Below are 56,536 nucleotides of genomic sequence, written 5' to 3'. Positions count from 1 at the left end.
AGACCTTCTGAAGCACCGCCAGCGAGGCGAGCAACTCCGCGGGTTCATACGCGGCGAGCACGTCCGCTACCGGCTTTTGCAATGCCTTGAGGTCGGCCCGCAGGATCTCCTGCTTGACCACGAGCAACTGGCTTGGGTGCATCGAAAACTCGGTGAGGCCCATGCCGAGCAACAAGCGCGTCACGGAAGGATCACCGGCCATTTCACCGCATACGGAAACAGGGACGCCTGCGGCTTTCGCTTCGCGCAACGTGAACGCGATCAAGTGCAAAACCGCGGGATGCAACGGGTCATAAAGATGCGCGACGGCGTTATCCGCGCGATCGATTGCAAGCGTGTACTGGATCAGGTCGTTGGTCCCGATCGACAGGAAATCCAGCCGCTTCAGGAACAGCCGCACGGCAATCGCCGCCGCCGGAATCTCGATCATCGCGCCGACCTGAATGTTGCGATCGTAGTCAATACCCGCGTCGTCAAGCTGACGCTTCGCTTCGTGGATCAGGTCGAGCGTCTGGTCAATTTCTTGCGCATGCGCGAGCATGGGAATCAGGATCTTCGCGCGGCCGAACGCCGATGCCCGCAAGATAGCCCGCAATTGCGTCATGAACATCTGCGGCTCGGACAGGCTCCAGCGGATCGCCCGCAGACCCAGCGCCGGGTTCTGCGCCGTCTCGTAACCGTCGCCGCTGCTCATGGACTCAAGCGGCTTGTCCGCACCCACGTCGATCGTGCGAATAGTGACCGGCCGGCCCTTCATCAGCTCGATCGCGCGCCGGTAGGCCTCGAATTGTTCTTCCTCTTCCGGCAGTTCGTCCTTGTGATTCATGAACAGGAACTCGCTGCGAAACAGGCCCACGCCCATTGCGCCGGCGTCGAGCGCCGTCTTGGCGTCGTCGGGTAATTCGATGTTCGCGCACAAGTCGATCTTGGTGCCGTCCAACGTTTGCGTCGGCGAGAACTTGAGGCGCTGCAGCTTGCGCTGCTCAAGCACCTTTTCGCTCTGCCGATACGAATATTCTTCCAGCACGATCGGCGCCGGATCGACGATCACAATGCCGTGATCTCCATCGACGATGATCAGGTCGTTCTGCCGGATCAGCGCACTCGCCTGCTGCACACCGACCGATGCGGGAATGCCGAGGCTACGCGCCACGATAGCCGTATGCGACGTACGGCCACCGAGATCCGTCACGAAACCCTTGAACGCCTGGGTCTTGAACTGCAGCATGTCGGCGGGCGCGATGTCGTGGGCGACCACGATCATGTCGTTGTGGCCGTTGGTCGCCGCGCCATCCACGACGAGCGTAGCGGTGGACGGTGCACCGGCCAGCGCCTTCAGCACGCGCTCAACGACTTGCTGGATATCGGCCTTGCGCTCGCGCAAATATTCGTCTTCGATATCGTCAAAATGGCGGCTCAGGATTTCAAGCTGCTCGGTCAGCGCCCACTCCACGTTATAGCGGCGCGTTCGGACGAGATCGATGGTTTCGTGAACGAGCATGGCGTCGTTCAGGATCATGGAGTGGACGTTGATAAACGCGCCCATCTCGCTGGGGGCATCCGCAGCCAGATCGTCGCGCAATGCATCCAGCTCCGCATGCACCTGCGCTTGCGCTGCGTGAAAGCGTTCAATTTCACTGTCGATGCGATCCGGTTCGACCAGATAGTGATCGACATCGAGTGCAGCCGCCGCGATCAGATACGCGCGGCCGATGGCGATACCGCGCGAAACGGGAATTCCATGCAGCGTGAACGACACGCGCACCTCTCTCTAGTTATGGGTGGCTCACGGTTTTGTCGACCACCGGCTGGCGATGCGAGTCCGCGCACCATTATAAATTCGAACGCGATTCGGCACTCTTTGCAGTGCAGCAAGTTTCTGTCACAAAATGACGCAGGTTATTGCACTGTGTGTCAGTCCACGGACACAAAAAAGCCGCGTCAATGCGCGGCTTCTTCTCAGTCATGCAGGCAGGACAACGTCATTGTCCTTCGCCAAATTTATCTGCGATAAGCGCGAGGATGCCCTTCATCGCTTCGGCTTCGTCGGAGCCTTCGGTTTCGATCGTCACCGTGCTGCCGATTCCCGCCGCGAGCATCATCACGCCCATGATACTTTTCGCATTGATCCGACGGCCGTTGCGGCTCATCCAGATCTCGCATTGAAAGTTTCCCGCCAGTTGTGTGAGCTTGGCCGAGGCACGCGCGTGCAGCCCCAGTTTGTTCACGATAGTTGTTTCCTGTTGCAGCATGATGCTCCGGGCGCTAGATGAGAGGGCTGACGCGATGCAGCTGATTCAATGCTTTTTAACGGTCTTCTTAACGTGCAGCCAGCCTGCTTCCAGCGGTGCAACTCAACCCAAGCGCAACTCAGTGACTTGCCACTTTGGCGGGCATGCAACTGGTTGCGGCGGCGCCGACAGCGCAATTAGCTGCGGCTGCCGCTGCGGCAGTGGCCATTGCGCAAGGATTGGCAGGCGTCGAGGCATCGAGTTCCTGAATGCCCTTCGATCCGCCCTGCAGCGACTTTTCAGCCAGCGTGTCCAGCGGCGTGGTCCTGTAGCAGACTGCGCGCACGAGCATAGGCAGATTGACGCCGGCGAGCACGCGAACGCTGCTGCTTGCCAGGCTCTGCGCGATATTCGCAGGCGTTGCGCCGAACACGTCCGTGAGGACGATCGCACCGTTTTCTTCCTTCAGACGGTCGATTTCGGAGCGCGCAAACGCTCGGACTTCCACGGGATCGCAATCCGGCTTCACATCGATCACACCAATGCGAGCGGGCAAACCGCCGTAAATGTGGGTAATGCACTCACGTAACGCCGAAGCGAACGGAGCGTGCGCAATAATTAGAATGCCAGCCATGTCAGAGTGTGCTGCCCCAAAACGACGAGATGCGTCGGAAATTGTGGGAACTTGCTGTTATATATGCCAATTGCGTGCTGCAAAATTGCGAAACATTGCGAAACGCGAATGCAACATCGATCCGGGTGCAGAAACGTCAACAAGCCCAATACCTAAGCTTAGTCGGATTTCGCACGCTATGCGCAGCGTAATGCGCTGCAGCAAGTTTCCACTTTCAATTTCGGGGCCGGATCGCGCCACGAAACGAATCTTATGAGGGGGAGATTGTAACAGTCTGGGAGAAATCAACGGGCCGACCGCCTTGTTCGACAGCCCCCTCTAATTTCTCGCTTCCTGTTCGTCGCCAAATTGATTGCTAAGCTGCTTGCTAAGCTGCTTGCTAAGCTGATTTCTAAGCTGCGGCCGCTCGTTCCAATGCATCGATAAACATGCCGGCTACATCGAACCCTGTCTGGTCCATGATTTCGCGGAAGCACGTCGGGCTAGTCACATTCACTTCGGTCAGATAGTCGCCGATGGCATCGAGTCCGACCAGCAGCAAGCCACGTGCGAAGAGCGTCTGTCCCAGCGTTTCCGCGATTCGGCGATCGTTTTCCGTGAGCGGTTGCGCAACGCCCAATCCGCCCGCAGCCAGATTGCCGCGCACTTCGTTGCCTTGTGGAATCCGTGCAAGCGAATACGGTACCGGTTGTCCGCCGATCAGCAAGATACGTTTGTCGCCATCGACAATTTGCGGGATGAACTTCTGCGCCATGACGCTACGCGCGCCGTTATCGCTGAGCATTTCCACAATCGTGCCGAGGTTCATGCCGTCAGCTTTTACGCGAAACACGCCCATGCCGCCCATGCCATCAAGAGGCTTGAGGATCACGTCACCGTGTTCAGCATGGAATGCACGCAGACGCGCGGCATCGCGGGTCACCAGCGTGGGCACGACAAACTCCGGCCACTCGCCAATCGCCAGTTTCTCGGAGTGATCGCGAATAGAACTCGGCTTGTTGAAGACGCGCGCGCCGGTCCGTTCGGCCATTTCCAGGAGCCACGTGGACGTAACATATTCCATGTCGAACGGCGGGTCTTTGCGCATCAGGACCGCGCCGAAATGCTTGAGATCGAGTAGTTCCGGTGCGGCGGCTTCGTACCATGGCAAGCGCGCGGAATCCGCTTCGTCGCCGACGATGGTCACGCGCTGGACCGTCCCTTCCACCTTCGTGCCGACCCAGGCCAGATGCTGCGGCTCGCACGCGTAGATTGTGTGTCCGCGACGCGCGGCTTCGGCCATCATCGCGTAGGTCGTGTCTTTGTAGATCTTGAAATGATCAAGCGGATCGGCGATAAAAAGGATGTCCATAAGCGTCCAGAGCGGCCGTTCGGCCTTGATTTGATCAGTGTGAATGCGCGTTGCTGCCAGTCGGGCAATACGCGATTTTTAACACGTCGCGCGGCTTCGCGCCTGAAGTGCAAAACGGCCGCAACTTTGTGCGGCCGTCGTGATGGGGTGAAGCTTAGACCTGAATGGCTTCGGGATCGGTTTTTTCCAGTTCCACCGATGCCGCGAGCAACCCCAGCCGCGCCACCACGCCATACATATAGAAGCGGTTCGGCGGCGCGGCACCGGGCTTCGCATGAGCGTCCGGCAAAGCCGTGTGTTCGAAGCCGAGCGGCACGAAATGCATGCCCGGCGCGTTGAGGTTCTGGTCGCGGTCACGAGAATCATGCACACGATAAAACCCGCCCACCACATACCGGTCGATCATGTAGACCACCGGCTCGGCGACCGCATTTTCCACGCGCTCGAACGTATGCACGCCCTCCTGCACGATCACGTCGTGGACTTCGAGCCCCTCCTTCGCGTCGTTCATCTTCACGCGCTCGCGTTTGGTCAGCGCGGCGACTTCCGACGCGTCGTGCACCGTCATGACGCCTTTGCCGTAAGTGCCGGCATCGGCTTTGATCACGACGTACGGTTTCTCGCTGATTCCATACTCGCGATACTTCTTCGCAATCTTCTTCAACACGCCGTCGATGGCATCCGCCAGCGCTTCCTCACCGGTACGCGCCTCGTAATCCACGCCTTCCACATGCGCGAAATACGGGTTGATCATCCACGGATCGATCTCGACGAGCTTCGAAAACTTCTTCGCAACATCGTCATAACAGGAGAAGTGATTCGACTTGCGGCGCACCGCCCAGCCCGCGTGCAGCGGCGGCAGAAGATATTGCTCGTGCAGGTTTTCCAGCACGGGCGGAATGCCACCGGACAGGTCGTTGTTCAACAGGATCGAGCAGGGATCGAAGTTTTTCAGGCCCAGCCGGCGCGGCGTGCGTTCAAGCGGTTCCAGGACGATCTTCTGTCCGTCGGCGAGCGCGATGGTGACCGGTCCGTGAATGTTTTCGTCGAGCGTGCCGAAGCGGATATTCAGCCCGGCCTGACGCATGATGGTCGCGAGCCGCGCGACGTTCTCGAGATAAAACGCGTTGCGTGTATGGCGCTCGGGGATCACGAGCAGGTTCTTCGCGTCCGGGCAGATCTTTTCGATCGACGCCATCGCGGCTTGGACGGCAAGCGGCAACACTTCGACCGGCAGGTTGTTGAAGCCGCCGGGGAACAGGTTGGTATCGACCGGGGCGAGCTTGAAACCAGCGTTGCGCAGGTCGACCGAGCAATAGAACGGCGGGGTGTGTTCTTGCCACTCCAGCCGAAACCAGCGTTCGATGGACGGCGTCGCGTCGAGTATCTTCCGCTCGAGATCGAGCAAAGGGCCGTTTAAAGCCGTAACGAGGTGCGGAACCATTGATGACTCGCGGACTTAAGAGGAAAGATTGTAGAACAAACGCCTCACGTATTTGGGTATGAACTCCCTTTTCCCAAGCCTATTCGCACGGTTCGTGCCGCTGTTTGCACCAATCTCGCCAGCCAGAAACCGTTCCCTCGCACAAAAACGGGACAAAACACGGACAAAAACCCCAGGCAAAAAAATACCCGCCGTTAAGGGGCGGGCAAAACGCTGCGCTTGTCTCGGAGCCGTACTGCACTAAATTGCGCTCGACTATGGGGATGATGCCGCGGCCTCTCGCGCCGGGCATCGCCCCAAACGGAAAAACTTCTTATTCGACGTGTTCGCCATGCAACGTCACGTCGAGGCCTTCACGTTCCTCTTCTTCCGTGACACGCAGACCCATGACCATGTCGATAACCTTCAGCAAGATGAAGCTGACCACGCCGCTGTAGACCAGCGTGGTGAGTACGCCCTTGGCTTGCAGCAAGATGCTGCCGTCCGCGCCGCCAATATCCTTGACCGCGAAGATGCCAGTCAGGAGCGCGCCGAGAATACCGCCTACGCCGTGAACGCCGAATGCGTCGAGCGAATCGTCGTAGCCGAGCTTCGTCTTGAGCCACGTTGCCGACCAGAAGCAGACCACGCCAGCCGCAATACCGATCACGATTGCACCGGTCACGCCGACATAACCCGAAGCCGGCGTAATGGCCACCAGACCTGCCACCGCGCCCGAGATAATGCCGAGCACCGAAGGCTTACCCTTGGCCAGCCATTCAGCAAACATCCAGCCGAACGCGGCAAATGCGGTAGCGATTTGCGTCGTGAGCATCGCGAAACCGGCACGGCCATCAGCCGCCACTGCCGAACCCGCGTTGAAGCCGAACCAGCCGACCCACAGCATGGAAGCACCGATCAGCGAAAGCACGAGGTTGTGGGGCGCCATGACTTCGCGGCCATAACCGACCCGCTTGCCCAGCACCAGACAGCACACCAGACCTGCGATACCGGCGTTGATGTGAACCACCGTGCCGCCTGCGAAGTCCAGGATGCCGGCAGCCGACAACCAGCCAGTCGGTTCCCAGACCATGTGCGCGATCGGCGAGTAGACGATGATCGTCCACAGTCCCATGAAGACCAGCATCGCGGAGAACTTCATCCGGTCAGCGAACGCACCGGCGATGAGCGCCGGGGTGATGATCGCGAACGTCATCTGGTAGACGAAGTAGACCGATTCCGGAATCGTCGGAGCCAGATGGCTGACGGTCAGGGTGGTCGCCTTGTCGCCGTGGATGTAGTTCATGCCGTGCAGGAACACCCGCGAGAAGCCGCCGATGAACGCGTTACCCGGCGTGAACGCAAGGCTGTAGCCCACCACGGTCCAGAGGATCGTAACCAGGCAGCAGATAGCGAAGCTCTGCATCACGGTCGCGAGCACGTTCTTCTTGCGGACCATGCCCGCGTAGAAAAGCGCGAGGCCCGGGATCGTCATGAACAGCACGAGGGCGGTCGAAGTCAGCATCCAGGCGGTATCGCCGGAATTGATCTTCGATGAATCAACAGAGAACGGTTCCGTCGGTGCGGCGGGTGCGGCTGCGGCGTCGGATGCGCCCGAAGCCGGTGCGGCCGCCGATGCTGCCTCAGCGCCCGAAGCCAGGGCGGTGTTCGCGCTGACTGGGGAGGCTGCATCGGGGGCGCTGGCAGGTGCTGCCGCGGTGTCTGAAGCTGCGGCGGATGCAGCCGCTGGCGCGGATGCATCCTGCGCCATCACGGTGCCGGCGCTGACTCCCAGCAGCGACCCCGCCATCAACAAGGACATCAATAATTTACGCATTCTTCTGTTTCCTCTTATCGCCGTGTCTTTTTTTAGAGAGCGTCCGCGCCGGTTTCACCGGTACGAATACGAATGACTTGTTCAATCGGGGTGACGAAGATCTTGCCGTCGCCGATCTTGCCTGTGCGGGCCGCACGCTCGACCGCTTCGATCGCCTGGTCGACGATGTCGTCGGAGACCGCCGCTTCGATCTTCACTTTCGGCAGGAAATCGACCACGTATTCGGCGCCGCGATACAGCTCCGTGTGGCCCTTCTGGCGGCCGAAGCCTTTTACCTCGGTCACGGTGATGCCCGAGACGCCAATAGCCGACAACGCTTCGCGTGCTTCGTCGAGCTTGAACGGCTTGATGATTGCGGTAATGAGCTTCATTTATCCCTCGCTGTGTGTCGAACAGAGTTGGCGCTTGAGCGCTTTAATCTGGTCCCGTGCCTGATCCCTCGTTTGTCTCATGTCCGCCGCGAGCGGCGTCCGTTGCGCCACGCCGCATTGCCAACCGCCCGGAAAAGCGCGCACGGACAAGGCCCGGGGCACATATGCAACTCGTATGCCATGCGCGTGTCGATGACCTGTCGAACCGGCTCGAATGGCATGTGATGCGTGGGGTAGACCGGATGGCCAGCATCGCCTGCGTTCGCTGGCGCGCACCGTAGATCGTTGCTAGAGTGCTCGCAAGGTTCAGGCAAGCAGGTGTGTTCCAAAGCGCAGGATCGTGCCGCGCGGGAGTGTTGCGGTGCTCGCGGTCCGCTGGAGCACGCACCAAAATGGATCATCCGGTTTGCCGGAGCACTGAGCTAACAATGAATGCACTTTTATGGTGCGCAAGAGGAAAAACGTATGAAACAACCGAACGACGTATTCAATGACTTCCAGGCCAAGATGAGCGAACTGCTGAAGAATTCGCCGGCAAAGGACATTGAACGGAACATGAAAGCCATGCTGTCCCAGGGTTTTTCGAAGCTGGATCTGGTGACGCGTGAAGAATTCGATACCCAAACGCAAGTGCTCGTGCGAACGCGCGCCCGGCTCGAGGAACTGGAGCAACGCGTCGCGAAACTGGAAGCGAAACTGGGCGGCGGACCGGCCTCGAGTTCGTCCACTGTCCAGGACTGACGTCCAGATGTTCTAAAGCGTGTCATCGGCTAAGCGAGCCGTGATGTTGGGTCATTAAGCCGGCGCCTCGAATTAGCGGGGTAACGGCAGCGGGGAAAAAATCATGTCGCTTGCCGTGGTGCGCAGCCGCGCGCCCGCCCCTGGGCGCGCGCCCGAGGTGACCGTCGAGGTTCATCTCGCCAATGGATTGCCTTCTTTTTCAATCGTCGGCTTGCCCGATCTCGAAGTACGTGAAAGCCGCGAGCGGGTGCGCGCCGCACTCCAGAACTGCGGTTTCGATTTCCCCGTTCGCCGTATCACCGTCAATCTCGCGCCCGCCGACCTCCCGAAGGAATCCGGCCGCTTCGACCTGCCAATTGCATTGGGCATTCTTGCGGCGAGCGGCCAGATTCCAGCCGAGGCGCTGCTGCATCGCGAGTTCGCAGGGGAGTTGTCGCTTACCGGTGCGCTCCGGCCGATGCGCGGCGCGTTCGCCATGGCCTGCGGCGCTGCACGGCAATATGCGCGCGCCGGATCGGCGCTCGACGGCGTGTCCATGCGCGAGTCCGATCCCCGCATGCCGGAAATCTATCTGCCTCTGGGGAGTGCTGCGGAAGCGGCGCTATTGCCGGGTATCGACGTATTCGGTGCGGCTGATCTGCCCGCTTTGTGTGCACACCTCAGTGGTTCGGTCGATGGCCGTCTTACACCGGTCCGCGGCGCGGCGCCCGATTCCCCGCTGCGCAGGCGCGCGCCGTTGCCCGATCTTGTCGATGTGATCGGCCATCCCGGCGCACGCCGCGCGCTCGAAGTGGCGGCAGCGGGTGGGCATCATCTGCTGATGGTCGGGCCGCCCGGCGCGGGTAAGTCAATGCTCGCCGCCCGGCTGCCCAGCCTTCTTCCGCCCATGACCGATGACGAAGCGTTGTCGTCGGCGGCCATTCTCTCGGCCAGCATGCTCGGATTTTCGCCCTCGCAATGGCGCCAGCGACCGTTTCGCGCGCCGCATCATTCGTCGAGTTCCGTTGCGCTGGTCGGTGGGCGCAATCCGCCGCAACCCGGCGAAATCACGCTGGCGCATCTCGGCGTGCTGTTCCTCGATGAACTGCCCGAATTCGACCGGAAAGTACTTGAGACGCTGCGCGAACCGCTAGAGGCCGGGCGCATCACCATTTCGCGCGCCGCGCATCAGGCCGATTTTCCGGCGGCGTGTCAATTGGTCGCAGCCATGAATCCCTGCCCGTGCGGTTGGCGTGGCGACCCGAACGGCCGCTGCCGGTGCACGCCCGACGTTGCCACGCGTTATCTGCGTAAATTATCCGGGCCGCTGCTCGATCGCATCGATATACAGATCGAATTGCCCGCCTTGTCGCCAGCGGAATTGTCCGGGAGGAGCGCATCCGTTGGTGAGACCAGCGCGATCGTTGCACGCCGTGTGGCCGACGCGCGCGACCGGCAACTCGACCGCCAGGGAAAGACGAACCGCGAGCTGGACGGACGCGAAGTGGACGCCGTCTGCCAGCTCGATGCCACCGGAGAGGGCCTGCTCAGGGAAGCCGGTGAACGTTTCGGCTGGTCGGCACGGGCGTATTACCGCGTTTTGAAAGTGACGCGTACGATCGCCGACCTCGCGGCGGCCGATTCGCCCACCGTGACTCACCTCGCGGAAGCCATTCAGTATCGACGGGCATTTACGACCTCATAGACCACCACCGGAATCGCGACCGTCCATAAAAAGAAAAATCGGCTGTCAAGACTTGACTTATGCACATTGCATCGTTCTTTGTTTCTCTAACATCTGATCAAACACTCATTTTGGCAATGATCGTCAGACCTTTGATTTTATTGGCTATTTTCGACTGCACTGAATCAAGGCAAAGTAAGGAAAGCCGCGACGGGCGGGCACTTTGGGACGCCGCCGCGATGTTTTCCACAAAGTTATCCACAGCCTCTGTGGATAGTTCAAAAAACTGAGATAAATCCTAGTTTTAGCGGTAAATGCTTGTGCGATTTCTCAGGCTTGAAACGTTTGCTGCGCGTCGATCATTTTGAGAAATATCGGCGAACGAATGGATGCGCTTGGGGTAAATGCTTAAAAAAGTTTGAACGAGGAAAAAAACTGGTCGGTTTGATCGGGCGGCGGAGCCTTGGTTGAGACGATTGCGACCTGGTAAGCGTGCATCCCTTTGGCAATGAAACGCGCCCGGATCTGGCGCGTCTCGCTCTTCTGGCCATTCGTGGCCGCCTCGCTCGCGTTGCTCGTCCCGCTGACGGTGATTTCCGTGCCGGACAACCGCCCGCCTGCCGCAACATCGATATCAACCGGGTGCACAGCGGGCGCGGCGTTGAGATTGCGCGCCAATCCTTGCTGAAGAAAATCAAGCGCAGCGCGCTGGGTCGCGGGGTCGGCGTCAGGCAAGTCAACCGTACCGACGGCGAATACCGCGTCGGCCGCCTCGGCCATCTGCATCTTCATGTGCATCGGCTTGCCGGCGACGTCGATATCGCGGGCGTCGGAGCGCGGCTTCGCGGGGAAGGTAACTTCGTACGCGTCGTCGTTGTTCTGGATCGTGCGCCAGTCGTAGGCCGGTGTGCAGGCCAGCAGCGAAGCGGCGATGAACAAAAGCGTGGTGGTTGAAGCGGCTGATTTGAACAACGTGCGCCGGGACGCCACGGCAATATGGGGAAAAGCGCGTTTCGAAGCGAGTGGGAAAGATCGGATCATGAGAAAAGCTGCAAGGAAAAACGCGATTATCCGCTGCGGGTGCAGAAACCGTTGACAGCACGTTTCGCACCAGAGTGCGCGGCCCCCACAGCAAACGGCCCGCGGCACACCTCACGCAGAACGCCTTTTCAAGATTAGGGCTAAAATGCGGACCATCCAGTCACGCTGGCGTTGTGGCGAATTAGCCAAGCACGAACCGAGTACAAACCGAGCGCGCTCGAGGTTTCCATGTCAGAGAATTCACAGGTTTCGCCGGGGCGAAGCAAGAGCCCGCTGCGCTATATCTTGATGGCGGTTGTCGCCGGCGTGATTGCGTGCACCGGCTATTTCGCGTTCGGCGGTCAGCAACGTGTTCCGGACGCCACGTTCACGCTGTTGTCGGGCCAGAAGATTTCGACATCGACGGATCTCAAGGGCAAGGTCTACCTGATCAACTTCTGGGCGACCGATTGCGAAACTTGCATGAAAGAGATGCCGGCCATGGTCGACACCTATAACCGCTTCAAGGGCCGCGGCCTGGAATTCGTCGCGGTGGCAATGAAATACGACGCCCCGATGTACGTGACCAACTACGCGCAAACGCGCAACCTGCCGTTCAAGGTTGCAATGGACGACGGCAGCGCCGCCAAGCAGTTCGGCAATGTGCAATTGACGCCGACTACGTTTGTCGTGGATAAAGACGGCAAGATCTTGAAGCGTTACGTCGGCGAGCCGACGTTCGCGGAACTCGATGCGCTTCTCGACAAAGCACTGAACGCAGCCTAAGCCGGTTCGGCTTGACGCGTTACTCCATTCAAAAGCAAAACGCCCGCCGATTCATTCGGCGGGCGTTTTGCTTTTTGGGAGGGAAATACGCAGAACACCACGCCTTGCCTACCGCTCAACCTCGCCCTTAGCCGCCAGTCCATAACGCTTGATCTTTTCGTAGAGCGTGGCCTTGCCGAGTTGCAGCCGGTCGGCCGCCGCGGCCACCACGCCGCCGCACTGCTCCAGCGCTTCCCCGATCACCGCGCGTTCAAACTGCTCCGTGCGCTCTTTCAGCGATTGCGTCGCGGCATCGAGCGGGACACCGGTTTCATCGATGATACCCAGCACCATCCGGTCCGCCGCGTTGCGCAGTTCGCGCACATTGCCCGGCCAGTCGCGCTGCATCAACTCTGCTCGCTGGCGATCGTTGAGCAACGGCGCGGGGCGTTCGTATCGCACGGCGGCATCGAGCAAAAAATGCTCGAACAACGGCACCACGTCTTCGCGGCGTTCAGCAAGCGGTGGCAGCGTGATCGTCACCACGTTTAGCCGATACATCAGGTCGCGCCGAAACGTACCTGCCGCGACATGCTCCGTCATGTCGCCCTTCACGGCCGCGATCACGCGGCAATTCGCGCGGATCGGCTGATTCGAACCCAGCCGCTCCAGCACGCCGTCCTGCAGCACACGAAGCAATTTCACTTGCAGCGCGAGCGGCATGCTTTCGATTTCATCGAGGAACAGCGTGCCGCCCGACGCATGTTCGAGCTTCCCGATGCGGCGTTTCTGCGCGCCAGTAAACGCGCCGGCCTCGTAACCGAACATCTCCGACTCGAACATTTGCTCAGGCAACGCACCGCAATTCACTGCGATAAACGGTTTATCCCGGCGCGGCGACAAGTCGTGCAGGCTGCGCGCGATCAGTTCCTTGCCGGCGCCGGTGTCGCCGTTAATCAGCACGGAGGCATCGGTGGGCGCCACGTTGGCGATCAGCTTGCGCACCTGTTCAATCGCCGGGCTGCGTCCGATGATCTTTGGCGCCACGCTGCTCTGGCCCGCAAGCTCACGCCGTAGCGCGCGGTTTTCCAGCACGAGTGTGCGACGTTCCAGCGCGCGGCGAACCGCTTCAATCAAGCGCTCCGACGCGAAGGGTTTTTCGATGAAATCGTAGGCGCCGTCGCGCATGGCCTGGACGGCCATTGAGATATCGCCGTGGCCTGTCACGAGGATGACCGGTACTTCGGGCGCCCGTTCGTGGCATTGAGCGAGAAGATCGAGGCCGCTCGCGCCCGGCAGCCGGATGTCGCTCACGATCACGCCGGGGAAACTGGCATCGATCAGCCGCGATGCGCCCTCTACACTCCCGAATGCGGTTACGTCGAAGCCCGCGAGCTGGAGGCTTTGCACGCTTGCGCGGCGTACCAGTTCATCGTCTTCGATGAAGATCACCTGAAGGCCTGTGGTCATGGGTTTCTACTCCTGCGGGGTGTTGCTTCGTGTTGCGGTTTTCAGCGCGAACCGCTGTGGTTCGCTGTGGTTCGCTGTGGTTCGCTGTGGTTCGCTGTGGTTCGTTACGTATCCGCGCATTTTCTCAGCATGGAGCGCGTGCTGCTGCACCGGTCACGCCCGATGCAGCGTAATCACGAATTCCGCCCCGTGCGAGCGATCCGCGTCGGTCTGCGTGCCGCCCTCCGGCCCATCCACTTCCACTTGCGGGATCAGATTGCGTGCGACCAGCGTACCGCCGTAATCCCGCGCGATAGCCGACGATATCGCCAACCCCAGACCCAATCCGTGACCCATTTCCTTCGTCGTGAAAAACGGCTCGAAAAGACGCGGCAGGACATCCGGTGGAATGCCCGGCCCGTTGTCGCGCACCACGATATCGACCGTTGTTTCGTGCCTCACCAACTCAATCTCGATACGAGGAACATCGCACGCGACCACCGCGTCCAGCGCGTTGCCAATCAGGTTGATCAGGATTTGCTCGAGCCGCAGATCCTCGCAGCGCACATAGAGCGGCGGGCTGGAATCGGCGCGTTCGTTGGCATCGAAGGCGAGCACTACGTTTTTCAAACGCGGCTGCAACATGGCGAGCACGTTGCGCAATGCGCGGCCAACATCGGTACGTGCGTTTTTCGGACGGGCCTTGGCCACGAACAACTTCAGCTGATTCGTGATCTTTCCCATGCGCTCGGTCAGCGCGGCAATCGCTTCAAGATTTTCATGCGCCGCGACGTGATCGCCGCGCTCGATCAGCACGCGGGTGTTGTCGGAGAAACTGCGCAATGCGGCGAGCGGCTGGTTCAACTCATGCGTAATGCCCGCCGCCATCTGCCCCAGCGCGGCCAGTTTGCTCGCCTGGATCAGCTCGTCGTGCGCCGCCCGCAAGTCCTGTTCGGCGCGCGTGCGCTCGCTCACCTCCTTGGTCAGCATCACGTTCGCCTCCGATAAATCCGCCGTGCGCTCCGCGACGCGTTCATTCAGTTCGGCATAGGCGGTCTGCAACAGCGCGCGGCTGCGGATCATTTCCCGCACACGCACACGCCGCATGCGCCAGTAGAACGCGAGCAAACATAGCGAAATGAATACCAGCGCCGTCACCACCGTCGCGCTCCACGCGGCATCGACCGCCGGATCGAGCGACACCATCGTCATCAAGTGCCAATCGGGTTCGCCGAGCGCGCGCTGCGTGGCGAGGAAACTCGGTGCGTCGCGCCCGCCTCCCACGCGCACGATCTGCGCGCCGCCTTCGAGCGTGCGCACGATGGTCATCGGCAGCGCGGTGATCGGATGCTGCGCGTACTGCCGCGCGGAATACACCGACGCTTCGATGTCCTTCGGCAACGGCCGCAGCGTGTGATATTTCCACGCCGGCACGGAAGACAGGAAGATCACGCCGTGGTCATCGGTGACGAGCAGCGGCTCGGAGGCATCGGCGCCCTGCAGCCATTCCAGGTTCAGCTTGACCACAGCCACGCCGATAATGTCCCGCGTGCCCTCTTTGAATACCGGCTGCGAGATGAAATAACCCGGCTCGCGCGAGATCGTGCCGAGCCCGAAAAATCGGCCGGTTCCGCCTTTGACGGCATCGACGAAATACGGCCGGAAGAGGTATTCCGCCCCCACGAAACTATCCGGGCCATCCCAGTTGCTCGCCGCCACGCAGCGCCCGTTCGACTGGATGATGTAGGTCGCCGTGGCACGCGCGTGCGTGTTCAGGTCGGCGAGATAACGGTCCGCGCGTGCGGCGAATTGCGGGTTCGGATCGGCGAGAACTTCCTGCACGAACGGATGGCGCGAAAGCAGATAAGGCAGATATTCGTAACGGTCGAGCGTGCTTTTCAATTCGGCTGTTGTGCGGTCGACACGCGCCGCCGCGTTTTGACGCAACGTGTCCAGGCCACGCTGCCACGCGATACTCCACGTGAGCGCGCACACGCCGGCAAGTGCCGCGAGAAGAATCAGGAAAACGATCAAACGCCGCGTCACGTGAACGGATTCCAGACGGTGGAGACCCCCGATTGTGGCACGCGCCGCTTCGAACGCGGTTCCGGCCGACGCCCGCGCCGATGCCTGCACCGATTCCTCCGCCGTCCCCTTCGTAAACGGACGCGGCGAAGCATCCGCCACCGAATGCTTCGCCGCTTTCATTGCTGTTGATTCCCTTTCGCGTGAATGCCAGGTAAGCAGCGCTTGACCCGCCGCTGCTTCACCCGATCAGGACACGGTTTCGGCTTCGGTATCCACCGCGCCGTGCTTGAGCTGATCGCGCAACTTGTTGCGGTCCAGTTCGTTTTCCCATGCCGACACAACCACCGTCGCCACGCCGTTACCTACGATGTTCGTCAGCGCGCGGCACTCGCTCATGAAGCGGTCGATGCCAAGAATCAGCACCATGCCCGACAGCGGAATGGTCGGCACGACAGCGAGCGTGGCAGCCAGCGTGATAAACCCTGCGCCGGTCACGCCGCTTGCGCCCTTCGACGTCAGCATGGTGACCGCGAGCAGCGTCAGTTGCTGCGTCCAGCTCAGGTCCGTGTTCGTGGCCTGCGCGATGAACAGCACGGCCATCGTCATGTAGATGTTGGTGCCGTCGAGGTTGAACGAATAACCAGTCGGCACCACGAGGCCGACGACCGAACGCGAGCAGCCGAGCTTTTCGAGCTTGAGCATCAGTTGCGGCAATGCTGCTTCCGACGAGCTCGTACCCAGCACGATCAGCATTTCTTCCTTGATGTACGCGACGAAGCGGAAGATGTTGAAGCCCACCATTTTCGCGATCGCGCCGAGCACGACGACCACGAACACGATCGACGTCAGATAGAACGTGCCGATCAGCTTGAGCATGGGCACCAGCGAGCCGATGCCGTACTTGCCGATGGTGAACGCCATTGCGCCGAACGCGCCGATCGGGGCCAGCTTCGTGATGATGCGCACGATGCCGAACAGGATGTGCGACAAGCCTTCGATAAAGCTCGTTACCACGCGGCCCTTCTCACCGGCGGTAGCCAGCACGGCACCGAACAACAGCGCGACCAGCAGGATCTGCAGGATTTCGCCTTGCGCGAACGCGGACGAGATCGTGTCCGGAATGATATGCATCAGGAAGTCGGTGGTCGTCTGGCCATGCGCCTTCGCGGCGTACGAGGCAACCGCCTTGGCGTCCAGCGTAGCCGGATCGATATTGAAGCCCACGCCCGGTTTCAGCAGGTGGGTCGCGGCGAGGCCGAGCACAAGCGCGAAGCTGGAGACGACTTCGAAGTACAGAAGCGCCTTGCCGCCCACGCGCCCGACCTTCTTCATGTCTTCCATGCCGGCAATCCCGGTCACGACCGTACAGAAGATGATTGGGCCGATCACCATCTTGATGAGCTTGATGAACCCATCGCCGAGCGGTTTCATCTCGGTGGCGAGCGCAGGATAAAAATGCCCAAGCGCAATGCCGATGGCAATCGCCAACAGCACTTGCACATACAGGACTTTATAAAAAGGTTTCTTCACGGTTGTCACAGTTGTTCCGGGCATGGTCGGCGTATAGCAAAAGGGTGAGACAAAAACGCGCCGGCGCTAGGCTGCGGCGATGCGCGTCTGGCGTCGGCAAAATCAGGTCAAGCTGAATGGGATGGGTTGCATCGAATCGTCTCCCTGTCTTGTTTTATGGCCTGTCTGGCCAGCCCTTCATATTGCAAGGTCGATGCCAGTTTTTGACTCGTGTTTAGCGTTGATTCTTAAGGGTTTTTTGTTGACACGGAGCAGCGAAAATCCGTGTTTCCGGAATTCGGGAATTGGACCGTCCGACCATCCGGACGGCATTCGGGTTATCCCTGAGACGCTTTATCTACGGGCTTTCCCGCGGTTTTGGGGGGCTTTGGAGGGAGCTAGCGAGGTCACGCGTTCCGGGGAACTGGAGCAGTCTTCAACCGGGATAGGGACGATGGTAGCGATCGCGTGCCTCCACACGACTATTAGAGCTTTGAGGCTTCTACCCACCCTGATTGACGACGCCTTATCTTCCGTGCTTGGTCATCAGCTCGCAATTTCGCTCGACGCTTCCCTCCCGCGGCCGCTCACCTTCACGCAGTTGCGCTTCGCTCGCTGTGATTGACGTGCTGTGAGACTTGCATCAGCAAGAGTGCGCCCGTGCTGGGCGCAAAAAACAGTGCTGCACTAGGGCAGGGCTCAAACGAGTACCGCTGCGACCGCGCTCTTATTCGCGTGAGCGATGCAGCCGATGTGCTCCGTTCCATCCATGAAGTCTCTCTCAGATAAATCCCAATCTTCCGCCGTTCGCCTCTCTCGGCTTGCGCTCTTGTCAAACGTTAGTCGATGATTCACGACCGAGTCTTATCTTTGTAACGATAAGAACGATTGTTCCAATAAAGAGCCGTCAGACATTGAAGAGCCATCAAACATTTGGCCACGGTTTAACTGAGAGATTGGGACTACGAAATGAGAAGTACAGATCAACAACGAGCCGAAACGCACCGTTCGGCCGGGGGGCTCATCACGGGCCGGCAGGCGTATTACGTCGACGTGCCGAGCGCGGCGAACTCGAAGGACTTATCCGTGGTGTCGTACCACGCTCACGAACGCATGAGCGAGCCCTACGATATCGTGGTCGAATTGACGCATCCCGAGCAGCTCACTCGCGCTGACTTCCTGGGCCGCGATGCACATTTCACGATCACCGCCGAGGACAGCTCGGAGCCGCGCACATACACCGGCATCCTCGTCAGCTTAATACGGACCAAGACGACGAAGGACGCATTTCACTACACCTTCGTCATTAAGTCGCAGATAGCGCGTTTGGGCCTCGTGCATGCAAGCCGCGTGTTTCAGCACCAAAGCGGGCCGCAGGCCATCGAAGCAATCCTGCTGCGCGATAAGTTCATGGACCACCAGTTTGTCTTCAGGCTGCGTCGTGACTATCCCATCCATGATTTCCGGCTGCAGTACCAGATGTCGGACCTTGATTACATTCGTTTGGTATGCGAGCAAGAAGGAATTTTCTTCTATACCGAACAAGGGAAGCACGGTGACGTGATCGTGTTCTGTGACGATATCGATCACTACATCTATACGCCCGAACTGAAGGTGCCGTATCGGGAGAACGCGGGGCTTGAGGCGGGAATTGAAGCGGTGTACGCGCTGGAGACGCACGCCGAGGTGGTGCCGCAGTCCGTGATAGTCGCCGACTATAACCCGCTAGTCTCTTGGGAACGTTTTAGGGACGAGGTTAACGTCGCAATTAACGACACGACGACTTACGGCACGCCGTATATCTACGGCACGAATCATCTGAGTCAGGCTGGCGCGCAGTGGGAAGCACAGTTGCGTCACGAAGCGGCGATTGCTTGGCAGGTGGTTTATCACGGCCAGAGCAATGTGCTGGAGTTGCGACCAGGCCGCATTCTACGCATTGATGAAGCGTTGCCCGATGCGCCGAGTGGGCAGGTGATTATTGAGGTGACGCACTCCGGAGGCCGGGGCAAAGCGTACACCAATTCGTATAAAGCGATCCCGTCGGACCGCCGATTCAGGCAAAAAATAGACGAAAAAAAGTGGCCCAAAATTTCTGGGGCATTAAGCGGGCGTGTCACGTCGCCGAACAAATACCCTTACCCGTACGTCACGAAATTCGGTCACTACGTAGTTCGGCTTGACCTCGATTTCGATACGTGGAATCCGGGTGGTGAAAGCGTGCCGCTGCGGCTCGCGAAGCCCTTTGCAGGTGCACTCCAAACGGGGTTCCACTTCCCCGTGCTTGATGGCACGGAAGCGGTCATCATGGCCCGCGACGGCGACCCCAATAAGCTTTTCATTTCGCAATTCCATCACACGAGTCTGCAGACCGATCTGATTACCAATCAGGACCGGTGGATGTCTCGTCATGCGATCCGCACTCAAAGCGATAACAAGTTTGAAATTGAAGATTGGAAGGGCGAAGAGCACGTCAAGCTGTCTACTCCGCACTCTGGCAAAAGCCAGTTGATCCTGGGGCACATCGTCAACGGAAAACGCGAGCATCGCGGAAGCGGTTTCGATCTGCGTACCGATGCCCGAGGTGCCGTGCGAGCCGGAGGTGGGCTGATTCTTTCGAGCGATATCCAGCGACAGGCAGACGGAAAACACACCGACATTGCCCCGGCAATGGGGCAATTGCAGATCTCTAATGCTCAGGCACAAGGACTGGCAGATGCTGCGGCGGTTGCGAAGGCTGAGATTGCTGCGTTGCAGGCTGAAAGCCAGTGGCTGAAGGAAAGCGTTGCCGAATTGAAGCAGGCTGTCATGGTGCTGTCCGCGCCTGCGGGAATTGCCGTGGCGACGCCCGATCGGATCTCGGTTGCCGCTGGGAAAGACGTGACGGTGACCACCAGCGCCGGCGTCGGCATGAGTGCGCTGCGCAATGTAGCGATCGCGGCCGGTGATGTGCTGTCTCTCTTTGCGCACAAGCTTGGGATCAAGTTGTTCGCGGCACGCGGAAAGGTGCTGATTCAGGCCCAGTCAGACGCGATTGAAATGGTGGCGGCTAAAGACATGCAACTGACCAGCGCCGAAGGCACGCTGACCGCGAACGCGGCCAATGGCGTGGTCATTAGCGGTGGCGGAACGGCATATATCAAGGTCGTCGGCGACAACGTTGAGATTGGTGGAGCTGGCAATCTGATTCTTAAGATTATCGAAGTGACGAAGCAAGGTCCCGGCTCGCTCAAGTTGCCGTTACCAAAATTCGATCAGGTCAGTGTTGGGAGTGACGAAAAGTTCGTGCTTACCGACACCCTCACAGGGCGTCCCCTCGCCAGAAAAGCCTACAGGATCACATTGGCCGATGGTCAGATTGTTGAAGGAATCACGGGACAGGATGGCCGGACGTCGGTATCCAAAACAGACATCGCGCAGGGCCTGAAGCTGCTGTTGCCTAAAGCGAAGGGAACGTAAGTACATGACAGATGAAGTGAACAACGTAGACGGCACCAAGCCTGCCGTAGAGACGCCGCAGCGCTATAAGCTTGATGAAGCGACGCGTGTGGTGCCGATGCAGACGAACGAATTCGGACAACCCTTTTGGGAGTCGTTTCACACGCCAGAGAGTTTTCAGGTGTCTGCCGAAGCGCAGGTGCCTCCGCATTTGCCGGGTGTGATTATTTTTGTGCATGGCGTGAACTCGGAGGGGGAATGGTACGAGTTTGCTGAACAGGGGTTGTGTGATGGACTGAATGAACGGCTCGGATTAACTGGCAGTGCAAAGCTAAAACCGAACACGTACACGACAAAAGAGAATGGGAGGACCGTTCCAAGATACATCAAGAGCGGGGACGCTGGACGCTCACCAATCATCCACTTTTACTGGGGCTATCGGGCAACCGACGGTCACGAAAAAGACTGGCGCGTTGCGTTACAGGACATGAACGGCTTCGACTACTGGTCTCCCGAGTGTCCTGCGGGCCAAGGACCATGGTTCTGGGGCGGCGGCCCGTTCCAGAACGGCACCAATAATCTGCAACAGAGTTATGGAGCGAAGCTGGCTTTAAACGGCATATGCTTGGGTTCGACGCACAGACGCTTAACACTGAAGCGGATCGGCAATTGCAGGATGCTCCACCCCGAACTTATTACGCCTATGCCGCTCAACGGCTTGCGGACCTGATCGACAAGATTCGCAACCACTCCGGGCGCGACACCGTGACGCTGATGTCACATAGTCAGGGAACCATGATTGCGATGGCGGCAACGACGCTGTGTAAAACACGCGCTCCTGATGCGCTGTTCGTCATGAATTCGCCATTTGCCATGGATGACAAAATTACCGACGCGTTGCAGTCTCACGGGGATCGACCAACGGCTCAGGCGCGGATAAATACATTCCGCAATATTGCCAATCGCATTAAGCAGGACAAGCATATCTTTACCGAAGAACAGATGCAGCAAGTGCATGTCGGCGCAAGCCATGACTTGAACTTCTGGCGCCCCGATGTGCGGATGCGCTGTGGCATGCCCGAGCGCGACAACCATGGTCGGCTCTATGTCTACTTCACGCCGCATGACCGGGTTATGGGCGCAATGCCACTGCAGAGTATTGGTTGGCAGGGAATTGATGACAAGCTGCTTGAAGAGCTGGGCGATACGGTCAAACAACGGATGCTTGCCCGATGTACGCCCGTGGGCGGCGAACCGGGCGTTCAGAAATTTGGAACCCTGCCGCCGATTCAGGTTCCCTTGGATCGCGTCGATCCCGATGAATTCTGGAACGGAAACCGAAAAATTTTAAACGGCCTGATAGGTACGCTTTGGGCCGTGCCGAAGAGAAGCAAGACTGTAACGATCAACGCTGAGAAGGTGCCGAACCCGCTCACTGCTGACGATATGAAGCCCTTTGAAGAGTCTAGAGCCGGTGCGAAAATTTGGAGTGACGTCGATCCGAAGACAGGTAGATATCGTGACAACACCTTCCCATACATGCGGTCGATCTACCAGCCCGAAAGATGGCTCGGCCGTGATGACGTGTACGCGACCAATGGACATACCCGATCGAAGGAAACGCATAAGGAAATGCTCGACTACATCAACAACTATGTCCCGGAACCGGCTAATCACAGCACGCTGCCAAGTCACGTCGAGTTCATGAAGCGTGTTGTTGCTTACGACCTGCCGGTTGGTTTTTGCGACGCTTACGGCAATCTTGAATTCTGGACCGCACTGATGCACGACGCCGACTGGATTTCGCTGAAAGACCCGTATTTCACCACGGGAACTTTAAACAAGCCGCCGGTGCCGCCTCTTATTGACGGTCAGAAAATAATTGATACAAAGACGCAGGCGGACGTCCAAGCACTCTACAGTGCGAGGAACGGATGAGACGCGCACTCTTTATATCCGCGCTGATCGCGCTTTTGCAGGGCTGCGCGACCCAGCAGCCTTATACCTTTATGCTTGCAGACTTCCAGCGTGCCGAAATTCTGCCGTATGATTCGCCGCCCCAAGTGATCTATCGGATCGACGATCATCGTTTTGTCACGCTTGAAAAATATCGCGATTGCAATCATGGCATCACTTACTACAACGACACCAAGGCCGGCATTCGCGAGGAACTAGGACGTGCGGGAATCGAGAACTTTCAGGGACGGTTGATTAACGCCGACCCGACGGGGAGGAACATCGTAATCCCGTCGGCCGGACCGCCGGAAATCGCCTGTAGTGATCGAGGATGTACGACATCACTTATTTATTCGACCGATGGCGGACGCACGTTCGCCGGTGTGTCGTATATGAACAGCTTTCATCCATTTCAAGATTCGAGTGACTACACCATTATTGCCACTCCGGATAAGCTGTTTGTGGTCCAGTCGGTAAGTGGCGACCTGCGCGTCCGTCAATTCCCGCTCGCTCCGGGAATTGATCTAGATCGACCTTATCCTCTGGGATTTCATTCAGACAGCGGTTGGGATTCGAAAAAGAAATTGCTACCAAGCGGCCCGCTTCGCTCGCCCTCCGGCCAGGAACGCTTCACCTGTGACGCGTCGATCAAGCCCACCAACCCCGATGCCCCGCTCACAAGGAATTGACGTGGTAAAAGCCGCAGGTATGCAACGCGCATTCTTTGTCGTCGCCTTGGCCGTATTTTTTCAGGGATGCTCCGCTCAGCAGCCGCCCTCGTTCAACTATGCGGACTTCACAAGCGCGAAGGAGCTTCCATATGACTCCCCGCCGCAGGTGATCTATCGGATTGACGATCATCGGTTTCTTACACTCGAAAAGTATCGCGATTGCAACTTGGGTGACACGTACTACAACGACACCAAGGCAGGCATTCGCCAAAAGATGGATCGCGGCACCGTAGAGAACTTTCAGGGCCGCGTGATTAATGCTGACCCGAGGGGCCGGAATATTGTCATACCGTCGGCAGACCTCCCGCATATCGCTTGTAGTGACAGGGGGTGCAATACTTTCCTGTTTTATTCGAGCGACGGCGGCCATACGTTTCGCGTCATGGAATATATGAACAGTTTCCATCCTATGGAGGACTCAAGGAAATACTCGGTGGTCGTCACAAGAGACGGTTTCTATGTCGCGGAAAAAATTCAAGGTGACGCTTATGTTATCGGCTATCTACTTAAAAGGTCTGGTAGTCCTGACCAGCCTAATTCAGTGAGAATCGAGCGAGAAACTTTCACAGCATCGAAGAGACCGCACATCATGGATGGTTTGCATTCTCCGTCCGGTCAGGAGCGATTTACCTGTGATGCGTCTATCAAGCCCACCAACCCCGATGCCCCGCTCACAAGGAATTGACGTGGTAAAAGCCGCAGGTATGAAACGCGCATTCTTTGTCGTCGCCCTGACCGCATTTTTGCAGGGGTGCTCCTCCCAGCCGCCGCCTTCGTTCAACTATGCGGACTTCACAGGCGCGAAGGAACTTCCTTACGACTCCCCGCCGCAAGTGATCTATCGGATTGACGATCATCGGTTTCTTACCCTCGAAAAGTATCGCGACTGCAACTTGGGCGATACGTACTACAACGACACTAAGGCAGGTATTCGCCAGAAGATAGATCGCGGCACCGTTGAGAACTTTCAGGGGCGAGTGATTAACGCCGACCCGACAGGGCGGAACATTGTCATACCGTCAGCAGACCTCCCGCATATCGCGTGTAGCGATCGCGCATGCAATACGTTTCTTTTCTATTCAACCGATGGGGGCAATACATTTCATGTTTTGCAGTACATGAAAAGCTTTCATCCCAGCGAGGATTCGAAGAATTACACAATCATTGCCTCAGCGGATAAGTTGTTTATGATCGAGTCTGTCAGTGGCAACCTACATGTCCGTCAATTCCCGCTGGTACCGGGGATCAACCTGAATAGTCCGTATCCCCCCGGACTTCATTCAGACAGTGGTTGGGATTCGAAAAAGAAATTACTTCCAACTGAGGCCCTTCACTCACCGTCCGGTCAGGAACGCTTCACCTGTGACGCGTCGATCAAGCCCACCAACCCCGATGCCCCGCTCACAAGGAATTGACGTGGCAGAAACCGCGAGGATGAGATGCGCTTTATTCGTCGTCGCCCCAATCGCGGCTTTTCAGGGCTGCGCAACGCCGCAGCCTTATACGTTTATGCTTGCAGACTTCCAGCGTGCCGAAGTTCTGCCGTATGACTCGCCGCCCCAAGTGATCTATCGGATTGACGATCATCGTTTTGTCACGCTTGAAAAATATCGCGACTGCAACCACGGCATCACCTACTACAACGACACTACGGCCGGCATTCGCGAGGAACTAGGACGTGCGGGAATCGAGAACTTTCAAGGGCGGTTGATTAACGCGGACCCGACAGGGAGGAACGTCGTGATTCCAGCGGCTGGACCACCGGAGACTGCCTGTAGTGATCGAGGGTGTACGACATCACTAATTTATTCGACCGACGGCGGCCGGACATTCGCTGGCATGTCATACATGAACAGCTTCCACCCGTTCCAAAATTCAAAGAAGTACTCGGTGGTCGTCACAAAAGACGGTTTTTATGTTGCGGAGACAATTCAGGATGACGCTTATGTTATCGGCTATCTACTAAAAAGGTCTGGTAGTCCTGACCAGCCTAATTCAGTGAGAATCGAGCGAGAAACTTTCACAGCATCGAAGAGACCGCACATCATGGATGGTTTGCATTCTCCGTCCGGCCAAGAACGACTCACCTGTGACGCGTCGATCAAGCCCACCAACCCCGATGCCCCGCTCACAAGGAATTAACATGAAATCCCCCGTCTGTCTCGGAGACGACACCACGCATGGTGGCAAGGTCATTCGCGTATCGTCTACCTTCAACTTCGATGACCGCAAAGTCGCGCTGCTTCACGACATCGTGTCGTGCCCGATCCATGGAGACAACCCTATCATCGAGCACGGTCATGGTTTTTCCGATAATGGAGTACCCGTGGCTGTGGACCGCTGCCGCACCCAATGTGGAAGCGAGGTAATCGCGTCCGGTTGCGGAGTGACTATCGAATGAACGTGAAATGGGACCGCCCCAACCCTCCTGAACGAGAGTTGCCGTCACCGCCCTCTCCATGGATTTATGTCATCTTGCTCGTGGTGCTGCTGCTTGCTGGCGCGGTACTCACCGTGGTCAACTGGCCGAAAGGACAGCCCACGATGACCAAGGAATTCTTCGGGTGCATCTTCCTTCTCCCGACCTTCGTGTGGTTTTTTATCGGCGGCTTTATCTATCACACGTCCTACGAACTAAATCATCTCGAGGCTGTGTCATGGAATATCCAGCGCTGGTACTACCTAATGAATCGGCAGCGATGGGCGCGGCAAACGCTGGCAATTCTTGCAAGTGCGGCCGTCACACCTGAGATCGACGTGGCCGAGCGCATGCTGGGACTGGAAGGCTCTAAGCCCATGAACCCGGACAAGACAATGGTATTGCCCGATCTGGGCACAGCAGTCGGCGAGTCAAGACTGCAAAAGGTACTCGAATCGCTGTTGACACCAATGATCGGGATGATCTCGACGGCCACATCAAAAGGGACATTTGACATACTGGTGCAATCTCTCAAGATCGAGGATGGCGCTGATCTGCATCGGGTATGGAGCAAGCTTGAATTGCCCGGTACGCCAAAGCTTCATTGGAGTGCTCACGACAGCGCCTTCCCCGCTGGCGACTGGATTGATTCGCAGCAGATGCCAGATTTTCGTCTCGTCGTTGCATGGCAATTGCGCGATGCGGGACAGGAGCCGACGTTTTCCGAAGCGGCAACCGCACTGTTGCTAGCTAGACCCGAAGCACTGACCCTACGCAAAGGCAAGCTCAAAACACAGGCGTACCTTTATCGGCCTATCGTGGCCGAAGCGGACGCGATTGATGCGGGCTTGAAGAATCTGCTGACAAGAGAGCAAGTGCCGACGGCGCGAATCAAGCACTTCTGGTTAAGCCGCTTGAACCGCATGACACGGCATGCTTCGAAAGAGGCAATCAAAGACGGCGGCCTATCGGCGGTCGAACATGATCTGGATCACGCCATAGGCAAACCCGGACCCGTGAATGCGTGGTTGCTTCAGGCGCTCGCCGCCGAGATGGTCGAGCATGGTCAAGGTGCGCAATTGATCGCCGCACCGCTCGGAAACGGGGTGTCGTTCAATCTCGTCGGCAGCGAGCCCGCGCAGATATCCGTGCCATACGATGAGCGGCTCACCTATACGGTGGTCTCTGTTCCAATGACACTCGGCATCATCGCCTTGGCCATGTTGGCGATGGTGGCACTCACTAGCGCCCCAGACGATACGACCCGCCTGATCATCGGCATCGTTGCGGTGTTGTTGATTGCAGCTACGATCGGCGGGGACTACATGCATCGACGCAATACAGAGTGGGACTTTTGGGGGCGCCATGGTTAAGCCCGCGCAAACCTTATGAGAAACATTCGCCCGAATCGATATCGTGCGCTTACGAATCCCTTCCTCTTGGTTAGCCCCGGTCTGCGCTGGATATGGCTTTGCATGCTGCTGTGCGCTACCTGGATGACGGTGGCCGGCTGGTTCGCTGCGCTTGACATTGGTTCGCCAATATTTATACAAGCGGGGCTGGTGTTGTTTGGCGCAAGCCTTGGGGATATCGTGGCTGTGCTGCACTATGAACGGCGTGCGTTCGTGGTTCACATGCTATACGTCGATGGAATAGTTTTCGGCATTTGCGAGGATCGTGGTGACGCGATTAACGAGGCCAACTCGTGGAAGTGGTATCGGTTGCAGGGATCGCCGTGGCGGATAAAACTGAAGCGGAAGCGCCCGCATGTGCGCACGGTTGATGTGCTGGCGCGGTTGGACGAGATAGATAAGGCGTTTAACCGAGAACGTGCGCGAGGCGGTGCTCGGACTCGCAGATAGTCCGACAGGGGCAATCACATTGATTGCCTCCTTCTACGACACTTCGCATGTGCCTCCGCATCGGGAGGTTGAGCGATTGAGTCGATGCGCGACGATAGGACTTGCTCCTCCAAGATCGCGTCATGCTGGGCGCTGAATGAAAAACCCACGTTTCCGTGGGTTTTTTTCGTACGGTCCAAGCCAGAGGAAGACTTACATCGCACCGACCAATCCCGCGTCGTGAGCCTGCTGATCCGCGTGGTAGCTTGAACGCACCATCGCGCCAACGGCCGCGTGCGTGAAGCCCATCTTGTACGCTTCTTCCTCGTACATCTTGAACCTGTCCGGATGAACGTACGCACGCACCGGAAGATGATGTTCGGACGGCTGCAGATACTGACCGATCGTCAGCATGTCGACGTTGTGCGCGCGCAAGTCGCCCATGACTTGAAGAATCTCTTCTTCAGTTTCGCCCAGGCCCACCATCAAGCCGGATTTAGTCGACACTTCCGGATGCAACGCCTTGAAGTCCTTCAGCAGCTTCAGCGAATGCGCGTAATCCGAACCCGGACGTGCTTCCTTGTACAGACGCGGCACCGTTTCAAGATTGTGGTTCATCACGTCAGGCGGCGCGGCGGTCAGGATGCCGATCGCGCGGTCCAGACGACCTCGGAAATCCGGCGTCAAAATTTCGATACGCGTCATCGGTGAATGCTCACGCACTTGCCGGATACATTCCACAAAGTGCGCAGCGCCGCCATCACGCAGATCATCGCGGTCCACGCTCGTGATCACGACGTACTTCAACTTCAGCGCGCCGATAGTACGGGCGAGGTTCAGCGGTTCGTCGGCATCGAGGGGATCGGGGCGGCCGTGGCCCACGTCGCAGAACGGGCAACGACGCGTGCATTTGTCGCCCATGATCATGAAGGTCGCCGTGCCCTTGCCGAAACATTCGCCAATGTTCGGGCAGCTCGCTTCTTCGCAAACCGTATGCAAGTTGTGTTCGCGCAGGATCTGCTTGATCTCGGTGAATCGTGAACTGCCTGTTGCCGCCTTCACGCGAATCCATTCGGGCTTTTTCAGCTTTTCGATCGGGATGATCTTGATCGGGATGCGCGCCGTTTTCGCTTGCGCCTTCTGTTTGGCGGTCGCGTCGTAGGGCACAGTAGCGGGCGTTGAAGCGGCGGTGCTGCCAGCCAGATTTCCGGTTACGTCAGTCATTCGGTCGGTCCATTCAGACGGCCACGCCGTTCTGCGGTTGGGCGGCGGTCGCGCGATGGCCGCCAATATGGTGAGTGAGGTTTTCAGCCAGCGTTTGAGCCACGTCGTTCCAGTCTGCTGTCACGCCGAGTGTTGCCATGTCGACGGTTTCGAGTCCGGCGTAGCCACACGGGTTGATCGCCAGGAACGGTTGCAGATCCATTTTCACGTTGAGGCTCACACCGTGATAACTGCAGCCGTTGCGGATTTTCAGCCCGAGCGCTGCGATCTTTGCGCCAGCGTGGGCAAGCTGCGACGGCGTTGGCGCGACGTAGATGCCCGGCGCGCGCTCCTTGCGTTCCGTTGCAAGATTATACGATGCAAGCGTTTCGATCACGCCGGCCTCGATTCGATGCACCAATTCGCGCACCATGAGCTTGCGACGGCGCAGATCGAGCAGGAGGTAGGCAACGACTTGTCCGGGCCCGTGATAGGTAATCTGGCCGCCGCGATCGACTTTGACGAGCGGGATATCGCTATTGTGATTGAGCAGATGCGCGGGATCGCCGGCCAGTCCTAGCGTGAAAACGGGTGGATGCTCGACGAGCCAAATTTCGTCGGTTGTCTCCGACGTGCGCGTCTCCGTGAAGGCGCGCATGGCGTCGAAGCTTTGTGTGTAAGGCTCGAGGCCACGCCAGCGGAACATGACCGAGGGGGCCAAGGCGCCAGGGACGGCACAATCTGTTGACACTGAGGGGGAAGTTATTACCGGCTGGGCGGACATAGTCCTGTTAGTTTACCGAACTTCGGTTACCCGCGCCGAGGGACGGTTTTCGACTCTCTTTTACAGCAGTCCCGAATTGCCAGCGGTGCTCAATTGCTGGTTTCAGGCTTAGCGGTCTTCATGCAAACCAATCCCGACCGCCAACCAGCCCACTCGCGCCGACAAACCCCTCAGGTCCACCGGCGCAAGCACAATCAACCAAACAGCAGCGCCCCAACTGCAAACGGAAAAACCTCTTAAACCGTTCTCCACCCCGACCGGAACCGCCCGGCAAGCTTCTCAATACGGCGCGCCAGCCATCCAATCGCCCGCTGATCCGGCCGCGGCGCCAACGTGAACACTACCTGCGCCGTACTCCCCTTTTCCGTGCTCAGCCACAACCGCTCACGCTCACGCAGCTTCAACGAATCGCCCGGCACAAGCCAGTAATCTTCCGTATCGTTGCTACGTGTAGCCCACACCGGCGCACCCTGAACGACCAACCGGACGCTGCGGCCAATCTTCATCGGAACGGTTTCACCATCGCCAATCTCAAACGTGATGCTTGTGGATATTTCTCGCATGACAGCCTCCGCCAAAATTCGTGTTGATGGCTATAAGATAGGCTCAGCATACGTTTAAGCAAAACGAGCAATTTTCTTCGGTTTGTGAGATAAATTCACATAGACAACTCGAGAGACCGCCCGTGGACCTCCGACAACTCCCCGCCCTCAACGCGCTGCGCGCCTTCGAAGCCGCTGCGCGTCACGAAAGCTTTTCACGCGCCGCCGACGAACTCTTCGTCACCCATGGCGCCGTCAGCCACCAGATCCGTGCGCTCGAAGCCGATCTCGGCGTCACGCTATTTGTTCGCGACGGCAAACGCGTCCGCCTCTCGGACATTGGCCGCCAATACGCCACCGAGGTTCGCGCCACGCTTTCCGCCCTCGCGGAAGCCACGCGCCGCCTGCGCTCGGGCGAACGGGACCGGCGGCTGGTGGTGTCGATGCTGTCGTCGTTTTCAGCACGCTGGGTGACGCCGCGGATTGGCGGGTTTATCGAAGAGCATCCGGAAATCAACCTCGAATTGCTCTCGACCAACACACTGACCGATTTCACGCGCGACGACGTGGACGTCGCCATCCGTTTCACGAGCCTCGGCAAATACGCCGGATTGCACGCGGAAGAATTGCTCGATGAAGTGTTTTTCCCGGCGTGTTCGCCGAACTTCAACGGCGGCAAGCTGCCGCGCACGCCCGCCGAGATGGCCGACGCACCGCTGCTCCGCTCGTCCGACGAGCTCTGGAAGCCGTGGTTCGACGCAGCGGGGCTCGCGGACTGGCCTGAGCCAAAACGCGGGGTTTTATACGAGGATTCGTCGAATTTGCTGCAGGCGGCCATGCAAGGCCAGGGAATTGCGCTCGTGCGCCGGTCGCTTGCCATGCATGAAATCGTAGCGGGGCGGCTCGTGCGGCTGTTCAACGTCGACTGGCCGAGCCCGTGGAATTACTACTTCGTATGCCCGCCCGCGTTGCTGGGAACGCAACGCGTGCAGGTCTTTCGCACTTGGCTCTTCGATGAAATCATGCGCTTCAAGCAACTCTACGAATGCACGCCGGCTGCCTGCGACGCACCTGTGCTGCCGCTGCCGGTCGCGCCGGAGCTCAGGCTCAAAGTACCACTTTGACCATCGGGTGACCGGTCAGCGCGCGATAGATATCGTCGAGATGGGCGCGGCTTTGCGCCCGCACGGTAATGGTCAGGCCCGTGTATTTCCCGCCCGACGACGGGCGCACTTCAATGCGCTCCATGTCGAACTCGTTGTCAAATTCGCGGATCACGGTGACGACGGCATCGCGGAATTCCGGATGCGTCGCGCCCATGACCTTGATCGGGAAATCGCAGGGGAAATCGAACAGGGCGTCGATATCAGGTGAGCTCATGGTGTTCTCCATCACAGGACGCCCGGTCCACCCGGGCGTCGTACAGCAGGCATAGATGGAGCCGGATCACAAAAATCCAACCGCCGCCCTGCCTTGCCGCTTACTTCTTCAGCTAACTTCGTCCGCTTACTTCTTCTTTTGCCACATCATCAGCAGCGAATCCCACGTCCGGCCGACAAAACCGGCTTGCGGCACGTCCTGCAATGCGACCAGCGGAAACTGCGCCACTTCCTTGCCGTCCGCCATCATCTTCACGGTTCCAACCTGCTGGCCCTTCTTGATCGGCGCAACGATGGTGTCGTTATGCGTGACCGTCGGCTTGACCTTGTCGCCCATGCCCTTCGGCACCGTGATGTACTGATCCGTCTCCACGCCTGCCTTCACCAGGTTGTCCGTGCCCTTGTAAACACGCGGCGACTCGATCACCTGACCCGCCTTGTACAAACGCAGCGCGTCATAGGCCGTATAGCCGTAGTTCAGCATTTTCAGGCTGTCCTGTACCCGGTTGTGCTCTTTCGGCTCGCCCATCATCACGGCGACCAGACGGCGGCTTGCGTCGGGAACACCGTCCAGCGGACGTTTCGCGGAAGCGATCAGGCAATACCCGGCGGCCTTGGTATGGCCGGTCTTCAGGCCGTCGACAGTCGAATCAATCCACAGCAAGCGGTTGCGGTTCGGCTGCTTGATCTTGTTATAGGTGAAATCCTTCACCGAGAAGATGCTGTAGTACTCAGGAAAATCGCGAATCAGGCGCGTGGACAACACGGCCAGGTCGCCCGCCGTGGTGTAGTGCTGCGGGTCGGGCATGCCGTTCACATCGGCGAAATGGGTATTTTTCATACCAATCTGTTTCGCCGCCGCGTTCATCAGCGCGACGAAATTCGACTCGCTGCCGCCCACCAGTTCAGCCAGCGCAATAGCCGCGTCATTACCCGACTGGATGATCATGCCGTACACGAGATCGTGCACGGTCACCGGCTTGTTCGCTTCGATGAACATGCGCGACTCGTCCGTGCCCACGCGGCGCACAGCCTCGCTCGGCATGACCGTCTGATCCATGTTGATCTTCTTCGACTTGAGCGCGTCGAAGACAAGATAAGCGGTCATGAGCTTCGTTAGCGACGCCGGCTCCGAGCGCTCGTCCGGGTTGCCGGAAGCAAGCACCTGATTACTGGTTGCATCGACGAGAACCCAGGAACGCGCCGTGACATCGGGCGGCGGCACTTGTGCAAACGCAGTCGCGGCGACAAGGGTCGCCGGCAAGACGATAGCGGCAGTGACAGCGCGGTGAATGGAGGAAGGTGCAACGAAAGACAAGCTTGAAGGGGAAAAGCGCATAGGTTCGGATCGGCAGAAAAAACATCGGCGAGTCAGGCATTCCCTTCAAGGAAACACGCAACGCACGGGTTGTACAGGCGGAGGGTCAGTCCAGTAGAGCGCTTGGGTGACATTGTTAAACGTCGTGCGACAAGCGGATTGATTGGACTCGTCAGGACCCGCCCGGGTTGCATGGGTTTTGTTTGACGGCTTTTAAATCGTGGCCGAACTACCGATGCATGGCAGACCGTTTTAACCGCGACGTAAAGCACGCAACACTGCAAAAACCCAAGACAAACCCGGCGTGAGCCTGGTTGAATCTTGATCCGCCGGCGCGGCGTAAAACGCTCGCTGGACTGACCTCCGCGCGCTTCGATACTCGAGCGGCGCATGGGCTTGACGTACCCGGTTTTGCAGATGCCGGACACGTGCCGCATGCGCTACGGCGAGCGCTGAACCGACAAGCGGTCGCGCAAAAGTCTGCGCCATTATACGCGTGCGCCAAACCGCTTTTGCCGCGAAAGTGGCTGGATGTGCCGGGGATTCGTGAAAAGAAGAACAAAAACGGCGATAAAAACGACTGCGGCGCAAAGCCTTTGAAAGCCTCGCGCCGCACGTTGATTCAACAGAAGGTTGGTGTTGGTGAAGCGTAAAACCGAGGGCGGCTTAACGCCACGCGTCGACGATAATCTTCTTCAGCACATGCAGCTTGCGATGAAAGAAATGCTCGCCGCCGGGAATCACCACCACGGGCAATTCCTGCGGCCGCGCCCAATCGTAAACCGAGCTGATAGGCACGGTATCGTCCACTTCACCGTGAATCACGAGCGTGTTGTCCGGCACCTCGGCCACCTGCCAATTGCTCGCCGCTGTCCCCGCGAACACCATCCGCTCAATGACCTCGCCCGACTCGCGCAAGTGCTTCGCCACATGCGACATCACGAAGGTGCCGAACGAGAAACCGGCGAGCACCAGCGGGACATCGGCCTGGCCCGGCTGCGCGCGCATATGCTCGACCACGGCCAGCAGATCGTCGCGTTCACCCGTCCCGTTGTCGTGCTCGCCTTGGGTTTCACCCACGCCCCGAAAATTCGAGCGATACGTGATGTACCCAAGCTGCACGAGCGTGCGCGCAAGCGTCTGCGCGACCTTGTTGTCCATCGTCCCGCCGAACAGCGGGTGCGGGTGCGCAACCAGCGCAATGCCTCGCGTGGGCGCTCCGTCGGCGGGCCGATCCAGCGCGACTTCAATCTTGCCCACCGGGCCGTCAATCAGAAACCTGTCAGTCTGTGCGTTCATTGCGTGAGCCCTCAGACCACGGGCTGATCGATCAGCAAACGCTCGACGATCTTGCCGTTCACCAGATGCGAATCGACAATTTCATCGATATCCGCTTCATCCACATACGTGTACCAGGTTCCTTCGGGATACACGACGACCACCGGCCCCAGTTCGCAGCGCTCGAGGCAGCCGGCCTTGTTGATGCGGACCTTGCCGTCGCCCGCGAGTCCGAGCTGTTTGACGCGCTTCTTCGCGTACTCCTGCATGGCCTGCGCATTGCAATTCGCGCAACTCGGGCGCGTGGCGTCGGGGTCGCGTTGGTTAAGGCAGAAGAACACGTGATATTTGTAGAACGGGTCCATGAGCTTGGCCGGAAGATGTTTGATGTTGTGGGATTTTTGTGGTGCTTTCAGCCAATTATAACGAGCGGCGCTTTTCGACGCCGTCACGCCGCCGGGCTAGAAATGCGCGCTCCGCAGTCGATGCCAGCCAGCCAAGTGCGGCATACGGCCACACCCACGCAAGCCACTGCGAAAGACCGTTGAAATGCAGATAACGCCCCTGGCGCCAGTCGGCGAGGACGATATCGAAGTAGGGATTGACCGGCAGGAGATTCACCAGCACCAGCGCCACGATCAGCGCGAGACCGGCCAGCGTTGCACGCCACGCGCGCGAGCATCGGAGGGAAAGCAAACTCACCAGCGTTCCGCACGCTATGCCGGCAATGGCGCCGTCGGTAGCCCAGTCGAACGTGAGCCCGGAGCGCGATTGCAGGAACGTGGCTCCCGCCTTCGCGCCGAGTGTCGCGATCACCAGGCCGATCAGCAGCCGCACGCGTGGCGCGCGGCTGCGCATGGGCAACGTGGCCAGCACCAGCGCGGCAAACAGGTTGAGCGAGGTGATGAGCGTTTCCCAGCCGCCGTCGGGGAGCTTGGCGCCCAGTTGCGCCGGCCAGGCCGCGACACTCCATGCAGCAGGCGCCCACGCGATCAGCGCGTCCTGCATGACCGGGTCGATGCTCGACCACAGCACGCGCGGCAAATCGCCGACAGCGAACAGGAACGGTGCGGGATACATCGCGGCGAACGGCCAGAGCCCGGATAAGCCGATCATGTACGCCGCATCGCGCTCGAACCACATGAAACGCATGCGCCGCAACAAGCCTCGGTCGAGCAACATGCTGGTGGCGGGCGCGGTGAGCGCCGCGCCCAGCAGCGCGCCAAGGGCGTTTGCGGCCAAGTCGAGATTCGACGCCACGCGGGTGGGCAGATAGGTCTGCACGGCTTCCATCGAGCCCGACAACATCGCCCCGCCGATAAACGCCACGCCCGCCGCAAGCGCGCCACGCCAACGTGGATAGAGCGCGAGCACGGCCAGTGCGCCGAACGGCATGTAACCGAGCACGTTGGTGATGACGTCGAACGCGGTGAGATATTGCGGCAGGGGATCCGTGAGATACGCGAACGGGCCGATTCCAAGCGTTCGCCAGCCGGAAAAGGGATACAGCGACCCGTAGACGATCAGCATTGTATAAACCGCCAGCGCCTGTCGCGAGAGCGCGGACGGCCGGCGCTGCCAGTGCTTGAGAATCATGCGCGCCGCCGTCGTTCTTGCCCTTGTTTTTGCCCTGTAGCGCAGCGTGCCGCGCCGGCATGCGTGGCAATCACTGGGCGACCCTGGGCACGTTCGAGGCCTTCAACGCGATCACTGCGATGCGACCAGCGGCTGCACGCCGAGCCACGCCGCCATTTGCGCGATCAGGTCGTCGGACGCGGCGGCAAGCGCACGCGCGCCGCCGGCGGCATCGGCCGTGTACGAAGGCGCCCGCGCGATGAACGTGCGCTGGCTGACGACCGTCCCATGCTGCGATAACGTCACCCGCGCCGAGACCTCGCCATGGCTCTGCTCGGGGGCATCGAAGACTTGCTCGAAGTCCGTCAGATCGACTTGCAACGTGGGCGCGCGCACCGGGTCGGCACCCGTGAGCACCGGTCCGCGCGAGGCCAGCGCACCGCGCAGGCGCTGCGTGAGCAACTCCGCGGGCGACATGGTCCAGTGGCTATCCGCATAACTGCCGGTGCGCTGGGCGTCGGCATATTTCAGGCGATACACGAACGCGTCCGTATCCAGGTTCTTCGCTGCACTCACCGACAGCACCTTCACCGGCGGCATGGTCATGGTGTTGCCAAGCGGCGTGGGCGCACCCAGGTCGTAGCGGATATTCGATACCGCCGCGGGCGGTCCAGACGCGCAGCCTGCCAATATGGCAACAACGGCCACGCTGATAAAACCGGAGCGCGCCCGCGGCAGCGGGCGCGCAGCACGCTTGGAAAAGCGCATCGCCTGCAAGATCGTGTGTGGCATCACAGTTCCCTATTTCAAGATCAAAAACGCTTGGACATCGCACTCTAGTCCGCCAAATTTCTGCGGGCAGCGGACTCGGTGCCGATGCTTCTGCGCCTTGTTTTACAACTTCATTTCGACGAATTCGATGTCGCCGACGGCCACTGGAAACCCGGCTCGCCCGGTCCCGGCGTCGGCTGCGGCGCGCCAAACAGCACGCTGCGCGGATTCCGGTTGAAGGTATCAGCCGCACGATCCACCGAACGCGCGGCACTGCTCACGTCGTCGGACAGGGAATTCACGCGCGGCAAGGTCTCGTAACCCACCCGCGCGGCCATCTCCTGCAACGACTCGTTGACTTCGTTCATCACCTTGCCGGCGCGTTCAGCCGCCTCACCGGCCTTGTTCATGTTGGTCACGAACGGACCGTCCGCCCGGCTCAGGCTGTTCGCGAGCGCATTGGTTGAAGCGAGCGTCTGGTCCAGTTGGTTCAGCGTGCGCGGCAACTGCTCTGCCACCGGGCCGACCTGCTTGCTCAACACAGAAATGCTGTCAGCCGCGCCTTGCAGACTTTTGGCGGTTTGCTGCACCTGATCGCGCATGTCGTCGGACAGGAATCTGTCTGCGTCGTCGGCAATCCGTTCAAACTTTTTGATCAGGATGTCGCCGCGTTGCTGCAACTGGTCGAACAAGCCCGGCCGCAGGGGCAGCGACGCCACCTTCTGCGCAGATGACGTCAGCGGCGCCGGATCCTTGCCGGTATCGTCGAGTTGCACGAATGCAATCCCCGTCACGCCCTGAAAACCGAGCGTGGCGAACGTGGACTGCGTGATCGGCGCGTTCTTGTCGACCTCGATACGAATGCGGATCTGCCCCGGATTGGCATGGTCGAACTTGATGGACGTCACCTTGCCCACGCCTAACCCGCGATACCGGACGTCGGCGTCGGTGTACAAGCCTGTCACGTTGGTGCGCGCGACGAGGTCGTACGGCACGCGCACGGTGCGGTCCACGTTGAAAAAGAACACCGCGAGGCCGATAGCGACCAACAGCCCGATAGTGAACAGACCGGCCCAGAACGCATGGGATTTGTTTTCCATCAGCAGGTTCCTTTTTTTACTACGTACTGCCAGAGCTTTCCTGAAAACCGTTCATGAGAACGCCCGTAAGAACGGCTAGAGTGCGGGACCGCAAGGTGCGTCTTCCAGCGCGATTGCCGGTAATTTTGCGCGACGCTCCGGCGGCAGCGCCTGCAGTGCGCGCCTGCCGCGCCGCCCAAGAAAATATTCGCGGATAAACGGGTGATCCACGGCCACCGCCTCTTCCACGGGCGCTGCCACCAGCACCCGCCGCTCAGCCAGCACCGCGACCCGTGTGGACAGCGCGACCATGGTATCGAGGTCGTGGGTAACGAGAACCACGGTCAGTCCGAGCGCGCGATGCAGCGTGGCGATCAGATCGACGAACTCGTCCGATGCCTTTGGGTCCAGCCCCGCCGTGGGTTCATCGAGAAAAAGCAATTCGGGTTCAAGCGCGATGGCGCGCGCAATCCCTACGCGCTTGACCATGCCGCCCGACAACGCCGACGGCATCTTGCTCATGTTCTTGCACGACAGCCCGACCATTTCGAGCTTGAGCATCACGAACTCGCGGATCAGGTCCTCCGGAATCTTGCCCAGTTCGCGAAACGGTTGCGCGATGTTGTCGTACACCGACAGCGACGAGAACAACGCACCCTGCTGGAACATCATGCCGGAGCGCGTACGCAGGACGCGCGCGGTGTCCTCGTCCATGTTCGCCCACTCGTCGCCAAGCACGCGGATGGTTCCGGATGTGGGCGACTCCAGCCCGAGCATCTGCCGCACGAGCGTGGTCTTGCCGGAGCCCGACCCGCCCAGCAACGCGAGGATCTCGCCGCGCCGCACTTCCAGGTTCAGATGCTCGTGAATCACCGTACGGCCGTAGCGTTTCGTCACGTCCACGACTTCGATCACCGGTTCGGCGGTGACGGGCGTCGGTTTGTCGCGAACGGCGGATGCAAGGGTAGCCGACATCAGATGCCCACCGACTGGAAGAGGATGGCGAACACGGCGTCGGCGAGAATCACGATCGTGATGGACGACACCACCGAGGTCGTTGTCCCCTCGCCCAGGCTCTGCGAATTCGCCTTGATCCGGAAGCCGAAATGGCACGCAGCCAGCGCGATCAGCATGCCGAACACCACGCCCTTGCCCAGCCCGATCCACAGGTTGGCGATCGGCACGACCGAGGGCAGCGAGCGCGCAAAAAAGGACAGGTCGATACCCAATACCAGCTTCGCCGCCAGCGCGCCGCCGAGCAGCGAGACCATGTTGGTCCACATGACCAGCAGCGGCATGGCAATGCCGAGCGCCAGCACGCGCGGCAGCACGATCCGCAGGCCGTGCGGGATACCCATGACCTGCATGGCATCGAGCTCTTCCGTCACGCGCATCACGCCGATCTGTGCGGTGATGGCGGAACCGGAGCGGCCAGCGACCAGGATAGCCGACAGCACCGGCCCAAGCTCACGGATCACTGAAAGCCCCAGGATATTCACGATGTACTGATTCGCACCGAACATGCGCAGTTGTTGCGCGGACAGATAGCTCAGCACGATACCGATCAGGAACGCCACGAGCGCGGTGATACCAAGCGCCTGCGTGCCCGCGCTATAAATGTTCGCGGAGATTTCGGTCCACGGAATGCGCTTCGGCCGCCGCACCAGCCCGATCAGATCAAGCACGAAGCCGCCGAACAAGGCGAGGCCGCCTTGCAGATGCTCGAAGAACGAGAACAGCATCAGGCCGAAGCGCGTGATGGGATCGACACGATCGATTTGTTCAGGCTCTTCGCGATTCGCGTCGAGCAACGCGACCCGTTCGAAGATTTCCCGTTGCGTGTCCGAGAGCGTGACGCGCTCCGGCAACTTCCTGCCCCACACACGCCACAGCGCTTGTCCACCGACGTGATCGAGCCGCTCGACTGGCAGGAGATCCCACTGCCTGATTGCTTCCTGCCCGACGCTGCGCAGCCGGTCCACCACGCCGCGCTTGGAGCTCGCGTGGTCACGCGCCAGTGCGAATGCCGTCCACTGGCCGGAAAGCCGGACAACTTTTCCCTGCTGGCCGGACTCGACCTTCAGGCCGGGCGGAGTGTCGAAGTTCAAGGCTTGAAAACGCTCCGGATGGGGTGGAGGGAGAAGCCATTGTAGCGAAGGTACGTGATGGAATCTCGATCAGGCGGGGCGTTGGCCAATCGGCCAGTGTTTCGGCGCCCAGGCACGCTGCAACGGCCGGCATGCGCGTCGTTGTGCGTACTTTCCCGCCCAGCCCCGGGCCGCCAGATCGCTACAATGCGGATATGAACTCATCCAACTCGTCTTTCCCGCTCGACGCCGCCTGGCGGATCGACCGCGACCGGCTGATGTCGCTCGCCGCGCGGCCGGTGCGCGACTGGCCGATCGAGATCGTCGATGAAACGGGCTCCACGAATGCCGACCTGATGGCGCAGCTCAAGGAGCAGCCTCGCAACAAGACGTCGGCGTCAGCGTCGGCGCCCGACTCGTTCTCGCCACGTTCGACGCTGAAGGCCGCCGATGGCACCCCGTTTGTGCGGGTTGCGTACCTGCAGACAGCCGGCCGGGGCCGCCGGGGCCGCGCGTGGGTGGCGCAACCGGGCAACGCGCTGCTGTTTTCCATCGCCTGCGTATTGCCCCGGCCGCTCGAAGGGCTCGCGGGCCTGAGTCTCGCAATCGGCACCGCCGTGCTTGAGGCGCTGAACGGCTTGCCGCTGGCGGCATCGGCGAGACTGGCGCTGAAATGGCCGAACGACATCCTGCTGGACGACGGCAAGCTCGCCGGCATCCTGATCGAAACCGCGTGGAATACGCCGCGGGCGAGCGCGGTGGTGATCGGCATTGGCATCAACCTGCACGGCGCGGCGGAATTGGCAGCCGAACTCGATGAAGCCCAGCGTCGACACGCCCTTCCCATGCCGGGCAATACGCCGGCGTCCTTGTCGCGGGCGTGGCCCGAAGCGAATCTCACCGATACCCTCGCCGCCGTCCTGAACGCACTCGATGCCACCCTCGCACGTTTTGCCGCCGATGGCTTCCGCCCGTTTCGCCAGCAATGGCTCGCCGCGCACGCCTACGCGGGACGCGAGGTGGTGCTGCTTGAGCAAGGCGTGGAAGTGGCGCGCGGCGTGGCGGTTGGTATCGACGATAACGGCCAGTTGCAGATCGACACGCCCGCGGGTCTGAGGACCGCCACCACCGGCGACGTCTCGCTGCGGCTTGCGGAGCAGCGGCCGTGAGTGGTGCACCGTTTCTGCTTATCGATGCAGGCAATAGCCGGATCAAGTGGTCGCTGGTCAGCGCTACTTACGAAACGCTGAACGGCGGCGCGTTTGATCACGTCGAGGTTGAAGCCGCTCCCGCAGATATAACCGATTGGTCCAGCTTGCCGACGCCTGCAAGCGCTTGGATTTCGAACGTGGCGGGGCCGCGCGTGGGCGAGCGCATAGCCGCCCTTCTTGATGCACGCTGGCCCGGCTTGCCCCGCACGATTGTGCGCGCTCAGGCGCAACAATCGGGCGTAACGAATCGCTATACGGAACCAGCGGCGCTTGGCAGTGACCGTTGGTGCGGCATGATCGGCGCCCACGCGGCATACCCCGAAGAAAACTTGCTGATTGCCACCATCGGCACGGCGACGACACTTGAAGCGCTACTCGCCGATGGCACCTTCACAGGTGGCCTGATTGCACCCGGCTGGCTGCTGATGATGCAGTCACTCGGCACCCATACGGCACAATTGCCCACGCTTCTGCCTGACACCGCCCGACGCGCAATCAGCTCATCCAACGGTATTTTCGCCACCGACACGCGGACGGCTTTGTCATCGGGATGCCTGCTCGCGCAGGCGGGTTTGATAGAACGGGCGTGGCAGGATCTGCGCGCCCAATGGAACAACGACGTACGCCTGATTCTCAGCGGCGGCGGCGCCAGCGAAGTGGCGGGCGCGCTCAAGGTGCCGCATACTCGCCACGACTCCCTCGTGCTCGCGGGGCTAGCATTGATCGCTCGCGAAGCCGCTGTTTCCCGTTCACCTGATTGATGGAGCGCTTTCCATGTTGCGCTGGCTGCTCGCCCTGTTGTTTCTGGCAAACCTGTTGATGTTCGTTGTCGTGCAAGGCGTGTTCGGACCGCTGCCGTCGGCCGGCGGTCGCGAACCGCAACATCTCGACCGGCAAGTGCATCCGGAACTGGTACGGGTTCGCCCGATCACCCCCGAAGAAGCCGCCGATCAGGCCGTGGTCGGTGGCCCCGCGCCCTCGGCCGCCGTGCAGGCTGCACCGCTCGCGCAATAATCGTTTCGGCTAACGCACTTATCCCTGCGTGCGCACTTTCTTGAGCAATGCGGTTGTAGAGCGATCGTGCTCGAACGGAATGGCCAGCGCCTTGCCGCCCCAGCTCCGCACCAGCGCCGATTCCGCCAGCTTGTCCATGTCGTAATCGCCGCCTTTCACCAGCACGTCCGGATGCAGTTCGCCGATCAGCTCAAGCGGCGTCGATTCCTCGAATTTCACCACCCAGTCCACGCTTTCCAGCGCGGCCAGCAGCGCCATGCGATCGTCTTCGCGATTGATCGGCCGGTCGTCGCCTTTGCCGAGCATGCGCACCGACGCGTCACTGTTCACGCCAACGATCAGCGTTGCACCTAGCGCCTTCGCATCGGCGAGATAAGTGACATGGCCGCGATGCAGGATATCGAAGACGCCGTTCGTGAAAACCACCGGCGACGCGAATTGCGGACGCACAGCAGCGAGCGCGTCGCGCGTCATGATCTTGCGTTCGAAAGGAGCGGGCATGTCTATAAGCGATGAGGGATTCAGAAGGAGCGTAGTGTGCCACGCGTGCCGGCGCGTTTACTTACAGCAACGTACAAACGTGTTTGCGCATGGAACGCGCCCTTCATAAACAAACGGCCCGCCGGTCACAAACCGGCGGGCCGTTCAGAACAACAAGCTGGAATTCCCGTCAGGCCGGCAGTTGCGATGCGGCTTGTGCAGCCTGCAGCCGCAACACCACTTCCTTGCGATACCGGTTCAACTCCTGCGCCGTGACGAACGAACGCTCGAACAGAATGGAAAGGTTATGCAGGATCCGTTCGACAACTTTCTTTTCCCAACTGTCATCGAAACGAATTTGTTCGTCGAGCCAGTGTTCGAGCCACTCCGGATCCGGCAAACGCGACTGAATGGTGTCGCGCGGAAACAGCGCCTGGTTCACGTGGAGATTGGTCGGATGCAGCGGTTTTTCCGTGCGCCGTGCCGAAGCCATCAGGACACCGATCTTCGCGAACGCAGCGCGCGCGATATCACCGGTCTGCGTCATCGCTTTCTTCATGTAACGCAGATACGCGCCGCCGTGACGCGCTTCGTCGCGCGAAATGGTTTCGTAGATGTGCTTGATCACCGGCTCTGTATGCCATTCGGCCGCGCGCCTGTACCAGTGGTTCAGGCGGATCTCGCCGCAGAAGTGCAGCATCAGTGTTTCGAGCGGGGGAGCGGGATCGAATTCGAAGCGAACGGCGTCCAGTTCTGCTTCGGTCGGCACCATTTCAGGCTTGAAGCGGCGCAGGTATTCCATCAGCACGAGCGAGTGTTTCTGCTCTTCGAAGAACCACACGCTGATGAACGCCGAAAAATCGCTGTCGTTGTGGTTGTCGCGCAGGAACATTTCCGTGGCGGGCAACGCGGACCATTCGGTGATCGCGTTCATCTTGATGGTCTTGGCTTGTTCGTCGGTGAGCAGCGCCGAGTCGAATTTGTCCCAGGGAATATCTTTCTCCATGTCCCAACGAACCGATTCCAGCGATTTATACAGTTCCGGATAAAGCATCGTGTTCATAGTCCACCCCTGGTTTGCAACGTAGTGCGACAGTTCTGTCTGTTGTAACTTTAGCCGGCTACGCGCGGGAATCCGCGCCGCCAGCGGCGAAGCTTTCAATTTTACGCGGGAATCAGGCGCTCAGATGCAAAAACGGTAAAGAAGCGCCTGTCGCGTCCTTCTGCGACTTTTTGCCCGTTGCAAACGCGGCAGTAAGCGGCGTTGCAATGTCTACCGTGGGTAAGGAGCGAACCCTGTGCCTGAGGTAAGTACGAAGCGCGAGCTGTGATGCAACTCGTTTAAAGCCTTTTTTGATACTTTGTTAAAACCGTGTTGCTTGGCGAGCCCCTTGTCAGACTTACTCCGCCGTACTGCTGCGTACGCCGCGTGAAGCATGCCTTTCGTGCGTGACAGGCGCAAGGCGCAACGTGTTTCCGCTACGCCCCGGTTCAACCATGAATCGTAACGCTGGTCACGCCCGGGCTGCCTTCGCCGCATCGCCCGTAGTGCGAAGCAGACTGTGCAGCAGACCATGCAACAAACCGCCCGTCGATCATAGCATGGCACTATGGCACCACTGCGTTACAGCGTCTTCAATCGGCCCAAGTCCCGCGACGTTCAGCACGCCGTCAGGAAGCTTGCGCCGTAATGCGGGGCTGCTGCCGCCGACCCACATTGCGACCTTCGGAGGCAGCACCGCGCGCAACTCCGTGAGTCCGTTGACCACGGCCTGCACGGGCATGGAAGCGGAAAACGACAGCGCGACAATTTCGATTTCATGGGCCAGGACGGCGTCGACAATGTCCTGCTGCGGCGTCTGCGTTCCAAGCGCAATGCATTCGCAATCGGCCAGCGCGAGCATGGCCTCCGCCATCAAGATGCCAAGCCCATGCCCCTCGCCCGGCAGCGTGGTGAGCAGCACCCGCGGATGCGTGCCGCGCCCGCGCAAAGCTTCGGAAAGCGGACGCATCAGTGAGCGCAGCGTGACCTGCATGGCTTCACTGAACAGGTGCTCGTGATAGACCTGCAGCGTGGCTGCAGCCCATGCATTGCCCACTCTTGCCGTGAGCGGCGCAGCCACGTCGAGAACGAAACGCGCGAGCCCTTCGCGCGTGGCGCGCTTGAGCAGCTCGAAGCGGAAGTCGTCGTAGCGGCCTACGCGCAGCAGCTCAACGAGCCGGTCCAGTTCCACGTCCGGCGCGTCCTGCCCCAAGCCTGAATCTTCAGCCAGCTGCTGCAGCCGCACGATGGATTGCGGCAACACTTTGCTCGGCCTGTGGCCCGCGTCCAGCAGGCGCTTGACCAGCCGGAGCTTGGTCACCTGCTCTTGCGGATAGAGCCGCTCGCCACCCGATGACCGCAACGGTTGCGGGAAGCCGTAACGCCGCTCCCAGACACGCAACGTGTCCTTGGTCAGCCCGATCTCGTTAGCAATCGCGCCAATACCAATGCCAATGCCCGCCATACCCGCGATATCCGCCGCAGTACCGTCCTCCGGCGTGTCCGTTGTGTCGGGAATCACCACCGCTCCAGCCTCACTGCTCGCCGTAACGTTCATGGACAGACCGGTTTCCGATGTATTTGTCATGGACAAACTCTTGAATATAGAAATTAGACAGCGAAGCAAAAATCGCCTCAATTCCATTATCTATGGACTTTCACAACAATTCGAAACATTATTGATCATAGACGAAAATTCTAGTTTGCAGTGGACAAAACATTGTCAGCAAATGACCGTTTAATTCCCGCTGCGTGCATCCATCGCGACCGGGATTGCGTAAATCACCTTGAACGCGGCATGAGCCGCCGCCGGTAGTTCCAAACAAAGAGCCGTCAGAGCCATCAGGCAGTCGACACAAAAGATAAAGACACACGGAGCAACGTCATGAAAGTTGCGGTAATCGGAGCGGGGATTTCTGGACTCGCCTGCGCTTATAGGCTGGCGAAGGCCAAGGCGGGTATCGATGTAACGCTGTTCGAGGCCGGCAGTTACTTTGGCGGTCATACGAACACGGTGGACGTGACACTCGACGGCATCACGCATGGCGTGGATACCGGTTTCCTGGTCTTCAATCACCAAACCTATCCGAACCTGGTGAAGCTGTTCGAAGAGCTCGACATCCCGACCACCGCGACCGATATGTCGTTCTCCGTATCGCTGACGGACCGTGGGCTGGAGTGGGCGGGCAGCGACCTGAACACGGTCTTCACACAGCGTCGCAATCTGCTGCGCCCGGCATTCCTGCGCATGCTGGCCGATATCCTCCGCTTCAACCGCACGACCACCGCATTGGCGCGGGCTGGCAAGGACGTTCAACTCGCCGAGCCGGTGAGCAGTTTTCTCGAACGCGAAAAGTTTTCGACGGCATTCCGCGACTGGTATCTGCTGCCGATGATCGGCGCGATCTGGTCGTGCTCCACATCGCAGATGATGGCGTTTCCTATTGGCACGCTGATTCGCTTTTGTCATAACCACGGCCTGCTGCAGGTCAACGACCGGCCGCAATGGCACACCGTCAACGGCGGCGCACGCGAATACGTGCGGCGGATGCTGCCCGTCATAGGCGATGCCCGCGTCGATGCGCCCGTGACATCGGTGAGACGCAGTGCGCAGGGCGTGGAGATCGATAGCGCGCGAGGGTTGGAACACTTCGATCACGTTGTGCTTGCGTGCCATAGCGACCAGGCGCTGGCCCTCCTCGCCGATCCCTCGCATGACGAATCGGCCACGCTCGGCGCGATCGGCTATGCGCCGAATCGCGCAGTGTTGCATACGGACACTTCGCTGCTGCCGGCGCAACGTGCATGGTCGGCATGGAACTACGAAAGCCGCACCGGCAAGCTGGGCGGTGAGCCGCAGTTATGCGTGCATTACCTCATCAACAAGCTGCAACCGTTGCCGTTCAAGACGCCCGTCATCGTCTCGCTGAATCCGGTGCGTGAGCCGCGGTCCGACACGGTGATGCGTGAGTTCGCCTACAGCCACCCTGTATTCGATCAAGCCGCCGTGCAGGCGCAACGCAATTTGCCGTCGATGCAAGGCGTACGCAATACGTGGTTCGCGGGTGCATGGACCGGCTACGGATTCCACGAGGACGGCCTGAAGTCCGGGCTGGCAGCGGCGGCGAAGCTGACCGCCCTTGCGACCTTCGCAACATTAGGCAGCAACGAACCGGCGCTTGCAGCATGAGCACGCCCGCCTCTCAATCCTTCGATGCCCCCGACCTGCTGCTCGTCGGGCCCGTGCGACACAAGCGGCTACGCCCGGCACGCAATGCGTTCTCGTACGGCGTCTACACGTTGCGGCTACCGCTGCGCGCACGCGCCGCAAGGCTGGCCCAAGGCGCGCAGCGCGATTCACGCTTGTTCGCGACCAATCGATTCGGCTTACTAAGCTTTCACGACAGCGACCACGGTGCAGAGGGACAAACGGCGCTCCAATGGATCGAGTCGATGCTGCATGAAAACGGCATCCACGACGCCACCGGCGAGATCTTCCTGCACACGTTCCCGCGCGTGCTGGGCTACGTTTTCAATCCGGTGAGCTTCTGGTTCTGCGAGCGCGCGGACGGCACGTTGCGCGCCGTGGTCTGCGAAGTGAACAATACCTTCGGCGAGCGCCATTGCTATCTGCTCGATCCAGGCAGTGGCGTCCTGAACGGCACGCCGCTTACGGCCACCAAGGTTTTCCACGTGTCGCCGTTCTGCAAGGTGCAAGGAAAGTACACGTTCCGCTTCATGTTTGCATCGCCGAAACGCGGCAAACCGTTGCGCTCACTCGCGCGCATTGACTACGACGATGGCGAAGGTCCGCTACTGCTGACCAGCATCGCGGGAAGCGCGCGCCCGCTCGATGCCCGCAACGTGCTGCGCGTGTTTTTCGGCTATCCGCTGATGACGTTTGGCGTCGTCGCGAAAATCCATTGGCAAGCGCTGAAACTGTTCTTCAAGCGCGTGCCGTTTCTGAGCAAACCCACTCCGCCGGCTGCGAACGTCTCGCACGAGCGGGCCGAATTGCCGACCAGGTGACTTGCAAATGTCGACACAGCCCTCCTCCCCTTCATCGTTACGCAGTCCGGTTGCATCCTGGTTCATGCGGCCCCTGCTGCGGACCCACGGCGCGTTACGAAAACCCGCGGCTGCGCGCGTGGTGCTCAGGCTCTTGAGCCAGCTTCAATACGGCGTCCTCGAGGTCCATCTCCCCGACGGCACCACGCGCCGTTTCGGACAAGCGCCCGACGCTCCCGGCAACCCGCCTTACGCGCGTGTCGTGCTGACTAACTGGAACGTATGTGCGGCGGCGCTGAAGAGCGGCGATATCGGTTTTGCAGAGACTTATCTGGCGGGCGACTGGCATACCGACGATCTCGCCGCGCTGCTCGACATCATGGTGCGTAACCGCACGACGATAGAAGCCGTGATCTACGGTTCGTGGTTCGGCAAGCTGACGAACCGCTTCCGCCATCTGCGCAACGCGAATACGAAAGAAGGCAGCCGCCGCAATATCCACGCGCATTACGACCTCGGCAACGCGTTCTACAAGCTCTGGCTCGACAGCACGATGACCTACTCGAGCGCGCTCTTCGACGGCTCGCCGGACCAGACGCTCGACGACGCACAACGCGCGAAATACCGGCGGCTGTTGAACGAGCTGAAACTCGAAGGCGTCAATCCAAGCGTGCTGGAAATCGGTTGCGGCTGGGGCGGATTCGCACAACTCGCTGCAAGTGAAGCAAAAGCGAATGTGACCGGCCTGACGCTGTCCACGGAACAACTCGCTTACGCGCAGCAGCGTCTGGCAGACGCGGGGCTCAGCGACCAGACGGATCTCCGCCTGCAGGATTACCGCGATACCCACGGCCAGTTCGACGCAATTGCATCCATCGAAATGTTCGAAGCCGTGGGCGAGGAATATTGGCCGAGTTACTTTGAATGCATCAAGCGCAATCTCAAGCGTGGCGGCCGGGCATGCGTGCAGACGATCACTATCGACAATGCGCTGTTCGATCGTTACCGGACGAGTAGCGACTTTATCCAGCAGTATATTTTTCCAGGCGGTATGCTGCCCTCGCCCGCCGTGTTCGCGCAATCGGCGGAACGCCACGGGCTGAAAGTGGTCAACCAGTTCTCCTTTGGCCGCGACTATGCGCGCACGCTCAGGATGTGGCGCAACGCGTTTGTTGCGCGGCTCGACGAGATTCGTGCACAAAGATTCGACGAACGATTCATCCGCTTGTGGGACTTTTACTTATGTTATTGCGAGGCCGCGTTCGCGCACTCGAACACCGACGTCATCCAGTTCACGCTGGAACACGCCTGATTGCCAGGATCGCTGCGCTTGCTGTCATCCTGATCGTCTTGCCGATTCAGGCATTTGCTTTCGACGCCGCATCGGTCGTGCGTCAGACGATTCCGCAAGCGCGCGTGCAGGGCGAAGGCGAGTTGCGCATGTACGGTTTTCATATCTACGACGCCAAACTGTTTGTCGGGCCGACGGGTCTGTCGAGCAAGGAATTGACGGCGCGGCCGTTTGCGCTGGATATTGAATATGCGCGTGCTTTCAAGGGGCCCGCGATCGCCAAGAGAGGCCGTCAGGAAATGGACGAGCTGAAGGTGGCGAGCAAAGAACAGACGGCGCAATGGCAAGCGCAGTTGGAAAAGATCTTCCCGGACGTGCAGCCGGGAGATCATGTCATTGGCGTATTTGTGCCGGAACGCGGCACGACATTTTATGCTGACGATAAAGTCATCGGCACGATTCCCGGCGACGACTTCGCTCGCGCTTTCTTCTCGATCTGGCTCGATCCGCGCACGTCGGCGCCGGGCTTGCGCAACCAGTTGCTCGCCAACGGCGCGGCGCAGTAGGTTAGCGTTTCAAGCGCATAGCCACAACGCCGCTTGAAGCGTGGATCAAAGCGGCTTCTTTCGTGGCGCCGCTTTTCTGGCAGGCGCTTTCTTAGCTGCGGCTTTCTTGTCCGCGGGTGGCGCGTCGGCTTTCGGCGGTGATGCGGCTTCGGGCGGTTCTACGTCGTCATCGCCGTCGTTATCGTTGTCGTTGTCGTTGTCGTCATCGCCGTTTTCGTCTTCATCCGTGCTCATGCTCGGCGCGGCGGCGCCGGCATTTTGTTGCGCCATCGCCAGCGTTGCAAGGTTGTTGAATTGTGACTGAAGCAAGTTCCACCAGCCCGAAGGATCGAATGAAGCGTCGTTCCCGCTGGCTTCATTTGGCGCTTCCGTTCCCGGCTTCGGCTGCGGCTGCGCTTCCGCCTTCGGCTTTTCCGGCGGCGGCGCGGGCCACCCGGAAGCAGCCGATGACGCCGCCGACGAGGTCTTCGCCTTCTCCACCGATGACTGCGCGAACGCGCCGAACGCGCGCAATGTGGCAAGCGTCGCGCGCTGCACTTCCAGCGCCTGGATAGCCGATTGCAGCATGTTCAGGTTGAGCTTGAGCCATTGCTCGACCGCACGCATGTCCTTGATGCGCTTGTCGAGTTCTTCCACGTTCGTGAGCGGCGCGAGCATGTCGGACATCATGGACAGCGACGGGGATCCGCCCGGCGCAGCGGCTGCCGCGAACGGGTTCAGCTTCATCATGTCCCACATCTTTTCCATCATGTCGCCCTGGGGAAAACCGGTCATGCCTGGGAAGCTTCCAAAGGGCGGCGTACCACCGGGCGTATCGGTCATGAGACTTTCTCCTTGATGCTGCGGGTACGGTTGAATTTGGCGGAAACCACAAGATAGTCGATGCGGACCTAAAACGGCGATCCGCCCGGGAACTCCGGCGCGCGCCGCTCACGCAGCGACTTGATGCCTTCCTGCACATCGGGCCCGGAAAAGCCCATGAATTCGAGCGCCAGCGAGGTATCGAAGGCCGGGCCGGCCGTTCGCAGCCAGTTGTTCAGCGCGTATTTAGTCCAGCGGATGGCGGTCTGCGAACCTTGCGCCAAACGATTCGCGACCTCGAATGCTTTCGTCAGCAATTCGCTTTCGTCCACTGCCAGCGACACCAGCCCGATGCGCTCCGCTTCCTCGCCGCTCACCGGTTCGCACAACAGCAGGTAATACTTCGCTTTCGCCATGCCGCACAGCAACGGCCACACGATTGCCGCGTGATCGCCGGCGGCCACACCGAGCCGCGTGTGCCCATCGATAATGCGCGCCGTTTTCGCAGCGATGGAAATATCGGCGAGCAGGCCTGCCACCAGTCCCGCACCAACCGCCGGTCCGTGCATGGCCGAGACGATCGGCTTGCTGCAGTTGATCACGTTATAAACGAGATCGCGCGCCTCGCGCCAGACTCGCGTGCGGACCTCGAAGTCCGACGCCATTTGTTCGACCAGATGCAAGTCGCCGCCACCCGAAAACCCCTTACCCTCGCCGCGAATCAACGCCACGCGCGTGTCAGGATCGCGATCGATATCGCGCCAGATATCCGCCAGCTCGCGATGCATGTTCGCGTCCGCCGTCGCGAGTCCGCTCTTGTTCGCACCCTCGCCGTTCATCACGATTTCAAGCACGCCATGGTCGTGCCGCCGCAATTCCAGCGACGTGTAATGCGCGTAAAGAGACAGGTCGCTCATGGTCGTGCCTTTGCTAAAAAGAAATCAACGCGGTTGATAGATCCACTTGCCGTTCTCGATCTCCGCTATTACACGAGCACGTTGATCGAGACCGATATGATCGTTCGGCGTCATGTTAACGAGGCCGTTCGAGTCCGCAAAATTCTTCGTGTTTTCCAGCGCATCGCGCAAGGCGCCGCGGAACTCTGGCGTGCCCGGCGCACCCGCCTTCAACGCAATCGGCACCGCGCGGTTCAGCAACATGCCCGCGTCCCACGCATACGAACCGAACGCCGAAACCGTGCCAGCGCCGTACTTCGTTTCATACAGTTTGATGTACTCCAGCGCGAGATGTTTCGCCGGATGATCGTCAGGCAGTTGCGACGCGACGAGCACCGGGCTCGTCGGCAAGAACGTGCCGTTGCAATCCGCCCCGCACACGCGCAGGAAGTCGCGATTGCCCGTGCCGTGGTTATGATAAATCACGCCTTTGTAGCCGCGTTCCCGCAGCGTCTTCGGCGGCAGCGCGGCGGGCGTTCCCGCTGCGCCTACGACGACCGCGTCCGGTTTCGCCGCGAGGATCTTCAGGACCTGGCCGGTCACGCTGGTGTCGGTACGGTTGAAGCGTTCGTTTGCCACCATCGTGATGTGGTGAAGCTGCGCGAACTTCGCGACTTCTGCATAAAAGGTCTCGCCGAGTGCATCGGCCTGACCGATAAACGCCATCGTTTTCACGCCATGATTGCTGGCATGTTCGGCAATGGCGGACGCCATCATGGCGTCGGTTTGCGGCGTCTTGAAGACCCAGTGGCGTTTGGCATCGACCGGTTCAATAATCTTCGATGAAGACGCGAGCGAGATCATGGGCGTCTGACCGTCGGCGACCACATCGATCATGGCAAGCGAGTTCGGCGTAATCGATGAACCGATGATCGCGTCCACGTGATCTTCGGAAATCAGCTTCTTCGTGGTCTGCACGGCTTGGGTGGTGTCGGAGGCGTCATCGAGGATGATGTAATCCACCGGGCGGCCGCCCATTTCCTTTGGCAGCAACGCCACCGTATCGCGTGCCGGAATGCCCAGCGACGCCGCCGGCCCCGTCAATGACAGCACCAGCCCGATCTTCACATGCGGCGTCTGCGCCCAAGCCGCCGTTGAAACTGTGAGTGTGAGCAAGACACCCACTCCCAATTGCCTGACCGCCGCTCCCCATCTGCCGCCTGACTGCATCGAAGTCTCCTTGTTGTGAGTGCGCCGACGCAGGTTTTTGTAAGCGTTTCGACGCAATGCGGCAAGTGTAGGGCGGTGCAGCATGTGAGCGCATCGGGCGAAACCCCTTACTGGCGGCGTCGCTTATTCATCGGCTACTCGTTCAGCTACTCATTCAGCGCCACGACCGACTGATCGATAGCACCGAAAATCGACCTGCCGGCTTCATCGAATATTTCGATCTTCACGCTGTCGCCGAACTTCATGAACTCCGTTGTGGGCGCACCGTGTTCGATAGTCTCCAGGCAGCGCTTCTCGGCGATACAGCAGTAACCCCGCTTCGTATCCTTGTTCGAGACCGTGCCCGAACCCACGATCGATCCCGCGCGCACATTGCGGGTCTTCGCAGCGTGGGCGATCAATTCGCCGAAGTTGAACACCATGTCGGTGCCGCAATCGGGCTGGCCCACTTTCTTGCCGTTCCAATGCACGGTCATCGGCCGATGCACGCGGCCCTCGTGCCATGCATCGCCAAGCTCGTCCGGCGTGACCGCGACCGGCGAGAACGCCGTGGCCGGTTTGCTCTGGAAAAACCCGAAACCCTTGCCCAGTTCCGCAGGGATAAGGTTGCGCAGCGAGACATCGTTGACCAGCATCAGCAAGCGAACGTGCCTGAGCGCGTCGGCGGGTTTGACGGCCATCGGCACGTCGGTTGTGATCACGGCCACTTCGGCTTCGAAGTCGATCCCATAAGCCTCCGATGCACACACGATATCGTCTTCGGCTCCGAGCAAATCGTCGCCACCGCCTTGGTACATCAGGGGATCGGTCCAGAATTCGGGCGGCATTTCCGCTTTGCGGGCGCGCCGCACGAGTTCGACATGGTTCACGTAAGCCGAGCCGTCGGCCCACTGAAACGCGCGGGGAAGCGGCGCCATGCAGGCTTTGGGGTCGAAGGCGAACGAGTGCCGCGCGCGGCCCTGGTTAAGCGAATCCGAGAGATCGAGCAACTGCGGCGCGTAAAAAGTCCAGTCGTCCAGCGCGCGTTGCAGCGTCGGTGCAATCGCGTCGGCAATGGCCGCCGTGCGCAAATCACGCGATACGACGACCAGTTGGCCGTCGCGCGTTCCGTCCTTCAGCGTGGCAAGTTTCATAAGCCGTTTTGTACGTTTAGTGACGATGGAGGAAATCTATTTTACGATGGTGAATCATGTCGAGGCGGTTTTGCGATGATTCGGCCGATGCGGTGGAATGGTTCGCTGCGTTTGCCGATTCGTTTTTCAGGGATGGTGGACGTCGGCGTTGAGCAGCGATGGCGTTTGCCGGTTGCCGTGCCCTTAGCTGTCTACGTCGCCATTTGGTCCGCTCACGCGCCTCTGACCTAACCTTGTTTTGTGAACCGGCTCGCGCCGTTATCGATTTCTCCATGCCCTCTCCCAGCCGTCCCGGTTCGTCCGCGTTGCCCTCATCCGAACAGGCCGAAGCCGACGATGTCCTCGACTCCGCCGATTCAAGCGACAACGCCGACGCCACCGAGGAAAAATTCCGCTCGGGCATCCAGTCGATCGAAGTCGGCTTCCGCCTGCTCGACGTGCTGACCAACGAGCCGCGCGCGATGATGCTGCGCGATCTCGCCCAGCGCGCCGGCATGAGCCCGGCGAAGGCGCATCGTTACCTGGTCAGTTTCCTGCGGCTTGGCGCGGTCTCTCAGGATCCGGTCTCGGGGCGTTATGAGCTCGGTGGATTCGCATTGCAGATGGGTTTGGCGCGCCTCGCCCGAGTCGATGGCGTGAAGCTCGCGCGCATCACGCTGACGGGGTTGCGCGACCGGCTTGACCTGACCGTGGGGATCGCGGTGTGGGGCAATCAGGGCCCGACCGTCGTGCACTGGATGGAGTCAAGCTATCCGGCGAAGGCTTCGTTGAAACTCGGCGATGTCATGCCGCTGTTGTCATCGGCGACGGGTTTGCTGTTTGCAGCATGGCTACCGCGCAGCAAGACGCAAGTGATGCTCGATCGCGAACTCGCCGCCACGCGGCAGTCAATGGCAGACATTGAACCCGTGCTCGCCGAAATCCGCGCGCACGGCGCGGCGCGGGTGGAAGGCATGTTGCTGCCGACCATCCATGCGTTCTGCACGCCGGTGTTCGACTCGACCGGCGATCTCGCGCTCGGGCTGATTGCGCTCGGCCAGGAAGGATCATTCGATACCCGCTGGGGCGGCGACATTGACACTGCCTTGCGCGAGTGCGCGGGGCAGCTTTCTTACGAACTCGGGTACAAACCGGGCGAGCGGTAAGACTTGAGGATCGTACGATGCTCACGAGCGCGGAACATCGCGGCGTGCCCGCGAGTCATATGCGTTTCGTGCGCGTGTCGCGGTGTCGCGTTTTGCGTGGCCCTGCTTGATCCTTTGATCACTTGCGCTCTCTTATGATCGTTGCCGATTGTTCCCCCGGCAGCGTTTTACCGCTTGCCTGACCACGCGCGTTTCCGAGCTACCCGATGCCGTTCTCCCTGCTTCGCCGACGTCGCCCCAATGCTGGCGCATCGTCCGACAATTTGGCCGCCGCCCCCTCCCTTCGATGGGTCGTGTGGCTAATCGTGCTGCTTGTTGTGGTGGCACTGCATTGGGCTGCGGGACGCTGGGTAGACAGGAGCAGGAACGCATCGAATCCGCAGCCGGCTGAACATGTTCCGGTGCAAGTCGAGTTGCTAACGCCCAAGCCGATAGCGCAAGCACCGAAGCCTGTCACGCCGCCACCGCCCGCTCCCAAGCCCAAGCCAGTGCCGCAACCCCAGCCCTCGCACGCCATCACGACGGCACAGACTGAACAGGCGGCTCAAGTAGCTCAAGCAGCACAAGTAACGCAAGCGGCTCAAGCAGCAGCAGTCGCGCAAGCAGCCGCCGCAGCACAAGCCGCGGCGAAGGCAGCAAGCGACGCAGCAGCCTCTCAAGCAGCGGCCGCAACCGCCGCCGCAGCAGCACCCACAACCGGCGATAAATTCAGCGTCCCGCCCTCGGGCGAACTTCGTTACGACACGCGGATCAATGGCGTGATGAATCAGGTCGGCAATATTCATTGGGTCAACGACGGCCAGCACTACGAGATGGTCGTCTCCATCCCCTTGCCGTTCGTCGGACCGTATGTGTATTCCAGCAAGGGCCATATCGATGGTTTCGGCATTGCACCCGAGCAATACTCGGAGCAGCGTGGCCGCCGCGCCGCCGACATCACCGTCTTCGATCGCACCACGAAGCAACTGGTGTACACGCGCACACCGAACAACCAGCCGCTTGCCGACGGTGCGGAAGACCGTTTCAGCGTTGTCATGCAGTTGTCGAGTCTGGTGCGCGGTTCGCCCGATACCTATAAACCCGGCGTAGTGCGTCAATTCAGCGTCGCCGATAACGACAGCAACGAGATCTGGCCGATAGAAACCGTCGGCGATGAAAACGTCCAGACCGCAGACGGCAACGTACAGGCCCGCCATTTCACCCGCCTGCCACGACGCGACGGTGATCGCCGACGCCTCGATATCTGGCTGGCACCCACGTTGGGCTGGCTGCCCGTGCGTATTCTGCAGACGGAGCCGAATGGCATGCAGATCGAAATGCTCTGGCGCGGCAAGCTGCAACCGCCGTCCACCACGCCCGGGCAATCCGGTGCGGGCACGCCGGATGCGTCTGAAGATGCAACACCGGCTGCGACGGGATCCGATAAACCCTGATATCGGCTTATTTCAACGCTGGCAATTTAACGCTGGCTTAAGTCAGGCGGGCTATGCTTAACGGCATAAAGATTCGACGAAAAACTCCGTTAAACAGGTAATGCCAGAGCGTAGGCGAATGTGTGAAGATGGGTTCGATCGCGAACTGTTGCGGCCCCTCAACAGGGCCAGCATGGAAGTGCTGATTAAACGGGTACGCACGGGTCGAGATGGTTGCACAGCGGTTGTACTCACATAGGTTGAAGGTTTCGCTGGGGTTGTCGATGCGATCCGCGATGTCAGTATGAAGGGGCAATCGGCATCGATTAAAACGCCCAGGCGGGTCATTGCCGCCGATGCAGACGAAAGCGGTGGTGAATTCAAGCATGGATGCAAGATTCGCAATACTTGACGCGCCACATCTGTCCCCAGTAGAAGAAACACATCGTTTCAGGGCACTTCTGGAAACATTTATGCGGGAGAATGTCTAACAAAGGTCCTCGATGGGCTTTCGGTCTCTACGTCGAGGCCACCCCTTGAATTCCAACCCAAACGCTCAATGTAAGACGGTGAAACGCCTTACGGGCAAACAGGAATAAGGAGTGTCGCCATGCAAATGATCTACAACAGCCCTAACTATTGTGTAGTCGAATTCCCGCCGCAGGACAATCATCTCGCGATGAAAGCGGGGGGTTACGAGATCGTGGACAAGACCATGCAGCGCGAAATCTTCATTGACGGCGCACTCGCCGCGCGCTTTCGCGAGCATGTCCAGAAGTTGATGCAGGAAGAACAATCGTTGGAAGATGTGGACGAGTTTCTCGGCCAGTTCGACATCTTGATGAACCAGCCGGTGATCCTTCACTAAACGTTGCACCTGGCGT

Annotated in this window: 56 protein-coding genes (2 of these 56 running past the window's edge); 25 read left to right on the top strand and 31 right to left on the bottom strand. The window is 59.8% G+C overall.

Features of this window, described 5'->3' with window-relative positions; all coding sequences use genetic code 11:
* Nucleotides 1–11: the final stretch of an autotransporter strand-loop-strand O-heptosyltransferase gene (locus GSQ93_RS18650; protein ID WP_158937135.1), read on the top strand. 1,213 nt of this gene lie to the left of the window's left edge; the window shows 11 of its 1,224 coding nt (coding positions 1,214–1,224); its start codon lies off the left edge, out of view; its stop codon occupies nt 9–11.
* Here the strand turns inward: GSQ93_RS18650 and ptsP are convergent.
* The 7 genes from ptsP to GSQ93_RS18615 all read right to left on the bottom strand — a co-directional run.
* Nucleotides 1–1,759, bottom strand: partial view of a phosphoenolpyruvate--protein phosphotransferase gene (gene ptsP, locus GSQ93_RS18645; protein WP_174254647.1) — the 5' portion only. Its footprint begins 2 nt before the window's first position; the window shows 1,759 of its 1,761 coding nt (coding positions 1–1,759); its start codon is at nt 1,757–1,759; its stop codon straddles the left edge of the window (only 1 of its three bases is visible, at nt 1). The genes GSQ93_RS18650 and ptsP overlap by 13 nt on opposite strands.
* A 223-nt stretch (nt 1,760–1,982) precedes the next feature.
* Nucleotides 1,983–2,252, bottom strand: a complete 270-nt coding sequence (locus GSQ93_RS18640) for an HPr family phosphocarrier protein (RefSeq protein WP_031364349.1) — start codon at nt 2,250–2,252, stop codon at nt 1,983–1,985.
* A 118-nt stretch (nt 2,253–2,370) separates the two neighbouring features.
* Nucleotides 2,371–2,865: a PTS sugar transporter subunit IIA gene (locus tag GSQ93_RS18635; RefSeq protein ID WP_158937133.1), complete on the bottom strand. Its 495-nt coding sequence runs from the start codon at nt 2,863–2,865 to the stop codon at nt 2,371–2,373.
* A gap of 391 nt (nt 2,866–3,256) precedes the next feature.
* Entirely contained in the window at nt 3,257–4,216 is a 960-nt protein-coding gene (gshB, locus tag GSQ93_RS18630) for a glutathione synthase (protein WP_158937132.1), read from the bottom strand.
* Between the two features lie 154 nt (nt 4,217–4,370).
* The gene (gene gshA / locus GSQ93_RS18625; RefSeq protein WP_158937131.1) at nt 4,371–5,660 is read right to left on the bottom strand and encodes a glutamate--cysteine ligase; all 1,290 of its coding nucleotides are present in this window, start codon (nt 5,658–5,660) and stop codon (nt 4,371–4,373) included.
* A gap of 313 nt (nt 5,661–5,973) precedes the next feature.
* On the bottom strand, nt 5,974–7,476 hold the full coding sequence (locus GSQ93_RS18620; protein WP_158937130.1) for an ammonium transporter: 1,503 nt from the start codon (nt 7,474–7,476) through the stop codon (nt 5,974–5,976).
* Between the two features lie 32 nt (nt 7,477–7,508).
* A complete protein-coding gene (locus GSQ93_RS18615) occupies nt 7,509–7,847 on the bottom strand; it encodes a P-II family nitrogen regulator (RefSeq protein ID WP_031364354.1) in 339 nt (112 codons plus the stop codon).
* A 465-nt stretch (nt 7,848–8,312) separates the two neighbouring features.
* On the opposite strand from GSQ93_RS18615, the gene GSQ93_RS18610 reads away from it, so the two are divergent.
* Together GSQ93_RS18610 and GSQ93_RS18605 are read left to right on the top strand one after the other, a co-directional pair.
* Nucleotides 8,313–8,588: an accessory factor UbiK family protein gene (locus GSQ93_RS18610; RefSeq protein ID WP_158937129.1), complete on the top strand. Its 276-nt coding sequence runs from the start codon at nt 8,313–8,315 to the stop codon at nt 8,586–8,588.
* 103 nt (nt 8,589–8,691) lie between these two features.
* Nucleotides 8,692–10,272, top strand: a complete 1,581-nt coding sequence (locus GSQ93_RS18605; RefSeq protein ID WP_158937128.1) for a YifB family Mg chelatase-like AAA ATPase — start codon at nt 8,692–8,694, stop codon at nt 10,270–10,272.
* A 387-nt stretch (nt 10,273–10,659) separates the two neighbouring features.
* Here GSQ93_RS18605 and GSQ93_RS18600 read toward each other — a convergent pair whose 3' ends face one another.
* Complete coding sequence (locus tag GSQ93_RS18600) at nt 10,660–11,292, bottom strand: hypothetical protein (protein ID WP_254073933.1); 633 nt, start codon at nt 11,290–11,292, stop codon at nt 10,660–10,662.
* 228 nt (nt 11,293–11,520) lie between these two features.
* Here GSQ93_RS18600 and GSQ93_RS18595 point away from each other — a divergent pair, with 228 nt between their 5' ends.
* Complete coding sequence (locus GSQ93_RS18595) at nt 11,521–12,057, top strand: peroxiredoxin (protein ID WP_158937127.1); 537 nt, start codon at nt 11,521–11,523, stop codon at nt 12,055–12,057.
* A 108-nt stretch (nt 12,058–12,165) separates the two neighbouring features.
* On the opposite strand, the gene GSQ93_RS18590 is transcribed toward GSQ93_RS18595, so the two are convergent.
* The 3 genes from GSQ93_RS18590 to GSQ93_RS18580 all read right to left on the bottom strand — a co-directional run bounded on the left by GSQ93_RS18590 (nt 12,166) and on the right by GSQ93_RS18580 (nt 17,043).
* Entirely contained in the window at nt 12,166–13,506 is a 1,341-nt protein-coding gene (locus GSQ93_RS18590) for a sigma-54 dependent transcriptional regulator (protein WP_158937126.1), read from the bottom strand.
* Between the two features lie 153 nt (nt 13,507–13,659).
* Entirely contained in the window at nt 13,660–15,693 is a 2,034-nt protein-coding gene (locus GSQ93_RS18585; RefSeq protein WP_158937125.1) for an ATP-binding protein, read from the bottom strand.
* Between the two features lie 66 nt (nt 15,694–15,759).
* The gene (locus tag GSQ93_RS18580) at nt 15,760–17,043 is read right to left on the bottom strand and encodes a dicarboxylate/amino acid:cation symporter (RefSeq protein WP_158937282.1); all 1,284 of its coding nucleotides are present in this window, start codon (nt 17,041–17,043) and stop codon (nt 15,760–15,762) included.
* Between the two features lie 948 nt (nt 17,044–17,991).
* Between GSQ93_RS18580 and GSQ93_RS18575 the strand changes: the two genes are divergently transcribed.
* The 10 genes from GSQ93_RS18575 (at nt 17,992) to GSQ93_RS18530 (ending at nt 27,428) form a co-directional block, all read left to right on the top strand.
* Nucleotides 17,992–20,481 carry a type VI secretion system Vgr family protein gene (locus tag GSQ93_RS18575; RefSeq protein WP_158937124.1) on the top strand — a complete coding sequence of 830 codons (2,490 nt, stop codon included), beginning with the start codon at nt 17,992–17,994 and terminating at the stop codon, nt 20,479–20,481.
* Between the two features lie 4 nt (nt 20,482–20,485).
* Nucleotides 20,486–21,190: a hypothetical protein gene (locus GSQ93_RS18570; protein ID WP_158937123.1), complete on the top strand. Its 705-nt coding sequence runs from the start codon at nt 20,486–20,488 to the stop codon at nt 21,188–21,190.
* Nucleotides 21,130–22,398 carry a hypothetical protein gene (locus GSQ93_RS18565; RefSeq protein ID WP_158937122.1) on the top strand — a complete coding sequence of 423 codons (1,269 nt, stop codon included), beginning with the start codon at nt 21,130–21,132 and terminating at the stop codon, nt 22,396–22,398. The genes GSQ93_RS18570 and GSQ93_RS18565 overlap by 61 nt, the downstream gene beginning before the upstream one ends.
* Nucleotides 22,395–23,105 carry a hypothetical protein gene (locus GSQ93_RS18560; RefSeq protein WP_158937121.1) on the top strand — a complete coding sequence of 237 codons (711 nt, stop codon included), beginning with the start codon at nt 22,395–22,397 and terminating at the stop codon, nt 23,103–23,105. Before GSQ93_RS18565 ends, GSQ93_RS18560 begins: the two co-directional genes overlap by 4 nt.
* Nucleotide 23,106: 1 nt before the next feature.
* Entirely contained in the window at nt 23,107–23,832 is a 726-nt protein-coding gene (locus tag GSQ93_RS18555; RefSeq protein WP_254073932.1) for a hypothetical protein, read from the top strand.
* A gap of 1 nt (nt 23,833) precedes the next feature.
* Nucleotides 23,834–24,562, top strand: a complete 729-nt coding sequence (locus tag GSQ93_RS18550) for a hypothetical protein (RefSeq protein ID WP_254073931.1) — start codon at nt 23,834–23,836, stop codon at nt 24,560–24,562.
* Nucleotide 24,563: 1 nt separating this feature from the next.
* Complete coding sequence (locus GSQ93_RS18545) at nt 24,564–25,289, top strand: hypothetical protein (RefSeq protein WP_254073930.1); 726 nt, start codon at nt 24,564–24,566, stop codon at nt 25,287–25,289.
* 1 nt (nt 25,290) lies between these two features.
* Nucleotides 25,291–25,548 (top strand): PAAR domain-containing protein, encoded by a 258-nt coding sequence (locus GSQ93_RS18540; protein ID WP_158937120.1) that lies wholly within the window; start codon nt 25,291–25,293, stop codon nt 25,546–25,548.
* A complete protein-coding gene (locus GSQ93_RS18535; RefSeq protein ID WP_158937119.1) occupies nt 25,545–26,939 on the top strand; it encodes a hypothetical protein in 1,395 nt (464 codons plus the stop codon). Before GSQ93_RS18540 ends, GSQ93_RS18535 begins: the two co-directional genes overlap by 4 nt.
* Nucleotides 26,940–27,041: 102 nt before the next feature.
* Nucleotides 27,042–27,428, top strand: coding sequence for a hypothetical protein (locus GSQ93_RS18530; RefSeq protein ID WP_158937118.1), 387 nt, complete (start codon nt 27,042–27,044; stop codon nt 27,426–27,428).
* Nucleotides 27,429–27,620: 192 nt separating this feature from the next.
* Here GSQ93_RS18530 and lipA read toward each other — a convergent pair whose 3' ends face one another.
* From lipA to GSQ93_RS18515, 3 genes are all read right to left on the bottom strand, one after another.
* Complete coding sequence (gene lipA / locus GSQ93_RS18525) at nt 27,621–28,631, bottom strand: lipoyl synthase (RefSeq protein WP_158937117.1); 1,011 nt, start codon at nt 28,629–28,631, stop codon at nt 27,621–27,623.
* Nucleotides 28,632–28,644: 13 nt separating this feature from the next.
* Nucleotides 28,645–29,394, bottom strand: a complete 750-nt coding sequence (gene lipB / locus GSQ93_RS18520) for a lipoyl(octanoyl) transferase LipB (RefSeq protein ID WP_158937116.1) — start codon at nt 29,392–29,394, stop codon at nt 28,645–28,647.
* Between the two features lie 236 nt (nt 29,395–29,630).
* Nucleotides 29,631–29,957, bottom strand: coding sequence for a DUF2917 domain-containing protein (locus tag GSQ93_RS18515; RefSeq protein ID WP_158937115.1), 327 nt, complete (start codon nt 29,955–29,957; stop codon nt 29,631–29,633).
* Nucleotides 29,958–30,079: 122 nt separating this feature from the next.
* Between GSQ93_RS18515 and GSQ93_RS18510 the strand changes: the two genes are divergently transcribed.
* Nucleotides 30,080–31,060 (top strand): transcriptional regulator GcvA, encoded by a 981-nt coding sequence (locus GSQ93_RS18510; protein ID WP_158937114.1) that lies wholly within the window; start codon nt 30,080–30,082, stop codon nt 31,058–31,060.
* On the opposite strand, the gene GSQ93_RS18505 is transcribed toward GSQ93_RS18510, so the two are convergent.
* From GSQ93_RS18505 to GSQ93_RS18465, 9 genes are all read right to left on the bottom strand, one after another.
* Nucleotides 31,044–31,316, bottom strand: coding sequence for a DUF493 family protein (locus GSQ93_RS18505; RefSeq protein WP_158937113.1), 273 nt, complete (start codon nt 31,314–31,316; stop codon nt 31,044–31,046). The two genes, GSQ93_RS18510 and GSQ93_RS18505, sit on opposite strands and share 17 nt — an antisense overlap.
* Nucleotides 31,317–31,442: 126 nt before the next feature.
* Entirely contained in the window at nt 31,443–32,654 is a 1,212-nt protein-coding gene (locus GSQ93_RS18500; RefSeq protein ID WP_158937112.1) for a D-alanyl-D-alanine carboxypeptidase family protein, read from the bottom strand.
* A 645-nt stretch (nt 32,655–33,299) separates the two neighbouring features.
* Nucleotides 33,300–33,932, bottom strand: coding sequence for an alpha/beta hydrolase (locus GSQ93_RS18495; protein WP_158937111.1), 633 nt, complete (start codon nt 33,930–33,932; stop codon nt 33,300–33,302).
* 11 nt (nt 33,933–33,943) lie between these two features.
* On the bottom strand, nt 33,944–34,276 hold the full coding sequence (locus GSQ93_RS18490) for a ferredoxin (RefSeq protein WP_158937110.1): 333 nt from the start codon (nt 34,274–34,276) through the stop codon (nt 33,944–33,946).
* A gap of 55 nt (nt 34,277–34,331) precedes the next feature.
* Complete coding sequence (locus GSQ93_RS18485) at nt 34,332–35,507, bottom strand: VanZ family protein (RefSeq protein ID WP_158937109.1); 1,176 nt, start codon at nt 35,505–35,507, stop codon at nt 34,332–34,334.
* Nucleotides 35,508–35,618: 111 nt separating this feature from the next.
* Nucleotides 35,619–36,254: an ABC-type transport auxiliary lipoprotein family protein gene (locus tag GSQ93_RS18480; protein ID WP_254073937.1), complete on the bottom strand. Its 636-nt coding sequence runs from the start codon at nt 36,252–36,254 to the stop codon at nt 35,619–35,621.
* A 134-nt stretch (nt 36,255–36,388) separates the two neighbouring features.
* Nucleotides 36,389–37,357: an MlaD family protein gene (locus GSQ93_RS18475; protein ID WP_158937107.1), complete on the bottom strand. Its 969-nt coding sequence runs from the start codon at nt 37,355–37,357 to the stop codon at nt 36,389–36,391.
* Nucleotides 37,358–37,432: 75 nt separating this feature from the next.
* Nucleotides 37,433–38,311 carry an ABC transporter ATP-binding protein gene (locus tag GSQ93_RS18470; RefSeq protein ID WP_158937106.1) on the bottom strand — a complete coding sequence of 293 codons (879 nt, stop codon included), beginning with the start codon at nt 38,309–38,311 and terminating at the stop codon, nt 37,433–37,435.
* On the bottom strand, nt 38,311–39,444 hold the full coding sequence (locus GSQ93_RS18465) for an ABC transporter permease (RefSeq protein WP_158937105.1): 1,134 nt from the start codon (nt 39,442–39,444) through the stop codon (nt 38,311–38,313). Before GSQ93_RS18465 ends, GSQ93_RS18470 begins: the two co-directional genes overlap by 1 nt.
* A 194-nt stretch (nt 39,445–39,638) precedes the next feature.
* Between GSQ93_RS18465 and GSQ93_RS18460 the strand changes: the two genes are divergently transcribed.
* The 3 genes from GSQ93_RS18460 to GSQ93_RS18450 are packed head-to-tail and all read left to right on the top strand — an operon-like array spanning nt 39,639 to nt 41,648.
* The gene (locus GSQ93_RS18460) at nt 39,639–40,592 is read left to right on the top strand and encodes a biotin--[acetyl-CoA-carboxylase] ligase (protein WP_158937104.1); all 954 of its coding nucleotides are present in this window, start codon (nt 39,639–39,641) and stop codon (nt 40,590–40,592) included.
* The gene (locus GSQ93_RS18455; protein WP_158937103.1) at nt 40,589–41,395 is read left to right on the top strand and encodes a type III pantothenate kinase; all 807 of its coding nucleotides are present in this window, start codon (nt 40,589–40,591) and stop codon (nt 41,393–41,395) included. Before GSQ93_RS18460 ends, GSQ93_RS18455 begins: the two co-directional genes overlap by 4 nt.
* 13 nt (nt 41,396–41,408) lie before the next feature.
* Complete coding sequence (locus GSQ93_RS18450; protein ID WP_158937102.1) at nt 41,409–41,648, top strand: hypothetical protein; 240 nt, start codon at nt 41,409–41,411, stop codon at nt 41,646–41,648.
* A gap of 18 nt (nt 41,649–41,666) precedes the next feature.
* On the opposite strand, the gene rfaE2 is transcribed toward GSQ93_RS18450, so the two are convergent.
* From rfaE2 to GSQ93_RS18435, 3 genes are all read right to left on the bottom strand, one after another.
* Nucleotides 41,667–42,149, bottom strand: coding sequence for a D-glycero-beta-D-manno-heptose 1-phosphate adenylyltransferase (gene rfaE2, locus GSQ93_RS18445; RefSeq protein WP_158937101.1), 483 nt, complete (start codon nt 42,147–42,149; stop codon nt 41,667–41,669).
* A 169-nt stretch (nt 42,150–42,318) separates the two neighbouring features.
* A complete protein-coding gene (locus GSQ93_RS18440) occupies nt 42,319–43,191 on the bottom strand; it encodes a ferritin-like domain-containing protein (RefSeq protein ID WP_158937100.1) in 873 nt (290 codons plus the stop codon).
* Nucleotides 43,192–43,723: 532 nt separating this feature from the next.
* A complete protein-coding gene (locus GSQ93_RS18435) occupies nt 43,724–44,758 on the bottom strand; it encodes a MerR family transcriptional regulator (RefSeq protein ID WP_254073929.1) in 1,035 nt (344 codons plus the stop codon).
* 297 nt (nt 44,759–45,055) lie between these two features.
* On the opposite strand from GSQ93_RS18435, the gene GSQ93_RS18430 reads away from it, so the two are divergent.
* From GSQ93_RS18430 to GSQ93_RS18415, 4 genes are all read left to right on the top strand, one after another.
* Nucleotides 45,056–46,360: an NAD(P)/FAD-dependent oxidoreductase gene (locus GSQ93_RS18430; protein WP_158937099.1), complete on the top strand. Its 1,305-nt coding sequence runs from the start codon at nt 45,056–45,058 to the stop codon at nt 46,358–46,360.
* Complete coding sequence (locus tag GSQ93_RS18425; RefSeq protein ID WP_158937098.1) at nt 46,357–47,199, top strand: DUF1365 domain-containing protein; 843 nt, start codon at nt 46,357–46,359, stop codon at nt 47,197–47,199. Before GSQ93_RS18430 ends, GSQ93_RS18425 begins: the two co-directional genes overlap by 4 nt.
* 64 nt (nt 47,200–47,263) lie before the next feature.
* Nucleotides 47,264–48,490 carry a cyclopropane-fatty-acyl-phospholipid synthase family protein gene (locus GSQ93_RS18420; RefSeq protein ID WP_254073936.1) on the top strand — a complete coding sequence of 409 codons (1,227 nt, stop codon included), beginning with the start codon at nt 47,264–47,266 and terminating at the stop codon, nt 48,488–48,490.
* A complete protein-coding gene (locus tag GSQ93_RS18415) occupies nt 48,421–49,035 on the top strand; it encodes a chalcone isomerase family protein (protein ID WP_254073928.1) in 615 nt (204 codons plus the stop codon). The genes GSQ93_RS18420 and GSQ93_RS18415 overlap by 70 nt, the downstream gene beginning before the upstream one ends.
* A gap of 45 nt (nt 49,036–49,080) precedes the next feature.
* Here the strand turns inward: GSQ93_RS18415 and GSQ93_RS18410 are convergent, their stop codons facing one another.
* From GSQ93_RS18410 to GSQ93_RS18395, 4 genes are all read right to left on the bottom strand, one after another.
* Entirely contained in the window at nt 49,081–49,857 is a 777-nt protein-coding gene (locus GSQ93_RS18410; RefSeq protein WP_158937095.1) for a PhaM family polyhydroxyalkanoate granule multifunctional regulatory protein, read from the bottom strand.
* 68 nt (nt 49,858–49,925) lie between these two features.
* Nucleotides 49,926–50,753 (bottom strand): enoyl-CoA hydratase/isomerase family protein, encoded by an 828-nt coding sequence (locus GSQ93_RS18405; protein WP_158937094.1) that lies wholly within the window; start codon nt 50,751–50,753, stop codon nt 49,926–49,928.
* 24 nt (nt 50,754–50,777) lie between these two features.
* Complete coding sequence (locus tag GSQ93_RS18400) at nt 50,778–51,962, bottom strand: ABC transporter substrate-binding protein (protein ID WP_174254646.1); 1,185 nt, start codon at nt 51,960–51,962, stop codon at nt 50,778–50,780.
* A 146-nt stretch (nt 51,963–52,108) separates the two neighbouring features.
* A complete protein-coding gene (locus GSQ93_RS18395; RefSeq protein WP_158937093.1) occupies nt 52,109–53,095 on the bottom strand; it encodes a fumarylacetoacetate hydrolase family protein in 987 nt (328 codons plus the stop codon).
* Between the two features lie 272 nt (nt 53,096–53,367).
* Here GSQ93_RS18395 and GSQ93_RS18390 point away from each other — a divergent pair, with 272 nt between their 5' ends.
* Entirely contained in the window at nt 53,368–54,240 is an 873-nt protein-coding gene (locus tag GSQ93_RS18390; RefSeq protein ID WP_158937092.1) for an IclR family transcriptional regulator, read from the top strand.
* A 206-nt stretch (nt 54,241–54,446) separates the two neighbouring features.
* Nucleotides 54,447–55,673 carry a DUF3108 domain-containing protein gene (locus GSQ93_RS18385; protein WP_158937091.1) on the top strand — a complete coding sequence of 409 codons (1,227 nt, stop codon included), beginning with the start codon at nt 54,447–54,449 and terminating at the stop codon, nt 55,671–55,673.
* A gap of 37 nt (nt 55,674–55,710) precedes the next feature.
* Here the strand turns inward: GSQ93_RS18385 and GSQ93_RS18380 are convergent, their stop codons facing one another.
* Nucleotides 55,711–56,040, bottom strand: coding sequence for a hypothetical protein (locus GSQ93_RS18380; protein ID WP_158937090.1), 330 nt, complete (start codon nt 56,038–56,040; stop codon nt 55,711–55,713).
* Between the two features lie 222 nt (nt 56,041–56,262).
* On the opposite strand from GSQ93_RS18380, the gene GSQ93_RS18375 reads away from it, so the two are divergent.
* Nucleotides 56,263–56,520, top strand: coding sequence for a DUF3567 domain-containing protein (locus GSQ93_RS18375; protein ID WP_056358215.1), 258 nt, complete (start codon nt 56,263–56,265; stop codon nt 56,518–56,520).
* The last annotated feature ends 16 nt before the right edge of the window (nt 56,521–56,536 follow it).

This window comes from Burkholderia sp. S171 (assembly GCF_009766085.1).
Classification (GTDB): Bacteria; Pseudomonadota; Gammaproteobacteria; order Burkholderiales; family Burkholderiaceae; genus Caballeronia.
Note: the sequence above shows the minus strand (reverse complement) of the source record. Positions and strands in the feature narration are given on the sequence as shown.

What these genes read in the sequence shown, in the direction of transcription:
- GSQ93_RS18640 (WP_031364349.1), bottom strand. Translation starts at nt 2,252, where the DNA reads ATGCTGCAACAGGAAACAACTATCGTGAACAAACTGGGGCTGCACGCG.
- GSQ93_RS18635 (WP_158937133.1), bottom strand. Translation starts at nt 2,865, where the DNA reads ATGGCTGGCATTCTAATTATTGCGCACGCTCCGTTCGCTTCGGCGTTA.
- gshB (WP_158937132.1), bottom strand. Translation starts at nt 4,216, where the DNA reads ATGGACATCCTTTTTATCGCCGATCCGCTTGATCATTTCAAGATCTAC.
- gshA (WP_158937131.1), bottom strand. Translation starts at nt 5,660, where the DNA reads ATGGTTCCGCACCTCGTTACGGCTTTAAACGGCCCTTTGCTCGATCTC.
- GSQ93_RS18620 (WP_158937130.1), bottom strand. Translation starts at nt 7,476, where the DNA reads ATGCGTAAATTATTGATGTCCTTGTTGATGGCGGGGTCGCTGCTGGGA.
- GSQ93_RS18615 (WP_031364354.1), bottom strand. Translation starts at nt 7,847, where the DNA reads ATGAAGCTCATTACCGCAATCATCAAGCCGTTCAAGCTCGACGAAGCA.
- GSQ93_RS18610 (WP_158937129.1), top strand. Translation starts at nt 8,313, where the DNA reads ATGAAACAACCGAACGACGTATTCAATGACTTCCAGGCCAAGATGAGC.
- GSQ93_RS18605 (WP_158937128.1), top strand. Translation starts at nt 8,692, where the DNA reads ATGTCGCTTGCCGTGGTGCGCAGCCGCGCGCCCGCCCCTGGGCGCGCG.
- GSQ93_RS18600 (WP_254073933.1), bottom strand. Translation starts at nt 11,292, where the DNA reads ATGATCCGATCTTTCCCACTCGCTTCGAAACGCGCTTTTCCCCATATT.
- GSQ93_RS18595 (WP_158937127.1), top strand. Translation starts at nt 11,521, where the DNA reads ATGTCAGAGAATTCACAGGTTTCGCCGGGGCGAAGCAAGAGCCCGCTG.
- GSQ93_RS18590 (WP_158937126.1), bottom strand. Translation starts at nt 13,506, where the DNA reads ATGACCACAGGCCTTCAGGTGATCTTCATCGAAGACGATGAACTGGTA.
- GSQ93_RS18585 (WP_158937125.1), bottom strand. Translation starts at nt 15,693, where the DNA reads ATGAAAGCGGCGAAGCATTCGGTGGCGGATGCTTCGCCGCGTCCGTTT.
- GSQ93_RS18575 (WP_158937124.1), top strand. Translation starts at nt 17,992, where the DNA reads ATGAGAAGTACAGATCAACAACGAGCCGAAACGCACCGTTCGGCCGGG.
- GSQ93_RS18570 (WP_158937123.1), top strand. Translation starts at nt 20,486, where the DNA reads ATGACAGATGAAGTGAACAACGTAGACGGCACCAAGCCTGCCGTAGAG.
- GSQ93_RS18560 (WP_158937121.1), top strand. Translation starts at nt 22,395, where the DNA reads ATGAGACGCGCACTCTTTATATCCGCGCTGATCGCGCTTTTGCAGGGC.
- GSQ93_RS18540 (WP_158937120.1), top strand. Translation starts at nt 25,291, where the DNA reads ATGAAATCCCCCGTCTGTCTCGGAGACGACACCACGCATGGTGGCAAG.
- GSQ93_RS18535 (WP_158937119.1), top strand. Translation starts at nt 25,545, where the DNA reads ATGAACGTGAAATGGGACCGCCCCAACCCTCCTGAACGAGAGTTGCCG.
- GSQ93_RS18530 (WP_158937118.1), top strand. Translation starts at nt 27,042, where the DNA reads ATGCTGCTGTGCGCTACCTGGATGACGGTGGCCGGCTGGTTCGCTGCG.
- lipA (WP_158937117.1), bottom strand. Translation starts at nt 28,631, where the DNA reads ATGACTGACGTAACCGGAAATCTGGCTGGCAGCACCGCCGCTTCAACG.
- lipB (WP_158937116.1), bottom strand. Translation starts at nt 29,394, where the DNA reads ATGTCCGCCCAGCCGGTAATAACTTCCCCCTCAGTGTCAACAGATTGT.
- GSQ93_RS18515 (WP_158937115.1), bottom strand. Translation starts at nt 29,957, where the DNA reads ATGCGAGAAATATCCACAAGCATCACGTTTGAGATTGGCGATGGTGAA.
- GSQ93_RS18505 (WP_158937113.1), bottom strand. Translation starts at nt 31,316, where the DNA reads ATGAGCTCACCTGATATCGACGCCCTGTTCGATTTCCCCTGCGATTTC.
- GSQ93_RS18500 (WP_158937112.1), bottom strand. Translation starts at nt 32,654, where the DNA reads ATGCGCTTTTCCCCTTCAAGCTTGTCTTTCGTTGCACCTTCCTCCATT.
- GSQ93_RS18495 (WP_158937111.1), bottom strand. Translation starts at nt 33,932, where the DNA reads ATGAACGCACAGACTGACAGGTTTCTGATTGACGGCCCGGTGGGCAAG.
- GSQ93_RS18490 (WP_158937110.1), bottom strand. Translation starts at nt 34,276, where the DNA reads ATGGACCCGTTCTACAAATATCACGTGTTCTTCTGCCTTAACCAACGC.
- GSQ93_RS18485 (WP_158937109.1), bottom strand. Translation starts at nt 35,507, where the DNA reads ATGATTCTCAAGCACTGGCAGCGCCGGCCGTCCGCGCTCTCGCGACAG.
- GSQ93_RS18480 (WP_254073937.1), bottom strand. Translation starts at nt 36,254, where the DNA reads ATGCGCTTTTCCAAGCGTGCTGCGCGCCCGCTGCCGCGGGCGCGCTCC.
- GSQ93_RS18475 (WP_158937107.1), bottom strand. Translation starts at nt 37,357, where the DNA reads ATGGAAAACAAATCCCATGCGTTCTGGGCCGGTCTGTTCACTATCGGG.
- GSQ93_RS18470 (WP_158937106.1), bottom strand. Translation starts at nt 38,311, where the DNA reads ATGTCGGCTACCCTTGCATCCGCCGTTCGCGACAAACCGACGCCCGTC.
- GSQ93_RS18460 (WP_158937104.1), top strand. Translation starts at nt 39,639, where the DNA reads ATGAACTCATCCAACTCGTCTTTCCCGCTCGACGCCGCCTGGCGGATC.
- GSQ93_RS18450 (WP_158937102.1), top strand. Translation starts at nt 41,409, where the DNA reads ATGTTGCGCTGGCTGCTCGCCCTGTTGTTTCTGGCAAACCTGTTGATG.
- rfaE2 (WP_158937101.1), bottom strand. Translation starts at nt 42,149, where the DNA reads ATGCCCGCTCCTTTCGAACGCAAGATCATGACGCGCGACGCGCTCGCT.
- GSQ93_RS18440 (WP_158937100.1), bottom strand. Translation starts at nt 43,191, where the DNA reads ATGAACACGATGCTTTATCCGGAACTGTATAAATCGCTGGAATCGGTT.
- GSQ93_RS18435 (WP_254073929.1), bottom strand. Translation starts at nt 44,758, where the DNA reads ATGACAAATACATCGGAAACCGGTCTGTCCATGAACGTTACGGCGAGC.
- GSQ93_RS18430 (WP_158937099.1), top strand. Translation starts at nt 45,056, where the DNA reads ATGAAAGTTGCGGTAATCGGAGCGGGGATTTCTGGACTCGCCTGCGCT.
- GSQ93_RS18425 (WP_158937098.1), top strand. Translation starts at nt 46,357, where the DNA reads ATGAGCACGCCCGCCTCTCAATCCTTCGATGCCCCCGACCTGCTGCTC.
- GSQ93_RS18420 (WP_254073936.1), top strand. Translation starts at nt 47,264, where the DNA reads ATGCGGCCCCTGCTGCGGACCCACGGCGCGTTACGAAAACCCGCGGCT.
- GSQ93_RS18415 (WP_254073928.1), top strand. Translation starts at nt 48,421, where the DNA reads ATGTTATTGCGAGGCCGCGTTCGCGCACTCGAACACCGACGTCATCCA.
- GSQ93_RS18410 (WP_158937095.1), bottom strand. Translation starts at nt 49,857, where the DNA reads ATGACCGATACGCCCGGTGGTACGCCGCCCTTTGGAAGCTTCCCAGGC.
- GSQ93_RS18405 (WP_158937094.1), bottom strand. Translation starts at nt 50,753, where the DNA reads ATGAGCGACCTGTCTCTTTACGCGCATTACACGTCGCTGGAATTGCGG.
- GSQ93_RS18400 (WP_174254646.1), bottom strand. Translation starts at nt 51,962, where the DNA reads ATGCAGTCAGGCGGCAGATGGGGAGCGGCGGTCAGGCAATTGGGAGTG.
- GSQ93_RS18395 (WP_158937093.1), bottom strand. Translation starts at nt 53,095, where the DNA reads ATGAAACTTGCCACGCTGAAGGACGGAACGCGCGACGGCCAACTGGTC.
- GSQ93_RS18390 (WP_158937092.1), top strand. Translation starts at nt 53,368, where the DNA reads ATGCCCTCTCCCAGCCGTCCCGGTTCGTCCGCGTTGCCCTCATCCGAA.
- GSQ93_RS18385 (WP_158937091.1), top strand. Translation starts at nt 54,447, where the DNA reads ATGCCGTTCTCCCTGCTTCGCCGACGTCGCCCCAATGCTGGCGCATCG.
- GSQ93_RS18380 (WP_158937090.1), bottom strand. Translation starts at nt 56,040, where the DNA reads ATGCTTGAATTCACCACCGCTTTCGTCTGCATCGGCGGCAATGACCCG.
- GSQ93_RS18375 (WP_056358215.1), top strand. Translation starts at nt 56,263, where the DNA reads ATGCAAATGATCTACAACAGCCCTAACTATTGTGTAGTCGAATTCCCG.